Below are 57,671 nucleotides of genomic sequence, written 5' to 3' on the forward strand. Positions count from 1 at the left end.
CGGCGTCGACATGCGTCAAGTCGCTGTGGGGGCAGGCTCCACTGAGGTCGCCGGACAGCTCATGCATGCCCGGGCGAGTGACGGTGACGAGATTATTTTCCCGTGGCGGTCTTTCGAGGCGTACCCGATTCTCACTCAGGTCGCCGGAGCCACACCTGTTCCAGTCCCATTAACCCCCGATTTGAGCCACGACCTTGACGCTATGGTCGCCGCGATCACCGAGCGCACCCGCGTGATTTTCCTGTGTACCAACAATCCCACCGGAACCGTCCTCCACATGGACGAGGTGAAACAGTTCCTCACGCAGGTGCCTGAAGATGTGGTCGTCGTCATGGATGAGGCCTATCGCCATTTCAACCGTGACGACGCCGCCGTTGATGGGTTTGCCCTTCTTGATGACTACCCCAATGTCGTCGTACTGCGCACCTTCTCTAAGGCCTACGGGCTGGCTGGGCTGCGTATCGGATTTGCCATCGCTAGCACCGACATTACTGACGACCTGCGTCGCGTCGCCACCCCGTTTACGGTGACCTCGCTAGCTGTACTTCCCCGTGACGTTGTGAACGCGGGCTGAGGGAGTCTGGCCGCCGATCCCGGTGTGGGGTCTGTGGTGATTGTAGTGATGGAGCCAGGTCTCGTAGGCTGCGGCGCGCTCGGCTTCGCTGGCGTAGGGCTTCGCGTAGGCCCACTCGATGGCGAGGGTTCGGTTGAACCGCTCGACCTTGCCGTTGGTCTGCGGCCGGTATGGCCGGGTCCACTTGTGCTTCACCTCGTCGCCGAGCGCGTCAGCGAAGGCGCCTGACCGGTAGCAGGAACCGTTGTCGGTCATCACCGCGGTGACTGTGATGCCCAGGCCTGCGAAGAACGCGTTCGCGCGGGTCCAGAACCCCGCTGCGGTCTCTTTGCGCTCGTCGTCAAGGATCTGTGAGTACGCGATCCGGGAGTGGTCGTCCACGGCGTGGTGCAGATACCGGTAGCCGCGAGAGTCGGCTGCCCCGGCACGGGCTGCCTTGTCGCGGGCCACTCCCGCGTGACGGTCCTGCATGGATCCGCGACCGTGGGCACGCCACCCGCCGCCGTCGGGGATCCGGCCTTGTTTCTTGATATCTACGTGCACGAGCTGGCCCGGCGCGGCGACCTCGTACCGTTTCGGCTTCGGACGGCGAACCGGCAGCCCGGTGGCCTGGTCGATGTTGATCAGCTTCGGCATCTTGTATCGGGCGAGCACCCGACCGACCGTGGAACGGTGCAACCGCAGGTGATACGCGATCCGGTGCGGACCCCACCGGCCAGTGAACCGCAACGCGACGATCCGATGCTCCGTCTTACGCGAAAGCCGGTTCGGTGACGAGGTGGGCCTCGAACTACGGTCGATCAACGGCAGCCCTGCCCGGTACCTGTCGGCCCACCGCTTCACCGTCGCGGGCGAGCACTGGAACCGTTCCGCCGCCCGCCGCAACGACCAGCCCTGTTCCACGACGAGAACAGCAAGACGACGACGCCCTTCCGGTGTCAAGGGTGCGTTAGCGTGAGTCACGAAGACCTCCGTGGTCAGGAGAGTGAGTGTGGTAACCCACATCCTGCCCGGAGGTCTTCGCTACCTCACCCGTTCACAACCTCCCGGGGAAGTACAGCTAGCCCAACAGGCCGCCATTGCGTCCCTAGCCGCTCAATAAGAGGGTCCAGCAGATCGTGACTGAGCGCACCAGGATCTTCGCTGAACTTACCCGTCAAGGGTGGCCAGTCCGGCCCTCCCAGGCGAACTTCTTCTGGCTTGCCACCGGCGACGATACCGAGCGGATCGACGGAGTGTTGACGTCCCGGGGTGTCTTCGCGCGGTGTTGGAGTGGCGAGGGTATTCGTCTGTCGATCGGGTCTCCCATGGAGAATGATCGAGCGATCGAGGCACTCTCGCAGGCGATCGCCGAGGTTTAGACGCCCAGGAAGTCTCGCCACCGGGGCAGCTCAGCTGTGATGGGTTCACCATGGTCGGATTTTTTGTTTTCCTGGGGTTGCGTGGATGTGTTGTGGTGGTTGGCCTTGGAGGAGGGTGATGAGGTCAAATAGCCAGCCTAGGGCTGCGATGTCGTCAGGCATGTGCCAGGTGAGGGTTTCTTGGTGGGCTTGGGGTGTGTGTCCTAGCCAGGGGTATTCGAAGTCTGGTGGGAACCAGCGGTTGATGGTGTTTTGTGTGAGTTGAGGGTCGAGGTTGGGGTTTGTGGTGGTGGCGTGCCAGGTGTGGGTGAGGTGGGGAGACATCCACCGGCAGATCTCGTTGCTGAGGGTCCCGATCATGTGCATGTGGTCATCGGGGTCTGGGTTGAGGAGGTCCCAGTCGTGGGGGTTGAAATAGACGCATTCGACGTCGATGCTTTGGGGGGTGGATAACCCTATGAGTCGGAGGGCGTCGGCGAGGACGAGCATGATTTTTATGCCGGGTCGTCCGATGATGTGGTGTTCAGGGTGGCAGTCTAGGCGTAGGGTGAGGTATTCGGGTTGGCTGGTGTCGGATACGACTACTCCGATGGGTTCTTCTATGAGGTATTCCCGGTTTTCTAGTGGGGGTGGGCTGAAGTAGCCGTGGGATCGGGCTGATTCCATGAGGATGCGTAGCTCATCGGTGTCGGTGAATGCTCCGATGTCATTGGGTGCGAGGTGGAGCGTGGTGCTGATGGCTACGTTGCCGATGATGCATGAGGGTTGTTCTTTTACCATGGTCGGCAGTTTAATTTCACGTCTTGTGAGTTGGGTCGGTTGGGTGTGTCGATGGCGCCAATAATTTCTACATCGACCTGACCATGATACCATGTAGGTGTGTGGCTGCGACAGGATACTGATCCTGAGGCTCGTCTGCCGCTGCCTCCACCGGCATAGACAGTCACCGGATTCTTCTTGCTAGGAATCTTGTTCACTTGGACCCACTGTGACCCCTTTTTTGCCCACAGGTAAACCGTAACTCGGGCCTTCATTCCGCTGAAGTTGCCATGATCATCTAGCCACCATCCATGGACATTGACACTTCCAGCATGACTGGATGAATAGTGAGGATTGTCTATTTTCGATATGAAGGGAGCGGCTTTGGATGCGACTTTGGCGGAACCCTGTTCGGGTCTCAAGTCACTGTTGCCACTAGCAGTGGGGATGGAGATGTGGTTGGGGGAGGCGGATGCGGTAGCAGGCACTGCTAAGGCAAGCGTCAGTGCCAGCAGGGCTGCAGCGGATTTTTGATACATAAGCAACTTATCTCACCCGCGGGAGTCGGACGAAGGATCGGGGCCAAGTAAAGCGTGGCTGGTCTGTGCCAGATGTGGTAGAGCATCGCGACAGCGATTGTCGTAGGCGTGTGAGAGAGTTCCGACAACATCGATTGGAGGATGACATGGCCAAGGATGTGACCCGACGCGACGTCGTGCGAGGGCTTCCCCTTTACCAGCAGGGCATCATTCCCGGTTCGGACGCTGTGAAGTTGTCGTCCAACGAGAACCCCTTTGGACCGTTGCCGAGCGTCGTCGAGGCCGTCACTCGGATGCTCGCCGGGTTCAACCGTTACCCGTCGATAAGCGCTGAGGAGGTGCGCTCGGCCATCGCCGAGCACGTCGGCGTCGACATGCGCCAGGTGGCACTCGGGGCCGGGTCGACCGAGGTCGCCAGCCAACTCATGCATGCCTTGACCAGCACCGGTGACGAGATCATCTTCCCCTGGCGTTCCTTCGAGGCCTACCCGATCCTGACTCAAGTCGCCGGGGCCACTCCGGTCCCAGTGCCGTTGACGGAGGATCTGCGTCACGACCTCGACGCGATGTCCGCCGCGATCACCGACCGCACCCGGCTCATCTTCCTGTGCACCCCCAACAACCCGACCGGGACGGCCCTGCACACCGACGAGGTGGAGGAGTTTCTGGTCAAGGTGCCCGAGGAGGTCGTCGTTGTCATTGATGAGGCTTACTGCCACTTCAACAAGGAGGAAGGTGCCGTCGACGGGATCGGCCTTCTCGAGCACCACCCGAACGTCGTCGTGCTGCGGACCTTCTCCAAGGCCTACGGACTGGCGGGCCTGCGCATTGGTTTCGCCATCTCCAGTCCCGAGATCAGCGAAGACCTGCGTCGCGTCGCCACCCCGTTCACGGTGACTTCTCTCGCTCAGCAAGCTGCGGTCGCGTCGCTGGCCGTCGAGGACCAGCTCGACGAGAGGATCCAGCAGATCATCGCCGAACGCACCAGGGTTTTCGATGCGCTGGTCGAGCAGGGGTGGAGGATCAGCCCCTCCCACGCGAACTTCCTGTGGCTGGCAACAGGGGACGACACCGACCGGATTGACGAGGCTCTGATGTCCCGGGGTGTCTACGCCCGGTGCTGGAGTGGCGAGGGAATTCGCTTGTCGATCGGGTTGCCCGAGGAGAATGATCGAGCGATCGACGCGCTGGCTGCTGCGGTCAGGGGCTGAGTTTCAGATCCCCAGGAAGTCCCGCCATTTCGGTAGCTCGGCGTTGACCTGCGCCATTCCGAGGGCATAGGCCTGACGCAGCTTCGTGACGTCCTTCTCCTTGTTGGTGACTGGCATGACTCGCGGGTAGAAGACGTATGCTTTCCCGTCTGTCTCAAGGTCACGCAGCATCTCCCGGGTGGCGTTGTACTTGGCCGGCCGGGAGATGATGGCTTCGGCGACAGCAGGACGGCGCCGGAAGAGCTTATGGATTGCTCGGGGACGTTTGATCTCGCTCTTCACGTAGTCGCGTGTTCGGGTGCAGACGACGAAGAACCGGTCATAGCCGTCGAGTTGGGCGGCGTCGATCGGGATACCACCCGCGTCACCGATGGCACCGTCGACGTACTCGACGCCGTCAATGGTCACCGGGGGCATGAACCCGGGCATCGTTGAGGACGCCCGTACCCGCACCATGAGGTCATCTAGTGTTGTGATGTCCTTGCGGGTGAACCATTCCGGCTTGCCGTCGCTGGTACGAGTGGCGCCAATACGTAAGGCTTGGCGTGAGGCGCAGAAGGTATCGAAGTCGAACGGGAGGGCCTGGTGGGGCCCGGCGGTGCGCTGGTAGATGTACTCGGCGTGGAAGTATCCACGTCCCGCTAACCAGGTACCGACATTTCCGAATCGCGGGTCCGCGGCGAAGTCAGTGAAGCTCAGGCGAGTTCGTTCGGGATCGCGGGAGATGTAGTTCGCGGTGAGACTGGAGCCAGCGGAGATGCCGGAGACTTGCGGGAACTCCCACCCCAGTGCAAGCAGCTTAACGACGACGGCGCTGGTATAGGCGGCGCGCATGCCACCTCCCTCTAGGACTAGAGCTGTACCGTTAATAGGAGTCGTCATAGGTTCCAGCCTGCCACGTCGAGAGTTGTCAAGGGCAGGCAAAATGGAGACGTGACCCCACCACGCGACATTTCTCCTTGCGACCATCTTGAACAGGGAGGGAAGGTCGGCATCCGCCCCCTCGTCGAGGACGACCTGGAATGGCTGTGGCATTGGAACGTCGAGGTGGTCGCTCCGGAGTGGAAACAGTGGGACGGCCCCTACTTTGGCTCCGACGATGATTGCAGCTTCGCGGAGTTTGCTGAGGAGTGGCGTCTGGGGCTGATGAGCGGTCACCGCGCCGTCGTTACCGTCGGCGGAGACCGTGTCGGATTCGTCTCCCGGTTCGAGGAGCCACCGGCTGGCGGAGGCTGGTGGGAGGTTGGGATCGTCTTGTTTAGACCGACCATCTGGGGGGTATGGCGTGGGGCGTCAAGCCTTGCGTTTGTGGACTGAATCGACCTTCTCGACCACTGATGCTCACGTCGTGACGCTGACGACGTGGAGCGGCAATGGCAGAATGATTCATTGTGCCAATGCTGTGGGATATCGAGAATGTGGCAGGATACCGCAGGCACGATCGTGGCAGGGGAGTCGCTGGGACTCGGTGACGATGGCCTTGCTACGCGATGACTTGTGATGGAGGTGAGTGGATGCGCCTCGGCGTGGTCACGTGCGTGGTGCTGACCTGTGCGCTTGTGTCAGGGTGCAGCGCCCTCGCCCCTCTGACTGAGCCGCAGCCAACCCCGACGGTTTCACGTGAAACCCCGAAGGGTGCCCAGACACAGCCGGCATGGGCTGTTCCAGTGACGAGATCTGGCAAGAAGCTCGGGCACTTTGGTGATGACCGTATTCGCATCGAGGTCGACCAAGCGGGTATAGCGAAATCCCCGGCAGACTCTGTCATGGTGGATCCGCAGGATGGCACTCCGGTAGTGCGCAAGGGATCTCCCATCGTGCTGGTGCGCTACGTCGTGACGAATGTGTCAACGGCGCCCCTCAACCTAGGTTTGGGAACGGTGACAATTTCCGCGCGCTACCCGGACTGGAGTTGGCGTCAGCCGCTGGTGTCGGTGCCGGCTCCGGAGGCTGATGCCACACACAAGGTGGTGACGACTCCCTTTGCCCCCGGAAATGCCCGGCCGCCGTATGTGTTGGGGCCCGGGGAGTCATTCATGGTGGGGGCGAATTATCCCTACGAGACGGCTGAACAACTCGATGTGACGGCCAAAATCGTGGTGTGCGACTCGGCAGGGGCCGTGGATCCGGGGTTGGGATGGACCCTCACCGGTCAGGTGCATTTGACGTGAGACGACGCTCCCGGGAGTGCTGAGTGTGACGGTTCTGTCGGGTGTCGAAGATCCGTGGCAGAGCCTCAGCGAGGAGAGTGGACGAATCCTCGAGGAGCCCGGAAAAACGAATGACACATTTGATCCGGACGCCTTGTGCTGAGTCCACTTGGTGAGAATGTCATTGGGGCGATCATCTCGTGGTGGGCGGTGCGTTGTGCACAGGACTGTCCACAGTAGCTGTGGACAACTGTGGATAACGTTCGTGGGTGATGTGATCTGGAACACCCCCAAAAAAGTTGTCCACAGATGTGCTGTGTGTCTCTTGAGGGGGATCGAGGCGCGCCCATAACTTCACGGCCATGTCCGCGACGACTCCTGCACACATAGCGACGCCGGTACCCCGGCTACGTCGCTCGCCCCGTCTCATCGCCATCGGCGTGCTCTGCGCTTGCCTGGGCGGCCTGGGCGGAGCATTTGCCTGGCACAGCGCGTCCCACACAGACCAGGTCCTCGTCATGACGCGGGCAGTGGGGCAGGGCGAGATCGTCCGCAATACCGATGTCGGTCTGACATCCGTGGCCGTCGACAGGGCGGTGACGACCATCCCGGCATCTCAGCTTGACGAGATAGTCGGCCGCCATGCCCTCGTCGATCTCTCAGCCGGTCAGCTGCTCGGATCCCACTCAGTCGGCGCGCTTCGGGTGGCACCGGGGCGTTCTCGAATTGGGCTGAAGCTGGCTGCCGGACGATTACCCACCGTCTCCCTTCCCGCGGGAGCGCGCGTGACCTTGGTGGAAACCAGCTCTGACAAGGCATCCGAGACCGCATCCCAACTCTCGACCTTCGACGCCGTCGTTGTCGCAGCCCCCAAAGGCACCAACGATCATGGGGGCTGGCTGGTCGACGTCGAGGTGGATTCCGGCAATGCGGCCCGGCTCGCTGACCTGGCCTCGTTGGACCGCATTGCCCTGGTCGAGAGGGGACGATGATGGCGATGCTCCTGCTCGTCAGCCCTGGGGGAGCCCCAGGGCTGACGACGACCGCTCTTGGTTTGGCGTTGAGCTGGCCACGCGACGTCATCCTCATCGATGCTGACCCGTGCCCAGGCCGCGCCATCGAATCAGGATTTCTCGCTGGTCGCATTCCACCGCGGGCCGGGCTGATTGGATTGGCCGCAGCCTGTCGTGACGGTGCTGATCCAGTGCAGGCGATGTGGGAGGAGATCATCCCGCTTCCTCACGATGACGACAACAAGATGGTCGGGCTCATCAGCGGTTACGGGCACCTTGGGCAGGCTTCTCTCATGGGTGCTGCGTGGCCAGGCCTTGTCAGCGCCATGATCGATCTCGGTCGGGCTGGGGTTGACGTCATTGTCGACGGTGGGCGGTTGGGTCCGGAAACCTTACCCGAGAGCCTCATTTCTCGCTCCTCACTCATCGGGATCGTGACGGGATCGCGGCTGCGGCAGCTTGCCGGGCTGTCCATGCGATCCAAGGAGGTCGAGGCCATCTCCTCGGCCACCACCGGAACTGTGGGACTCGTCGTCGTGGGCCCTGGACATCCCTACGGCTCGCGCGAGATCGGACGCCAATTTGGCCTGCCAGTGTTGGGAGAAGTGACTCGTGACGTTCAGGCTGCGGCCGTTCTGTCCGATGGTGATCCAACGGGAAGGAAATGGGCTCGTGGACGGTATGCCACGAGTCTGCGAACCCTGGCTGATGCGATGGAACTCAAGCTCAGTCGCTCCAACGAGACCATCAACGGGCCGCGGGCCGCGACGTCATTGGCCGTGGGGGTGGCGCCATGACGATCAACGAGACCGCTCCGGCGGTGTGCCGATACGCCGATGACACCCCGGCCGGCACCATCGAGAGCAGAGAGGACCTCGCTGGTCTGCTGTCTCGGATGTCCCCATCGGTTACTCCGTCTCCAGCTGCGGCTCCTGGACCCACGCCGAGGCGACTTGAGACGACCGACATTGACTGGAGCACAGTCGTCGCGCTGCGTCGCAAGGCGTCGGAGCGTATCTCCTCGGAACGTGCATCGCATCGAGAGCGCAATGGAATTGATCTCAGCGGCGATGACGTGAGGATGCTCGGCCGGTCGGTTGTGCGTCAGGTGGTTGAATCCCATGCCGAGAAACTGACAGCCGAGGGTCAGGCGTTGTGGAGCACGTCCACCAAGGAGGCCTACGCCAGCGCCGTCGTGGATGCGATCTTCGGGTACGGACGGTTGCAACCGCTCTTCGAGATCCCGGATGCCGAGAACATCGAGATCAACGGCAGTGACCGGGTCTTCATCCAGTACGGGGACGGACGACGTGAACCGGGCCCGCCGGTTGCCGACAGTGATGACGAACTGGTGGAGGCGATCCGCTTCCTGGGGGAGTCCGCAAACCCTCCGCGACCCTTTGACGACGCCCATCCCACCATGACGGTGGCTCTCGGCTCGGAGTACCGCCTGCACGCCATCGGGTTCGGGCTGTCCTACCGACCGTCGGTCGTCATCCGTCACCACACTCTGACGAGGGTGACGATCGACGACCTCGTTGCCAGCGGGATGATGCCCCATCACGTAGGTGTGTTGTTGCGAGCGGGCGTCTTGGCTCGACGATCCATCGTCATTGCAGGAGACCAGGGAGCCGGCAAGACGACCCTGTTGCGCGCCCTCGTCGACGCGATCCCGCCCACTGAGCGGTTCGGAACCCTCGAAACCGATTACGAGTTGCTGACCCACCTCAACCCGGATCGCGACAACATGGTCGCCCTGCAGGCCACCGTCGGGCTGGGGGAGAAGGTGGATGGTCGATCCCTCGGTGAGTTCACGGTTGCTGATCTCATCCCGGAGGCGTTGCGTCAGAACCTGTCGCGCCTGGTCGTCGGCGAGGTGCGTGGCGTCGAGGCAGCTGCCATGTTCGAGGCGATGCAGGCCGGGGCTGGAACCATGAGCACCACCCACTCCCATTCCGCGACCTCGACCATGGACCGTTTGGCTGGACGAGTTGCCATGGGCGGCGTCATGACGATCGACGAGGCCTATCGCCAGATCGCTCACAACATCACCTTCCTCGTCCACGTCACCCTGGTCGATGACACCTGGCGAGGAGGGACCCGGACCCGTCATGTCACGGAAATCCGGCAATTAACCGGGGCACTGGAAAACGGCCGTCCCATCACCCATCTCACCTATGCCGCGCCGACATCCACGAGCCCCGGTGTCTTCCACCCCGATCCTGCCCTTGTCGCCGAACTCTCCCATTACGAGCCGGAGGTGACGAGATGGGCATGAGCACACCGGTCGCGGCATTGCTGGGGGTTCTCCTGGTCGGAGGACTAACGATGATCGTCATCGGGTCAGCCTCCATCCACCAGTTGTCCACAGGGCAATCCACAAGTTTGTGGACAACGGTGGACAACTGGTTCTCCCGATTGCCCCGCCGCAGTCGCGTGCATGGTCTGACTGGTCTGGGTGTCGGTGCCGTCGGTTACCTGGTGACCGGTTGGGCGGTCCTGATTCTCATCGTGCCGATCCTGGCTGTCGTCGTCCCTGCCTTGCTGGCCGATCCGCCCCGGCGCGACCTCGACGTCATGCGCGCCCTGGAACGGTGGGTGCGCCTGGTCAGCGGTTCCGCGTCGACGGGTAAGTCCGTCATCGACGCCATCCGAGCGACGCGGCGTCAGGCCCCGGCGCTCCTAGTGGAACCGCTTACTCGCATGGTGGCGCGGCTAGATTCACGATGGGACACCCGAACTGCCCTCCAAGGCCTTGCTGACGACCTCGACAGCGCGGACGCCGACCAGGTCATTGCCGCGATCATGATGGCTTCAGAACGAGGGGGAACAGGGGCCACCAGCACCCTCGATGCACTGGCGGCATCCCTCCAGGAGCGGATTCGGGCAGCCCGAGGAGTCCAGGCCGAGCGTGCCAAACCGCGAGTGGTCGTCCGCCAGGTCAGCATCATCATCGCCGTCGTGTTGGCTGGTGCTCTTGCTCTGGGACGAGAATACCTAGCCCCCTACCGTACCGGCGTCGGCCAGGTGTTGCTGTGTTGCTACGCCGGGTTGTACCTCGTCGGGCTCGTCGCTCTGTCGCAACGCAGCAAGCCTCGACGCCGCGCCCGGATCCTGTTGAGGCGGGAGGCCGATCATGACTGAGTCCACGCTTGCCCTCGCCGCCATCTGTGGGGCTCTGCTGGCATCCGCACCCATCTTCGTCATCGCTGGAAGGCGCGGTGCTCCCCTGAGGCTGATCGACGCGCTGGCAGGGTTGTCCGCGCCTATCCGGCAGGACGCCGTCGTCGATCCAGCCTCCGAGGATGGACGGCTGGAGAGATGGGGAGCACGCGCTGCGGCACGGTGGCCACGTCTCATCAGTGAGAAGTCTCGTCGAACCCTCGCGCTGCAGGGCCGGACTCCCGGTGACTTGGTCGCCGAGAAGGCTGTCATGGCGGTGGGCGGAATGACGATGCCCGTCCTCGCCCGAGTCGTGACAGCGATATGGGGTGACGCCCTCCCGGTGACTCCTGTCGGACTGGCGGTTGTGCTTGCCATTCTTGGATGGTTCATTCCTGACACCCGGATCAGGTCACGATCCAAGGCAGTCCGTCAGGATGCTGCCGAAGCGGTGCTGGTCTACATCGACCTCGTCACATTGGCGAGGTTGGCAAATCAGTCGGCGCCCCGAGCCCTCGTCGAGGCCGCACAGATGAGTGATCACCCTGTCCTGGCCCGGATTCGCACCACGCTGGAGCGTTCCCGATTGGAGCAGCAGTCGCCGTGGGCTGGCCTGGAGAGTCTGTCCGAGGAACTGGGACTCCCCGAGCTCGCTGAGCTCGTCGAGGTACTTCGCCTCGACGATCAGGGAGCCTCTCTGGCCGGAACTCTGCGAGCACGCGTCAACGAAATGAGGGATGCCCATCTCAGCCGGGAAAAGATCGAGGCTCAGACGACCTCCGAATCCTTGACGATCTGGATGGTCATTCCGGTTCTCGTCCTGGGGTTGGTGCTCATCACTCCGCCGCTTCTGATCATGGCTGGGGTGGCGTCATGACCATGCCTCGCACCCTCGACACCCCAACCTGCAACGGGGCCAGTGACGTCACCGGAAAGGCCGGTGCGAATGACCAAGGAGGTCGCCATGAAACATGTCAACACCGTCGCGTCCCTTGTCCTGCCGATGATGGCGGGCATCCCGCCGGTCGTCGAGAAGCACGACGAGAGGGGACTCAGCCAATCAACCGAGAACGCCATCCTGCTGGTGGGGGCCGTGTCCATCGCAACGGTGGTCGTCACCGTGATCAAGGGGTACGTGACGTCGAACCTGCCGAAGTGAGGTCAAGGCAGGCGTCTCGACGAGGCCGGGAGCGTGGGGTTTCCGAATCTCTCCAGTGGTCGCTGGTGTGGCCGGTGGTCCTGCTCGTGGTGGTCGGGGTCGTCCAGACCTCGGTGGTGCTGCAGGCTCGGGCCACAGCCACCGAGGCGGCCCGGGCGGCAGTCAGGGTACAAGCCTTGCGTGGTTCCCATGCTGGTGATGCCGAAGCCGTCGCTCGGGACGTGGCCCAGACCTCCAAACTGGCCAATGTCACGGTACGGGTGTCGACCACTGGCTCCCTGGTACGCGTTGATCTCGAGGGCAAGGCAGCGACCCTGTTTGGTGCTGTCATCCCCGTCGAAGGTCACGCCGTTGCCGTTGAGGAGGGGACATGACTCGGCATAGTCAATTTCGGGGATATCAGCGTGGTGCAGTCGCCGTCGAGGCTGCGCTCATCCTGCCCAGTCTCCTCATGATCGCCGCAATGACGACAGGGGGTTGGCGGCTGTCCGAGGTACGGGCCGATGCCCAGTCGGCTGCCGAGGTAGCCGCTCGCGCGGGATCGGTCGCCTCGACGGTTGGTGAAGGCCATGCGGTAGGCCAGCGAGTCGCCATGACCGAACTTGCCGGAAGCAGGTGCAGCGATCCTGCGATCAGCATCGACTCATCGGCCCTTGCCCTGCCAGTGGGGTCCACGGGAGTCACCTCCGCCCGGGTGAGGTGCACTGTCAGGCTCTCCGACCTTCTCGTTCCGGGAATGCCGGGCGCCCTCCACGTCGAGTCGACGGCACATTCCACCGTCGACAGTCATCGGGAGCGACACGTATGAATGACGCATCTCTCCGCGCCCGAATGCGCGGTCTCGCGGCCTTCGTGGCCCTCATCATCCTTGTCCTCGGTTCCCCAGCTGCCCTGGTGGCATGGGGACGTCTCGACGCCACCACCTTGTTGCGTCCGTCAGGCTGGCTCACCCCTGATGACGGGACGATCCTTCTTGGAATTGCCACCGTCGTCGGCTGGCTGGCGTGGGCGGTCTTCACGGTCTGTGTGGTCTCGGAGATCGTCGGACTGGCGACCAGTCAGCGTCGCCACATCAAGCTTCCAGGGCTGGGCACAGTTCAGAGCATCGCTGCCGGACTACTCGTGGCGAGCCTGACAGTCCTGTCCCCTCTGACGCGCTCGGCCGCTCCTCCCACCCCGGCGCCGATCGTGGCGACGGCTGCCGCGACGCCGCAGCCTGCAGACGAGGTGCAGGCGAGTGCTGAGGTTGAGCCTGCCCCTGACGAGGATGTCATGACGGTCACCGTCGGCCCCCATGACGACCTGTGGGCGATAGCTGAAACCTGGTACGGAGACGGCACCTCATGGCGACGTATCGCGGCCGCCAATCCCGGGATCGACGTCGACCACCTGGCCGTCGGTCAGGAACTCGCTCTTCCCGGGGCCACCATGACCATCCCCAATGGGCATACCGGTGCTGGCCATCCCCTCGACGCGGACCAGCTCGATCGGCTCACCCCGTCCGTTGACGACCATGACGTCCGAACTGTCACCGTTCAGGAAGGGGACACCCTCAGCGGGCTCGCACGCACCTGGCTCGGTGATGCCGAAGCCTGGCCGTCCCTCTGGCATCTCAATGCGGGAATCGTCACGGACCCTGACCACATCGAGCCCGGCTGGGAGCTCGTCGTGCCTGCCCCGGAATCTGAACAGGCCGCGTCGACGTCAGTGGCCGACATGGACGAAGCTGCCATGACCGAGCCGGAGAAGGCTCTCCCCGGCCACGACGACGAGGCGTCCGGTGCAGATATCGCTCAGAGCGCGCTGCAGCCAGATGCGCCTCCCTCAGATGTCCCGACTCCTCGACCCGAGGAAGCGGTGGCTGCCGCCGGGGTAGGTCAGGACCCTGCCGAGATCCTCCGTACCGGGTTGGCGGGCTTGAGCCTGTTCCTGGCCGGTGGGGTGGCCGGCACAATCGCTGCTCGACGGCGGCAGCAGCTCTTCACCCGCCCGCTGGGCCGACGAATTCCTACCGTGTCGGGACCGCCGCGTCGCGCCAAGAGAATGCTCGACACCGCGGCCGATCACGGGGACGAAGCAACGTCACGCGGTGACGACGCCGTCAGTACGGACCCTGTCAGTGCCGACACCCTGACGCCCACGACCGTCGTCCTGGGAACCACTGACCCGCACACCCCAGTCGTGCTGGACCTCGCCGATACCGGCGGTCTCCTGGGTATTGACGCCACTGCCGAGTTGGCCTCCGCGGTGGTGGCATCGATCAGTCTGTCCCTTGTCGCGGCGCCATGGTCCGGCGGAATCGACATCGTCGCCGTCGGTGACGACCTCGCGTGGTTGTCACGGGCCGGAAGTGACGATGTGCAGTGTGCTGACGCCGAGGAAATCGTCGAGGGGCTGGCAGATCATCCTGACGGTCCCAGTAGTCAGCACCCATCGATCACCAGGGTCGTGTTGTCCTCTCAGCCCCTCGACCTTCCGAACCCGTCATCCGTGGTCGAGGCGGGAATCGTCGTCGTCATGCCAAGCACATGTGGCCGGAGGGTCATCGTCACCGGCCCCGATCATGCCGAGCTGGACGGTCAGGCTTTCACACCCCAGATCGTCACCGCACCGATGCGCCGTGCCGTCGTCGAGCTGCTCGAAACCACTGCTCGAACTGATACCGAGCCTGCCCCCTGGTGGGAGCCACGGCGAGGGGAGGAGACGTCCAGCCCTCCGACGATGGTGGCCAAGACCTGCGCAGTACTGCCGCCCAGTGATGCCCATACGACCGTCGAGGAGGAACACGTGCTCACGCCAACTGCACTGAGTGATGTCGCTCAGTTGCCCGTCCCCGTCGGCGCAGTATCCTCTCCTGTCCTGCGCCTCCTTGGCCCGGTCGACCTCGTGGGAGCTCGCGGGAATCCGCCGACCAAGGCTCGGCGGCAATGCCTTGAGTACTGCGCCTGGTTGCTGTGCCATCCTGGCGCGCGATCGGTGCAGATGGCTGACGCCCTCATGGTTGCCGAGCCGACCCGACGGTCCAACGTCTCCCGACTGCGGCGATGGCTGGGCGCCGATGATAACGGTCGGGCCTACCTGCCCGAAGGGTATGACGGTTCCCTGCGTCTGGCAGATGTCGTCAGTAGCGACTGGGAACGGCTTGAACTGCTTGTCGCGGGAGGGGTCTCGACGGCCCCGCTGGCCAATCTCGTCTCGGCCATGGACCTCGTTCGTGGTGCCCCGTTGGCTGACGCCGCTCCCGGTCAGTGGCACTGGGCCGAGGAATGGCGCATCGACATGATTCAGATGATCCGTGACATCGGGGTCGAGGTGGCCCGTCGAGCCATGGAGAACCGCGACTTTGAGCTGGCATCCAGGGCCTTGGCGCGTGCCACCGTCGCCTGCCCTGAGGACGAAGTACTGTTGGTGGCGCGCATCAAACTCGCTGACGAACTCGACGATCGTGGCGAGGTTGAACGGTTGGTCTACGTGCTGTCGCGGCAGGCTCGCCGTCTTGGCGTCGACCTGTCGGAGGAGACGATTTCGGTCCTCCAGGAGGTGATGGAAGGCCACGTGCGGGCCCGGGTGGTGTGAGCGTCACTCCTCAACTGCCGGTGGGAAGACCTCCCATGGCGCTGCCCTTGTCGAAGACATCGTCACCCTGTGCGCGGGTGGCCAGGATGAAGATTCCGGCCACCACGAGGTAGGAGAGTGCCAGACCAATCATGTGCGGGCCAGACAGTCCGTGCACCGGAAGCACGAGGGCCGCCAGGGCGGAGCCTCCCACGAACAATGCGTTGTAGACCATGTCGTAGGCGATGAAGACTCGGCCCTTGTAACCATCAGAAACATGGGCCTGACAGATGGTGTCGACCCCGGCTTTCAGGGACTGGGCGAAAAGGCCGATGAGGAAGCCGGCGACCAGCAGACCCCAGCGGTTCGGGATGGCCCCTGGGAAGGCCTGAATGACGGCGGTGCCGACCAGCAGGCTGATGAGGGCTTTCCTCATGCCCAGCCCGTGTACCAGCATCGGCATGAATCCGGCCGACAGCACGAAGCCAGCCCCCATCGCCATCGCCCAGATCGTCATGTCAGCCATGGCCCCGTTGATGTCGGACTGCACGTGGAAACGGTTGCGATAACCCAGGATCATGGCCACCGAATAGACGCCGAAGAGTGCTCGCTGGGCGCCGATGAGAGTGAGGGAATTGCCCACCAGGGGCACCTTTCCCAGGTAACGGAAACCGTCGACGACATCCTCGGCGACAGCACGCAGCGTTTGGGAGCGGTCCAGCAGTGGTGGCCCGAGTTCTCGGCGCGAGAACTGAAGACCAAGTGCCACAGAAATCGCGAAGAGTACCGCAGAGATGCAGAAGATGATCGTGTCGGCATGGTGAACCGGCATGTAGTGTCCAGCAATCATTCGAACGGCGGCCGCGACGACGGCACCAATCATGAGTCCCAGGGGGCCAATCGTCGGCATGATCGAGGAAGCCGTCAGGTAGTCGCGTTTGTCGATGGTGTACTCCAGCCCCGCCACCAACGCCGTGAGAAGGAAGCGGTTGAGGCTCATTGCGATGAGCAATCCGACGAGCAGGGCCAGGTGAGAGGGTCTGTCGCGTGCGCCGTCCCAGACCAGGATCCCCAGCCCGATCGCGATGAGGCAGCGCAGGCCGTCGGTGTAGACGAGGATTCGCTGACGTGACCAACGGTCGAGAACGACAGAGATGAAGGGCCCGATGATGCTGAACGGCAACAAGGTGATGGCCAGCACCATCGTGATCGACCACGCGTCAGGCTGCTGCTCGGGAGAGAGCAGCACGTGGGAGGCCATTCCCACCTGCAGGGTGCCGTCGGCCGCCTGTGTCGCTACGCGGACTCCGAGAATCCTTCGAAAATCGTGGCGTCGCCACAGGTGGCGCAGGTTCTGCCAGAACACATGGTCTCCTTCGGGGCCGGCCTGCCTCGATCCTAGAGGGTTGTGGGAAGGGGATCCTGGGCGGATCCGTCGCTGGTTGCGCGCGCATGGCCGGTGGGGGACAGCCTGAAAAGGCCCTTGAACGCCATTTCATGAGGAGTTCAACAACAGGGGTGTGGACTTGGGAAGGTAGAGCGGCTAGCTTCTAACCACCCGTATCGGTCGGCGTTGGATCGACGTCGGGGCTGTGCTCACCGCATGCGCAGCTGCCCCACGGATGACTGATCGTTCTGCCCGAAACTATATATATCGTTCATGTAGCATAATTAATGCCCTGCAATGCAATGCGGCGTTGGGCTGACAATGAAGGAGTTGCCATGGCTGAACTCAAGAAGGGCCTAGGATTCTTCCAGCTCCTTGCCCTCGGGGTGGCCGGATTGATCGGCTCGAGTTGGATTTACACGAACTCGAAATTTTTCGACAAGTACGGTGCTGGAGGCATGATTTTCGGCATGCTCCTCGGAGGCTTGCTGGCATCCTGTGTGGCTCTGGCTTATAGCGAGCTGACAACGCTGTTTCCCAGAGCTGGGGGCGAAGTCGTCTATTCCTACGTCGGCCTCGGTAGAAGGGCATCCTTTGCCACTGGTTGGCTCCTCACTGGCGCTTATCTTTCATCCACTGCTTTTTATGTGACAGCTTTTGGGTATCTTTTGGAAAAGATTTGGCCGAATTTGGGATCCGTGTCCCTGTATTCAGTCAACAGGGAGTCAGTCGATATGACTGTATTGATAATCGGCGTCGTCCTGACCCTGATCATTGCGGCAATGAACTGGTTCGGAGTGAGCCTTTCCGGTCAGATCCAGACCGTTCTCTTCGTCGCTATGGTCGTCATCGGACTCGCCCTGGTCGTCACGGCGCTCGTCACTGGCAGCCCCAGCAACTTCATCCCGCCCTACCGGGCCGACGCCAATGCCCTCGGCGACACCCTCCGCTTCGTCGTGCCCGGTATGACCTACATGGCAGGCTTCGGGCTGGTGGCAGCACTGGCCGAGGACGCCGACATCCCTGCCCGCAAGATCGGTCGCATCACCGTCCTCACCGTCCTGACGGCCACCTTGTTCTACTGCTTGGTGCTGGCCTCCTCGGCCTGGATCCTTCCCTGGCAGGACGTCGCCAAGATGCACCTGGGCACCATCGATGCCTACACCACTGCCGGCTTCCCGATCCTCGGCTGGGGAGCCTGGATCATTGCCATCTGTGGTCTGTTGACGAGTTTCCTCGGTCTGTTCATGGCGATCTCCCGCATCGTCGTCGCGATGGCGAGGGCCAGGCTCCTCCCGGAGGGCCTCGCCGCAGTGGACGAGGAGAGTGGCGCCCCCCGCAGGGCCATTCTGCTCACCACTGTCATGACCTTGCTGCTGGGAGCCCTAGGCCCGGGCGCCATGCTGTGGTTCCTCGACACCGGTGGCATCTACCTCGGACTGGTGTGGATCATCGTCGTCATCACCCTGTCCACCCTTCCGAAGAAGTACCCCCACCTGCGCTCCAAGTACCATGCCGGATGGCTGCCATGGGTGGGAGCTGTCGGCGCCCTCGTCACGGTCGTCATGGCGATCTGGCCGGGAACGAACACCTCGCTGGTGTGGCCTGGTGAGTACCTCGTCCTGCTCGTCTGGGCCGTCATCGGTTTCATCCTGTGGCGGCTGGCCAAGCCCATGGGGGAGGACGAGGCCCTCGGCAGCTTGCTCGGTTCCTACGCCGATGACCTCAAGGAAAACCTGGGTGAGGTGGAGCAGACCCGGGCCAGGAGCTGACGATTCGTCGAGCGCTCCTGGCTCATGACGTCGCGCTCATGGGGCGGGAGACGGCGTGGTTGCAATGTTGCTGTCCGTAAAGGTGTGCAAAGGGCCTGACAACGCGCCATGATTGGGGCCATGACGATGAAGTCGGATCTGGAAATTGCTCGTGAGGCCCACCTTGACCCCATCGAAAAGGTGGCAGCTCGGGCTGGCATTGAGGAAAGGTGCATCGAGCCCTACGGGCGCGATGTCGCCAAGGTCGATCTCGAGGTCATCAAGCAGAACAGGGATCGTCCGCGTGGCAAATACGTCGTCGTCACGGCCATCACCCCCACACCCCTTGGCGAAGGCAAGACGACCACAGCAGTCGGTCTGGCTCAAGGACTGGAGAAGATCGGCAAGCGCAGCGTGCTCGCTCTGCGTCAACCCTCCATGGGCCCGACCTTCGGCATCAAGGGCGGTGCCGCTGGCGCCGGGTATTCCCAAGTGCTGCCGATGGAGAAGCTCAACCTGCACCTGACCGGTGACTTCCACGCTATTGGTGCGGCCCACAACCTGTTGGCCGCCATGATCGACAACCATCTGCACCACGGAAATGAGCTCGACATCGAGCCTCACTCCATCTCATGGCGTCGCGTCGTCGACATCAACGACCGTGCCCTTCGCAACACCATCGTCGGCCTTGGATCGCGAATTGACGGCATCCCCCGTCAGAGCGGATTCGACATCACTGCGGCCAGCGAGGTGGGCGTCATCCTGGCCCTGGCCACCTCACTCTCAGACCTGCGCGCCCGGCTTGGACGTATCGTCATCGGCTACAACCGCTCCAAGGAGCCAGTCACCGCGGAGGACCTGCATGCCGCCGGGTCGATGGCGGTCATCCTCAAGGACGCCATCAAGCCGAACCTGCTGCAGACCACCGAGAACAGCCCAGTGCTCGTCCACGCCGGCCCCTTCGGCAACATCGCCACGGGCAACTCGTCGGTCATCGCCGACCGCGTCGGCATCGGCTGCGGCGACTACCTGCTGACGGAGGCCGGATTCGGCGCCGACATGGGCGCCGAGCGGTTCTTCAACATCAAGTGCCGCCTCGGTGGTATGCGCCCCGACGCCGCCGTCCTCGTCGTCACCGTGCGTGCCCTCAAGACCCATGCCGGTCGCTACAAGGTCGTTCCTGGAAAGCCCCTGCCCCCGGCGATGCTTGAGGACAATCCTGACGACGTCCTTGCCGGTGCCGCCAACCTGCGCAAGCACATCGAGATCGTCAGAGACTTCGGCGTCTCCCCGGTGGTGGCCCTCAACGTCTTCCCGAGCGACCATCCCGACGAGATCGACGCCGTCCGTAAGGTGGCAGAGGTGGCCGGTGCTCACTTCGCCGCCTCGACCCATGTCGTCGACGGTGGCGACGGCGCCGTCGATCTGGCTCGTGCGGTCGTTGCGGCGTGCGACCAGAACACCGACTTCCGCTACACCTACGATCTCGAGGACTCCCTGGTCGACAAGCTCACCAAGGTGTCCACCAAGGTCTACGGAGCTGACGGGGTCGACATCGCTCCGGCCGCGGCCAAGGAGCTCGCCCACTTCGAGGATCTCGGCTACGGGAACTTCCCGGTCGTCATCGCCAAGACCCACCTGTCCCTGTCCCACGACCCCTCCCTCAAAGGGGCCCCGACCGGATGGCGTCTGCCTGTCCGCGAGGTGAGGGCCGCTGTGGGTGCCGGGTACATCTACGCGATCTGTGGTGACATGCGCACCATGCCGGGCCTGGGACGTCACCCAGCGGCCGAGCGCATCGACATCGATGACAGCGGGGAGATCATCGGACTGTTCTGATCGAGTGGGATCGGCGGGGCTGCGGATATCATTCCCCGCCCCGCTTCTGTCGTGGTCCTTGTCCTGGGGACGATTCAGCGTCCTTCGACACCGTCATCGATGTAATCCTCGTCACTGGCCGTCCCGGTATGGTCGCGTAACCACACGAGATCGTCGTCCTGGCAAGCCGGAGCGCTGTGGCCTTGGCGGGAGTATGCAGGTACCCGTCGTGAAGTTCGATCTCGTCAAATCCGATGCGATTGCGCTCGGGCCAGTAGTGCATCTTTCCGATGGCGTCGGTACGCTGTTCGATCACTCTTGTGACGCGTTCACGCCGCCCAAGGCATGCACCATCTCCGAGGTGCCGTACCCTCGATCCGTGACCAGCAAACGCGCCGAGGACGCCAGACTCCGCATCGAACTCGAGGAGAGGGCGCGGCGTCAGGAGGCTGCTCAGGCTCAGCGACTCATCGACGACTTCCTTGCGGCGGCCCGGGCCAAGGGCATGACACCCGAGCCGTTGCGGGCCCAGCTCATGGATGGCCACGAGGCGCGGACGGACAGACGAGGTTGGTACCTCAACGCCAAGCATTCCCTGGCCATCGGCGAACACGGCGAGTACTACCAGCTCGTCGTCCCGGGTGGCTTCATGGAGCGGATGCGCGGGGTCAAGCTGGAGCCCTCTTCACCGCCAATGCACATTGGTCGCGGCGGACGTGACGGTGAGACCGGCGATCTCAAGGAGTTTCTGGGCTGGCTGCTGGCCGATTGAGCTGTTCTGGTGGACGAGAGGCCGTCGCTGCTGCGACTCCCCCGGAATTACGGTCACCCTTCGACGGCGGCTGGTGTCTGTCGGTGTGACGTGGTGCGACGCCGGCGTTGGGACCTGAGAGAGTCACGCCAGAACCAGGCCGCCATGAGGACAGCACAGGCCAGGAATCCCCACGGGACGAGGCGCAGGCCGAGGATGGTGTGATCACGCACGGCGACAATGGCATCCTCGGGATGTCCTGGGGTGGACCGGATGACCAGATCGACCTGCTGCCCGACCTGGTACTTCTTGACGTTGCGATACGGATTCGACGGCACGGTGTCGGTGACACCGTCATAGGTGTACTTGATGATGGCGACGTTGCCGCCCTCGGTGTGCATGAGATACCTGGTGGCTCCGGTATTGACGGGGTCGTGCAGGTACACGGCTGTGACGGTTCCCTGGATGACCTGACTGTTGCGAATGAAATCGTCACTGCGTTCGGCCAGCACTAGGTACAGGCAGCCCACCGTGGTCAGGTAGATGACCCCCAGCAGGGCCATGACACGCTTGAACTTCGTCACGGCGAACAGCATACGTCGCAGGCATGACAATCCTGTTCATGACGCGACTAGCAACTCGTCACGGCGCTTCCTCATGGCTCGACTCGCCCGAGAGCACCGGGCACGCACTGCCTCAGGACTCATCCCGTGGCGTCGCGCTGCGGATGCGGAATCCAGGGCATCCACCCACACGCTGCGCAGGACCGGCGCGCTGACTGAGGTGATGATTCCCAATTCCTCGGCGGCGGTGAGCAGTTCCGAGGCGACCTGGCCGGGGTTGTCCGGCATCTCAGGCGCACTCATGTCCACGACCTCGACCGGGGTTTCCCTGCTCGTCGCGCGTAGCCTCGCCGAGACGACGTGCAGACAGTCCAAGGCCAGATTCGTGCACACCTTGTGGTTGCGCGTCAGTGGGAAATTGACGATGACCAGCCACGCCTGACCGACGTAATCGTCCAGACATGTCCGCCGATTCCTGCTTGCCATGACAACGAGGGCTGGCAGGATCGCCTGGATCAGCGCCATCCCGGCGAATTCCGATGTCTGGCCAGCGCCACTGCGAGCGGCGATGAGGGCCCGGATGGCAGCCACGTCGTCGGTACGTAGCGTCCGGGGCAGGTCCTCGGGCTCACACCCGGCGCAGAGGAGATTGGCACGCCATTCGGCGCGGGGATGGGCGCACATCTCGGCCCAGTGGGAGTCCAGACGGCGGTGGATCATCATTGTCATGGCAGCACCTCTCGGGATCGGCGATGCCCCAAGTCCATCGGCGGGACGTTGCCCACGGTGTTGCCTGCCGGGGTCAGGGTGTTGCCCATGTGACGCTCAGTGTTGTCCGTCTTCACGGGAGTGTTGTCCGGTGGCCGTCACGACAAGACTCCCCACCAAGAGGACCGGCCGTGCCCCGAAGGACACGGCCGGTCGTCATCACGCAGATAGATCGGGCGGTGGAAACCCTCACTCGTCTGCCAACGCCTCAGTGGGGGCAGCCATGGCGGCGCGTCGGCCCGGGAGGACCGAGGCGAGGCAAGCCGCCGCCAAGCAGATTGCGATGAGACCGAGGGTCCAGGGCCAGTCGATCGAGAAGTGCACCGGAATCGTGTCCGAGGCCACCCGGAATATAGACCGGATGCCCAGCCAGGCGAAGTAGAACCCTGCCACCATTCCGACGATGACACCGACCATACCGACCTGGATCGACTCGTAGAGCAGCATCAGCCGTAGTCCGCGCCGTTGCATGCCCATGGCCCGCAGCAGTGCCGACTCGCGCCGTCGTTCCAGTACCGACAGGCTCAAGGTATTGGCCACACCGATGAGGGCGATGAGCACGGCAACACCCAGCAGAGCCGTCATGACGATGAGCAGGGCCTTGAGGATCAGCTCGACGATGCCGCCGATGAGGGCACCGCCGCCAACATCCATGTGCTGCGAATCGATGTTCGTCGACGAGGAGATCATCACCGTCAACACCGAGGCCAGATTGCTCCGGTCCTCGAGGTGGACCCAGGCAGCCTGGTCGCCCACGGAAGGAACGATCTTATTCATGTCCTTTTCGGTGACCAGGATGTCGTTGTAGGGGAGTCCGTTGACCTCCTTGACCTTGAGAGACACCTTTCCCTTGGAAGACGAGAAGTCCATCGTCTTCGGTGAGTTGCCCATAGAGGACATCAGCGCGACCCCAGGTTTCATCTCCTTGGCAATCGAGGGCGCGACCTTGGCAATCTTGTCCTTGTCGGCGGAAACGATGTGGGTCTGAGGTGACACGTCCGTCTCGACGAACCCGCCCTTGAGGATGACGGAGTCCTTGACGTTCGGGAGGTTCTGCACCGACTTGATGGCCGACGGGTCGAGGGTTCCCACCTTGGGCTCGTCGCTGTTGGGGTCATGGCTGGGACTGTTCGTGAAGGTGATGTCGATCGGATAGTGCTCGTCGATCTGGTCCATGACCGTCGTCCGCGTCGTGGAGATGCCGACCTGCAGGGTCACCGACAGTCCGATGGCCAGCATGAGGGCCACCGCCGTCAGAGAGGTACGGGTCGGGTTGCGGGTGGCATTGGAGGTCGAAAGTCGAGCTGTCGGCCCCAGCGGGCGCAACAGGAATCCGAACCCCTTGATGAGCCACGGCACATACAACGGTGTGGCGATGAGGAAGGCCAGCGACAGGCAGGCCGCTGACAGGAGGGCCCAGCCGATGATTCCGTTGCCGTGCCCGGTGATCGCCACCACGGAGGTGATGACTCCGATCACTGTGAGCAGGGAACAGATGATGATCCGTGCCAGTCCGACCCGGCGCTTCTGCTCCACCGTCGGAACCGGGCGCAGCGCCTCCAGAGGTGCCACGCGAGTGGCTCGAAGCGCCGGCAGGAAGGCGGCCAGAACCGTGATGACGATGCCAATGAAGAACTCAATGACGATGTCCTTCCAAGGCCATTCCAGCCCGAAGGCCAAGGCGCCCGTGTAGGCAGTGCCAGCGACCGTCAGCAGGATTCCGAGCACGACCCCCAGGGCCGATCCGATGACACCCAGCAGGATCGCCTCGCCGAGAACTCGCTTCCTCACCTGACCGCTCGACGCTCCGACAGCCCGCATGAGACCGATCTGACGGCGTCGCTGGGCCAACAGGATGAGGAAGGTCGTCGTGATGATGATCGCACCCACCAGCAGGGCAATGGCTCCGAAAACCATCAGCAGGTACTTGGTGACGTCGAATCCCTGAGCCAGGTCAGTGACGGTCTTCTTCTGATGATCGGTCGCGGTCTCGATCGTCGAGCCGTACTCCTCGCCGGTGTTGAACTTGGGGGCACCCTTGACGGTGGGCAGGGTCTTCTCAAGGTTGGTGACGAGTTGCTGGGGAGTCGTCCCGTCCTTGGCCTTGACGATCCAGGTGTCAAAGAATTGGCTGACGTCCTCGCTGCTGTAGGCCGGAGCGGTCTGCAGGGCGTCCGCGTCGTCGGTGATTCCCACCACCTTGATGTTCTTACCGGTGATGTCGACGGTGTCCCCGACACTGACGTGCAGATTCTCGGCTGCCGCCTTGGACAGCGCGATCTGACCGGGTCCTGATGGCCAGTTGCCCGAGGTCACCGAGGACCAACGGAACGGTTCTGCCGGCGTCTTGTGGACATCAATCATCGTGGAGTCCTGGCCATGAGAGGCGGCCATGGTGGTGGACTGGACGATGTCGACGGTCCGGACGCCGGGAGTGTCGCGAATCCCCTGAGTGATGTCCTTGGGATTGGTCTCGGTGTCGGCGCTGTAGACGACGGCGTCAGCCTTCGAGGTGGCAACCGCCTGCTCCTTGCCCAAGGCCACTCCCTGGGTTCGTACGAACATCGAGATGCCGACGAGGAACCCGACGGACACCGCGATGGCAGTGAGGGTTGCGGCCATCCTGCCTGGATGCTGCCGCAGCTCCCTGAGAGCTTCGGTGAACATCAGCCCTCCAACCCGGCCATCGCCTCGCTGACCGCTTCAGCGGTGGGGGAGGGGAGGTCGTCGACGATACGGCCGTCCAGCAGCATGAGGGCGCGGTCGGCATAGGAAGCAGCCTTGGCGTCGTGAGTGACCATGATGATCGTCTGACCCAGGTCGTCGACACAGTGGCGCAGGTAGCTCAGCAGGTTCGTTCCCGACTTGGAGTCCAGGGCGCCGGTGGGCTCGTCAGCGAAGACGACATGCGGCTTGGTGATCATGGCGCGGGCACAGGCGACGCGTTGTTGCTGACCACCCGACAGCTCCGAGGGACGGTGCTTGAGGCGATCAGCGATGCCCAGACCGGTGATGAGCTGATCCCACAGGGCCTTGTCAGGCTTACGCCCGGCCAGGTCGAGGGGGAGCAGGATGTTCTCCTCAGAGGTGAGCATTGGCAGCAGGTTGAACGACTGGAAGATGAAGCCGACATTGTCGCGGCGCAGGGTCGTCAATTTGGGGTCCGGAAGGCCCGAGATCTCCTGGCCAGCCAGGAACACTCGACCGGAGGTGATCCGGTCCAGGCCGGCGAGGCAGTGCATGAGGGTTGACTTGCCGGATCCGGACGGGCCCATGATCGCGGTGAAGGTGCCGCGGGTGAAGCGAACGTTGATGGAATCCAGGGCGGTGACCCGGGTCTCCCCGTCCCCATAGACCTTGGTGAGGTCGATACCAGCGGCAGCGTCCGTCTCGAGGGGGGTGTCCAGCAGTCCAGGAGCCAGATCGCCGGAACGGGCTGAGCTGGTGGCGCGGGAAGGCTGGGCGGACTCAGCCCGTTCCGGGAAGGATCCGCCGGCGTGAGCCGGTTGAGGATCAGGCGATTGTGGTCGTACCCACGGCTGACTCAGCTGCTGGTCCTGCTCCCCGCCGCGCTGGGGTGAGGGCTTGGCCCACGCCGATGGGGAACCCTGCTCAGAGGGGACACCGTGTCGCGGGGACCCGGGGGATCCCGGCTCGCCGGGGGCTGCGTGGCTCGGCTGCCAGGGCTCGTCAGATTCGTAAGATCGGTTGTGGTCGCTCATGATGCCTTTCATGGTTCCCGAAGGGGGCATCGACAGGTGGACGATGCCCCTCACGCCTTAGGTGACGTGAATAATAATGTGGACGCTGGGCGCATCCAATATCGAATATATGTCCGGTCTGAAGTTGTCAGATGAGACCGACCTCATGGGCAAAAAGCACGAGGCCAACCCGGTCTCGGCACTCCAATTTTGATAGTAGTCGACCGATGTGAGTTTTCACGGTTCCCTCTGCCATGTAGAGGGTTTGGGCGATCTCGGCGTTCGTCGCCCCCTTGGCGATCTCCACCAACACCTCCCGCTCGCGGTCCGTCAGCACCGACAGCCGCTTGTCGGCAGCCTTGGGGTCGCTGGGCAGGGTGGGCACGACGTGGTCGAGCAGGCGTCGAGTGGCAGATGGGGCGACGACCGCGTCACCAGCAGCGACGTTGCGGATCGCGCTCAACAGCTCAGTGGGGCGGGCATCCTTGAGGAGGAATCCCGAGGCGCCAGCCTTGAGGGCGGCGTAGACGTACTCGTCGAGGTCGAAGGTGGTGAGAATCAGCACCTTGGTGTCCAGTGGTGATTCAGTGATACGCCGGGTGGCCTCGACACCGTCCATCTGTGGCATCCGGATGTCCATGAGGGCGACGTCGACCGGCATTCGCCGCAGCACGTCGAGGGCTTCGACGCCGTTGGACGCCTCCGCGACAACCTCCATGTCGTCCTCGGCCTCGATGAGCATGCGGAATCCCGAGCGTACGAGGGACTGGTCGTCGACGAGGATGACGCGGATCGGATCAGGCATGGCACCTCCAGTTGCTCGTCAGTCGAAGTTTACCGACCGCGTGCCGTGTAGGAATCTGTCTATCTCTGCTTCGTCGCTCCGTGGGCAACCATGCCGAGTAAGACGAATGCGCGTGGTAGGGGGTGACAAGAATGCGAGAACGAGCAGGACGAACGCAGGCCAGCTCATCGCAGGCGCGCTCTGGTGGGCGTCAGCAACGACGACCTCCAGGCTGTGACGCAGTGCCGATCGACAGAGCTGCCGCCAGGGTTTGCCTTGTTTCGACGCAGCTCAACTCTTGACTGCTCCCTCCGAGATACCGGCGATGAGCTGCTTGGCGCCGATGGCAAACACGAGCAACAGCGGGACGACGGCGATGAGTGAGGAGGCCATGAGCATGCCGTAGTCAGTGCCGTGTGCTGTTTTGAGCTGGCTCAATGCGACCTGCAAAGTCAGCTTGCTGGGATCGTTGAGGACGATGAGGGGCCACATGAAGTCGTTCCACGAGCCGATAAAGGTGAAGATCCCTAGGAATGCCATGGCAGGACGGATGATAGGCACGCACACGTGCGCGTACTGGCGCCAGAAGCCGCAGCCATCCAGGGTGGCCGCCTCCAACAGTTCCTTCGGGATGGCGTTGGTGGCGTACTGGCGCAGCCAAAACACTCCGAACGAACTTGCCAGGGAAGGCACGATGACGGCCTTGAGATCGCCCACCCACCCAATCTTGCTCATGAGGACGAACTGCGGGATCGTCGCTAGCTGGGTGGGCAACAGGAAGGTCGCCAGGACTACAGCGAAGAGCACTTTCCTGCCGGGAAAATCGAACTTGGCGAAGGCGAAGGCTGCCAGTGAGGAGATGAGCAGCACGAGCACCGACACCGTCACCGCCACCAGGGCCGTATTAGCCATGGCAGCCCAGATGTTGATCTTGTCCGTGATGGTGCGGATGTTCTCGCCTAGACGGTCACCAGGTGTGAGCACTGGGGGATATTTGTAGATTGCCGAGGAAGGTCGGCTGGCCAGCACGAGCATCCAGTAGAACGGGAACAGCGAGACCAATCCGCCCAGGACAAGGAAGATGTGCCGCAGGGCCGTACGTACGGGCCGTCTCATCGCGTCGCCTCGCGATCATGCTCGCGGGTGACGAGCCAGTTGATGATCGAGAAGAACAGCACGATGACGAACACTCCCCAGGCGATCGTCGCACCGTAGCCGTACCGGTTCTCCTGGAAGGCCACCGAGTAGAAATAGAGCACCATCGTTAGACCGGAATTGTTCACCCCACCAGCAGAGGCTGCCCCGGTGGATTCGGAGCTGGTGATCACCTGGGCTTCGGTGAAGCTCTGCAACGAACCGATCGTCGACATGAGGGTGATGAACAGGACGATGGCTCGAAGCTGCGGCAAAGTGACGTGGAAGAACGTGCGCCACCCGTTCGCCCCGTCGATGGCGGCTGCCTCGTACTGAGCCTTGTCAATAGCTTGCAGCCCGGCGAGGATGAGCAGAGCGTTGTACCCGACGAATGACCAGATCGTCAGCGATGAGATCGCGATCTTGATGCCCCATTCGCTTTGTAACCAGGCGATGTTCGACTGGCCGAGCACATTGCGGATGGCGTTCGCGAGCCCAAACTGGCTAGCGAAGATTGAACTGAACAGAATGCCCATTGCCACCATCGACGTAATGTTCGGCACGAGGTATATGACCCGGTACGTCGTGGAGAACCGCATCGTCTTGTTCAGCATGAGGGCGACGATCGTGGCGATGATGAGTGTCGGGATCGTGCCCATTGCCCACAAAATGAGTGTGTTGCCCAGCGACTTGTAGAACAGGTGGTCGCTGACCAGGTACTTGAAATTCTCCAGACCGACGAAGTTGGCGTCCCCCAGCCCTGACCAGTCGGTGAACGCGAGTAGCAGGGTGAAGACCATCGGTAAAGCCGCGAAGATGAGGAAGAAGAAGAAATACGGACTCAGAGCGGCATATATCGGCAACGCTTTGCGCATCCGCCGGCCCACGGAAGAGCGACGCAGCTCACCCGTGGGCACGGTTTCAACGGTGGTGTTCGCAGGATTCATCTCGTCACAGAACTCACGTTGAAAGCTGTGTCACCTGACGGTGAGATGCAGTTGCTTGGCGATTCGTTTGGCCTCGGAGACGGCGTCCTTCCAGGCGGTCTCGGGATTCTTGCCTGAGGACTCGACCTGCTCCAACTGGGCCCTGAATGGGGCGGACACGGCATCGGAGTGCGAATCTTCGTAGATCGGACGTACCGACTCAGCAGCTTTTCCGAAGACCTTCGCGGCATGCTGGCCGCCGAGAAATTCCACTGGCCCGGAAACCTTCGGATCATCGTAGGCTTTCGGTGAGACGGGAAAGTTGCCATTGTGGACGTACTCGCGCACCTGAGACTCCACGCTGAGCAGTTCGCGGATCGCCGCGAAGGAGGCTTTGGGATCGGGCGCGCCCGCGGGGATGGACAGGAACGAGCCGCCCTGGTTGATGGCTGGTCCGGGGTGGGCGCAGACTCGCCATTTGCCTTTCGTTTCGGGAGCGTCAACGATGAGATCGGCCAGGTGCCAGGAGGCGCCGAAATCGGCAGGTAGACGTCCCTCATTGACGGCAGCAGCCGAATCGGAGGTGTTGGACTGGATCCCGGCGACGATGCCGGCCTTAAGCGCCGTGACAGCGATGTCCCAGGCTTTGCGAATATGGTCTTGGTCGCCGATGAAGGTCTTCTTCGCGTCAATGAATCCCTTACCCCACTGCGGCCAGATCGTGTCGAACAAGCCTGCCGAGTTGCGCACCAGGTAGGTCTTGTCCTTGGCGGCCAGTAGTTTGGTGCCGAACTCGATGAAAGCGTCCCAGGTGGTGATCTGGGCAGCGACCTTGTCCGGCTCGGTGGGCAATTTGGCCTGCTCGAAGATGTCGGCCCGATAGAACAGGGCCGTCGGGCCGATGTCGGAAGGAATGCCGAGCTGCTTGCCGTCGGTGGTGGAGGCCTGGGCCCATTTCCAATCCAGGAAGGTGGGCTTGATGTCCTTGGCGCCCAGAGTGTTGAGGTCGACGAAGTAGTGAGCGTGGTCGCGGAAGAAGGCGATGTCCTCACCCTTGACGCCGGTGAGGTCGGGCAGCCCAGAACCTGCGGTGAAGGTTGTGGTGAGCTTTTGTTTGAAGTCGCCGCCGATGATGTCCTGGCGCACGCTGTAAGACGACTGCGCCTTGGAGACGGCAGCCAGCGTCTGCTTGTCGAATCCTTCCGGCCAGATCCATAGGACGAGCTTCTTGGCGTCACCGGCACCCTTGCCGGACGTGGGATCGGCGGAGGTCGAGCATCCGGTTAATGCCGACATTCCCAACATGCTCAGTCCAGCAAAACTGCCGGTGAGAAGACGACGACGCGACAGATTCATGAGATCCCTCCTGGGGTTGAACGGAAATCGCCACTGACAAAAATCGCTCAATAATGTTCACTGTGGAGGTGGGTTCCGAGCCGACTCCCGATGATGTGGACGCCATGCAAGGGGAGTTTGGGCTCTTCCACTCGCCAGTGGTTCAGGGTGTCACGACTGTGTGCACCTGAGGTTAACTATAGGTGATATCCAGGAAACAACCTTGTCAATGCTTGATTCGAGTGTGCCTGAGCTGGCCGGGAGGGGCAGCTCTTGAGATCACTGTAGCGCCCGGTGGAGGAGAGGATGATGAAAAATGATCGAAATGACGAAAATCTTCTGATCGGTGACTCTGGATCGCTATCATGGGCATATGCTCAAGGCCGCTCGTCATGACGCGATCGTCGAACTACTCCGGGATCGACCTGCCATGCGAACCGTCGACATCGCTCGGAATCTGAACGTGAGCATGGCCACAGCGCGGCGTGACTGCATCGCTTTGGAAAATAAGGGCATCATCGAGCGTTCTTGGGGAGGCATCCAACTCGTCACGAACGTGGACGATCATTTCGGTGACGTGATGAACCACCGCACTCGCGCCAAGGCTGCGATCGCCCGCAAGGCCGCCGAGCTTGTTCACGACGGCGACACGATCATCATGGACATCGGCACCACCGTCCATCATCTGTCCGGGCTGCTCACCGAGCGCTCCGTCACCGTCCTCACTGCGTCCCTGCCCGTCTTTGAAGCTCTCAGGAGCGCCCCGGACGTCACCGTGGTTGTGCTTGGGGGAGTGTGGTCGGAGCGATACCAGTGCTTTGACGGTCAGTTCGTCGCCGATGCACTGACTCATCATCAGGCCGACCTAGCTTTCCTGGGCTGCTCCGGGGTGAGTGCCAACGGGCGGGTGCGTGACACAAGCCGCTCCCAGGCTCAGATCAAACAGGCGATTGTCGCTGCAGCGAGTCGAAGCTACCTGCTCGTCGACTCCGAGAAATTCCCAGGTGTCGGAGCGCATTCCCCGTTCACCGTCGAGGACGTCAGTGGAGTCATCACGACTGGACCACTGCCGCCGGACCTCGACGCCCACTACGAATCAACAGGCATGGAGGTCGTCACGGTATGAAACTCACCATCCTCGGTGGCGGGGGATTCCGCGTTCCACTGGTATTCAAGGCCCTCGCTCGCGACGACTCACCTCAACGAGTCACCGAGCTGCGGCTTTACGACACCGACTCACTACGACTAGGTGTCATCGAAACAGTGTTGTCCCAGCTGGCTCCCGGCCTGCCTAACGCGCCGTCTGTCGTGGCGACCACTGACCTGCCCACTGCCTTGGCGGGAACCGACTTCATCTTTTCGGCCATTCGCGTCGCCGGAACGCGTGGACGCGCCCTGGACGAGTCGATGTGTCTGGCGCGCGGTGTCATCGGCCAGGAGACTGTCGGGGCTGGCGGTATCTCATATGCCTTGCGGGGTATCCCGGTGGTGCTCGACCTCGTCGAACAGATAACGCGATACGCCCCCCATGCCAAGGTCATCAACTTCACTAATCCTGCTGGCGTGATGACCGAGGTCATGCAGCACCGCCTTGGAGACCAAGTGGTCGGTATCTGTGACTCCCCGGTCGGCTTGGCCCGTCGCGCCCTCTCCGCCCTGCAGAATGCCGGGCTGGCGCCGACTGACCTGGGCTCCCTGTTCGATGCTGACGGACGCGTCCACATCGGATACAGCGGGCTCAATCACCTGGGCTGGCTCACCAGCTTGGAGGTCGACGGCATCGACGTCCTGCCGCGTCTGATGGAGCGCCCCGACCTCATCGGGAGTTTTGAGGAAGGTCGGCTCTTCGGTCCTGATCTGGTGCAAGCCTTGAGCGCCGTACCCAACGAGTACCTGCACTATTACTACTATTCTCGCGACGACCTCGCCGTCGACCGGAATGCCGAGGCTCCGCGCGGGGCGTTTCTGGAGGCCCAGCAGCGGCGCTTCTACACCAAGGCCCAACACACTGACGATGTCGCCGGACTGTGGGAGGCCACTCGCCTCGAGCGTGAAGAGACCTACATGGCCACCAATCGCGAGGTCTCGGGGGAGTTCGAGCGCGATGAGGCCGACTTAGAAACCGGCGGATACGACAAGGTCGCCCTCGCGATCATGCACGCCATCGCCAACGACGTGCCCGCTGAACTCATCCTCAATGTTGCCAACCGCGGGGCTCTCCCCGACCTACCTGATGATGCTGTCGTGGAAATCCCGTGTCGAGTAGACGGTGCCGGGATCCACCGACTCCCTGCACCGGAGCTACCCGACCACGCTCGCGGGCTTGTCGTCAACGCCAAATACGTCGAGCAACGCACTATCGATGCCGCTGTCAACCACAGCCGCACCGCCGCGTTGCTAGCCCTGAGCCACCACCCATTAGTTGACTCCGTGTACGTTGCCGAGCAACTTCTCAATGACTTCGCCGATGCCTTCGACGGCCTGGACTACCTTGTGGATGACCATGCATGATCACACCGAGCTCACCCAAGACCGCATTGGTCACCTCAAAGAGCGTCTCGAGCGAGAAATCACCAAGAAGATCTGTCCACTGGACGTGACGGCCTGGCAAGCTCCCGGAGAACCGGTGAGCTTCGAGGAAGCCGTCGTCGCCGATTACCGTCCATTCCCGCCCGGAACCTGGTGGGGTGCTCCATGGAGTACCTGGTGGCTCCACGTCACCGGCACTCTGCCCGAAGGCCACGCCGGCGACGAGATCGACCTCTCGATGGACCTCGGATTCGTCGGCGACTGGGCCGGAAACCAGTCCGAAGCCATGGTGTACACCTCTTCGGGACGCCCCCTCAAAGCCCTCAACCCACGCAACCATAGGGTCGCACTCAACCACGGGGCGCTGGCCCAACGATTCGCTGACGAGGGGGAGCCGCTCATCGGGACCGATGGGGGCATCGAGCTGTGGGTGGAAGCCGCTGGTAACCCCGACATGACCTTGCATCTGGGCGGACCCACTGAGCTGGGGGATCGTCGCACGGCAGGCGATGAACCGCTGTGGCAGTTCAGGGGAGCGGAACTCTCGGTGCGTCGCAAGGAGGTGTGGGACCTGTGGCTCGACATTGATGTCCTCGACGGGCTCATGCGCCAGCTGCCGTCCGACTCCACCCACCGCGCCCGATTGCTTCACTGTTTGGAGCAGGCTGCCGACGAGGTCGATCTCCATGGCATCCTCGCCGGTGCCGGACAGGCTCGAGAAATCCTTGCCGGGCACCTTGGCTCGGGGGCGAACTCATCGGCTCAACAGATGACGGCGATCGGACACGCGCACATCGACTCGGCATGGCTATGGCCGTTGCGTGAGACCCGCCGCAAGGTAGTGCGTACCTTCTCCAACGTCGTGTCACTGGCCGAGGAATATCCCGACTTCCACTTCGCTTGCACCAGCGCCCAGCACTACGCCTGGCTCCAGGACTCCTCACCAGAACTCTTCGAGCGCGTCAGGGACGCCATTGAACGTGGCCAGTGGCACCCGGTGGGTGGCATGTGGGTGGAATCCGACACCAACCTGCCCTCGGGGGAATCGTTGGTGCGTCAATTCACCAGTGGTCTGCGTTGGATGCGTGAACAGCTTGGGGTACGCCCGGACTGCCTGTGGCTACCGGATTCCTTCGGGTACACCGGTGCGTTGCCTCAGATCGCCCGACTGGCTGGCATGAACTGGTTCTTCACCCAAAAACTCAGCTGGAACACGGCCAACACCTTGCCCCACCACACGTTCTGGTGGGAGGGCATCGATGGGACTCGTATCTGGACGCACTTCCCGCCGGTGGATTGTTACGACTCCATCGTCAGTGCCGACGAGGTCAAGAAGGCTGAGGCGAACTTCAAAGAGAAAGGTGTGGCGCGACGCTCGATCCTGCCATTCGGGTATGGCGATGGCGGTGGAGGGCCCACAGCTGAGCAGGTGGAACGCGTCCACCGATTCGCTGATGTGGAGGACGCGCCTCAGGTTCGGTTGGGCTCACCTGACGACTACTTCGCCCAGGCTCGCGACGACTACCCCCAGGCGCCGGTGTGGCGCGGCGAGATGTACTTGGAGTTCCACCGGGGCGTCTACACCTCTGTCCATGCCCTCAAAGACGGCAACCGGCGCGCCGAGGAGGCTCTCACCGCCGCCGAGTGGTTAGCCGCCGCGGCAGCTCGCCTCGGCCATCCCTACCCCCACGAGCAGTTGGAACAGCTGTGGCGACGTACGTTGTTGCTGCAGTTTCACGACATCCTGCCCGGCTCGTCGATCGCGTGGGTGAATCGGGAGGCCATCGCCGAGTTCACCGCTATTCGTGCTGAGTTGGGTCAGCTCATGGATGAGGCCTGGCAGGCACTGTCACAGGCGTCTGGAGGCGAGATCACCGGGGCGAGTCTGATCAATCCATCTCACAGTGACCGTCGCGAGGTTGTCACCGTTGACGGTCGGCCCACACTCGTACAGGTGCCAGCCATGGCGGCGCAGCCGCTCACCGATGCGGTGGTTGACCCTGAGCACCCGGTACGGGTGGAGCGGGAGCTCGACTCGATCCGAATGTCCAACGGACTGGTCGAGGTGTGCATCGACACGCACGACGGACTGGTGAGCTCGGTTGTTGACCTGGTGGCCGACCGCGAGCTCCTGCTGCCTGGGCAGCGCGCGAACCGACTCGCCCTGCACCCCGACTATCCCGACTGTTTCGACGCATGGGAATTGCAGCACCAGTACCGTCACAGTGCTGTTGTGGTGGATGACCTCACCGGGGTGGACGTCCTCGAGGGCCCGCTACGGAGCACGGTGCGAGTTGAACGCGGGGAGTCCGGCTTCATTCAGGCCATCACCCTTGACGCCGACAGCCGAGCGGTCGAGTTCAGCCTTGACGTCGACTGGACCGAGCAGGCCCGAGTCCTCAAGGTCGACTTCCCCCTCGATGTGGCCGCTGACACCAGCGTCGACGAGATCCAGTTCGGTCACATCAAGCGACCAATCGGTGCCAACACGTCATGGGATGACGCCCACTTTGAAAGCTGTGGGCAGCAGTGGATGTTGTTGGGCGAACCCGGCTACGCCGTCGCATTGGCCAACCAGTCCACCTACGGTCATGATGTGAGTCCAGCGGGAAGGGACGAGCACACATCCACCCAGGGGGTGATGGCCCGGCTTACCCTGCTGCGTGCTCCGCAGAGCCCAGACCCGCACCCCGACCGAGGTCATCACCACCTTGTCTACAGCCTGCTCGCTGATGCCGGGGTTGCGTCTGCCCACGTCGAGGCGGCACGGCTCAACCAGCCGCTCCAGATGCGAGATGGTGCGCTGCACCTGGACAGTCTGGCCCGGATCGAACCGGTACGAGGCTTCGCCGTCATCGACTCCGTCAAGCAGGCCTTCGATGGCTCTGGTGATCTTGTCATCCGTATGCACGAGGCAGATGGCGCCCGCAGCCGAGTGCGCCTGCTGCTAGACCGGGGCGGCTACCTCAGCGAGGTGGACCTGCTCGAGGAACGAATCGGTGATCCGACCCAACAGCTTCCGACGGTCGCCGTGAGCGAGGTGGACCTCGCCCTGCGTCCTTTCCAGATCTTGACGTTGAGAGTGAGTCAACGATGAAACTGCTTCTGGTGTGTATCGATGGGGTGCGCCTTGACATGGCACTACCCGAGGCACTGCAGCACAATCCTGGATTCATCCACCCCGATCATCCCGCTGACCCGCGATTCGTGCGCGGGGTGGGTGAGGGGGAGCCGGTTCCCGCACACCCCGCCCCAGCCCTGGACCACACCCTGCCCGTTGACCAGGCCCCCGTCGGGCTGGCCCCCACCCTCGCTCGCCTGGTGCGAGGTGACGACCGTTCCCAGGGCACGATCATCCCCATGTGGATGACTCCGCCGACCGATTCCGCTCCCGGCTGGACGACGATCCTCACCGGCGCCACCCATGAACAGTGCAACGTGTGGTGGAACGAGTTCGTCGGCCATGACCTGGCCCGTCACCCCGACATCCTGTCCCAAATCTTCTTCGCCAACCCATTGGCGCGCACCATCGCAGCAACCACCTGGGACGCCTTCGTCAGCCCTTACGGGCCCGGACCGATCATTCATCAGCGTGTGGACCAGCAGCGCACCGGCCAGCACCAGCTGTTCGGTCCCGACTTGGCGGAGGGTATTGACAGGGCCGACGAGCAGGTGTCGTCGTGGGCCGCCTGGCACCTGTTGCACGAGGGCCCGGACGCTGCCGTCGTCTACTTCGAAGGGGTCGACAACGCTGGGCACAGTTACGGAGCGGACTCCGAGCAGTATCGCCAAGCCGTGCGTCACGCCGATGAGCTCACCCGGCACCTCGTCAAGGCCGTCGCAGAGCGTCACGAGCAGCTCGGCGAGCAATGGCTCGTCGCCGTCACCACCGACCACGGGCACAAACCCGAGGGAGGCCACGGCGAGGATGAGGTCGAGGTGCGTCGTAGCTTCCTGGCAGCTCACCACATCGGTGGGGCATTGCCCGATCCATTGCTTCGTACCGATCCCATTCGCAGCCACGAACTGACGCCGCTGTTGCTCAGGGCAGTCGGAGTGCACCCTGGTCACATGGACGCCAGCGATGTCGGCGTCTTGCGCGATGTGATGCCAGTCGGCCCGAGTAGAGAGATGGATTTTGAATGGTGACGACGCACTTGCCTGAGAAGGTCGACGGCGTTCTCTTCGACATGGACGGCACTCTGCTCGACACCCTGTCTGCATGGCGTGCAGCCTCCGAACGGTTGTGGGGTGGCTGTCTGGCTGACGCTGTCAGCGCCGACGTTGACGGGGGCACCGTTGACGATGTCGTCGAGCTGTATCTGCGGGACCACCCGCAGGCAGATCCGCAGGCCACCAGTGAGCGTCTCGTCGACCTTCTGGACGCCTGCCTGGCTGACAACACGGAGCCGATGCCCGGGGCGGACCGTCTGGTGAGGAAGCTGGCCGGGAACGTGCCCATCGCGGTGGCCTCCAACTCCCCCACCCGCCTCGTGCGTGACGGACTGGCCTCGCAAGGCTGGCTGGACCTCTTCGACACCGTCGTTGGGTTCGACGACGTCGCTGCCGGCAAACCAGCCCCCGACCCCTACATCGCAGCAGCGAGGCGGATGGGAGTCGACCCGGCCAGATGTGTCGTCATCGAAGACTCTGTCTTCGGGTTGCGTGCTGGACGGGCCGCCGGGGCGTGGGTTCTCGCGCTCGGCGATCGACTCAAGGGCCAGGGGGACATGTGGGTCCCGGGGTTGGATGATGAGCGCGTGACCTCATGGGAGCCCTACCGATGACGGCGTGCGAGTTGACGCCCGCCCTGCAGCGGCGCCTGGACGAGGTCGGTGCTCAGATCGGTTCGAGTGTCAGTGAACACATTGATGAGGCATCGGGCCGGCAGGCTGCGGGCCGATTCGTGGCCTGGATGACGGACACGTGGACTCGCACCATGACCCGCGACGACCACGGCGTCTTCGTCGTCACTGGCGACATTCCGGCCATGTGGTTGCGCGACTCCTCCGCTCAGCTGTGGCCCTTCCTGGCACTGTGCGACCTGCCTGCGGTGTCCCGTCAGATCGGGGACGTCGTCGCTCGGCAATGGCACTGCATCGGAGTCGACCCCTACGCCAACGCCTTTAACTCTGGTCCGACCGGAGCACATTTCGACCCCGACGATGTTGATCTGCTCGATGAGTTGTGGGAGCGCAAGTACGAGGTTGATTCGCTGGCCTTCCCCGTCGATCTCGCATGGCGGTTGTGGCAGGCCACGGGACGTCGAGACCACCTCAACCGTGCGGTGCACGAGGGGTGTCAACGCATCGTCGACGTCTGGAACCTGGAACAGGACCATGCCACCCGCTCCACCTATCGTCATGTGCGCCCCAGCGAACCCGTCGACACCCTTGGCGCTGACGGCTTGGGAGGGCCGGTAGCGCCCACCGGGATGACGTGGAGCGGGTTCCGACCTTCCGACGACGCCTGCCGCTACGGATACAACATCCCGGCACAGTTCATGGCAATACGTGCGTTGCGGCAGATTGGCGATTTCTGCCGTGTCTGGGGCGACGAGAGCCTTGCTGAACGCGCCGCGAGGTTGGCCGCTGACATCGACGCCGGGGTGAGGCAATTCGGCGTCGTGACAGATCACCTTGCGTACGAGGTTGACGGGCTCGGATCAGTAGTGGAGATGGACGACGCGAACATGCCGTCGCTGCTGTCGCTGCCCCTAACCAGCGACCTTGCCCGTGACGATCCGCTCTACCAGACCACCCGGAACTGGGTGCTCAGCGAGGCCAACCCCTACCTGTTCAGCGGCCCGGCAGCACGGGGCATTGGCAGCCCGCACAGCCCCGAGGGCTACATCTGGCACATCGGTTTGGCGGTGCAGGGGCTCACGGGGGACGACGTCGAGGCGCGTGATTGCCTCAGGACGATCCTCGCCACCGATGGTGGCACTGGCTGGACACACGAGAGTTTCGATCCACATGACCCCACCCGGTACACGCGCGGGTGGTTCAGTTGGTCGAACTCGATGGCTTGCCTGCTCATGATGAAGGTGGCCGGTATCGACGCCATCACCGGTGCCAATTGATCCCCATTGCGGTGAGCCGGCGGGACTGGGCCTCCAACTCTGATTGCGGCCGAGCCGGATCGCCGGTCCACAACTGTTCAGCGATCGATGTGCCGCGCGGGAAGGCGGCGTCTTCGACCTGGGCAGGGGTGCGCAGGTATTCAGTCCACAGTTGGAATTGCCCACCCAGCAGGTGTGGTGAGTCCACTGCGGCAAGTACATCATGCAGCCCGGCGACGTCGTCCATGGTCATCGGGGCAGCTATCGTCACCGGTGCCTCCGGACCCGCTTCAATGCCGTGATCCAGGTACGTGTGCCGGGCGGGTGCGCCGATGACGTCGTGGCCTGCGGCGACGGCGCGGGAGATGTCGTCGGCGTCTCGCCACACCATCACCGTAACTTCCTCGGGGGCGCCGGCCTCTAACACCTCGTCCCAGGCAATGATCTGACGGCCTGCGGCGACCACGTGATCACAGATCTGCCGCTCGAACCAAGCCTGGGCCTGGTGTGGTGTCGTGATCCCCAGTTCGGCAAGCCGGGCTCGGGTTTGCTGGTGGTTGAACCACTCCTTTCCGGGACATTCGTCACCACCGATGTGGATTGGTGAGTCCGGGAAGATCTCCATCACGGCGTCTAAGGCATCGCGGCAGAAACCCAAGGAATCGTCGGTCAGGTTGATGTGGTGCTCCGACACCCCGAAAGCAGTACGTGGGTGATCCAGTGGTATTCCGCAGCCCAGCGCAGGGTAGGCGGCCACCACCGATTCGGTGTGGCCCGGCAGGTCAATTTCTGGCACGACCGTGATACCCAGCAGTCCGGCCCGTTTGTTGATGGCGCTCAGCTGCTCGACGGTGTAGGCGCCTCCGTGAGGCACGTGATCATGCTCGGCGACGTCGTCACAATCGTTGTCGTCGGGTGGTGGTTGGTGCCCTCGTACCGTTCCCGGACGCCAGGCCCCTACCGTGGTCAGACGTGGCCACCCCGGTACCGGGAGGCGCCATCCCTGGTCGTCGGTGAGGTGCAGGTGCAGCCGGTTGAGCTTGTGCATGGCCAGCACGTCCAGGAAGCGCGTGATGAACGAGGCAGGCATGAAGTGCCTCGAGACATCCAGATGCGCACCTCGCCAACTGTAATGTGGCGCGTCAGCGATGACACCCTTTGGAAGGTGCAGGTGCTCTCGGGCCAGCGGGCCGGGCCCGTGGACCCACGGGGGGAGTAGCTGCAGCAAGGTCTGCACCGCCCATCGTGCGCCATTTGGGTCGCCGGCGGTGATGCGGATCTGGGTGTCGATCTCGATGCGGTATCCCTCTGCCTCCAAGGCGGGATTCACTGTGACGATGAGAGAAGCGGTGTCGGTGTGTGACGTGACGCGCACGACGTCCAGCGCCGGGGCCAGTCGCTCGGCGAGGGTGGTGACAGCATCGGTGACCTCGTCGGGGCCAGCCCAGGAGAGGACGGTTGGCAGGGGGAATCGTCCCTCGGTGAACTGCACGTGGCGGGGCTGGGGACACAAGCCACGAATCAGGGTGTCGTTGGAGGGGACGGGCATCTCTACTCCTCGTGGCATCGCCTGCCAATGGGGTGCTCCACAGCTTATCTGGGATTGGAGTTGCTTATGCTGGGGGACGACCAATCGCGCACAGGAGCTACGCCCATGCCCGTCAACCGCCATCCTCGGCTGCTCGCCGCAGGTATTACGTACCGCGACCTCGTCATCTCTGGAATCGGGCAGCTGCCTGCGCTGGGGGAGGAACGCTACGGCACGGACTTCGTCGCCACGTGGGGTGGGATTGCCAACACGGCTCGGATTGCAGCAAGCCTGGGAGCACGGGTGCAATTGCTCACGGGTCTAGGTGACGACCTCAACTCGCAGGTGTGTCGTCGTGAATTGATCGACTGGGGCATCGATCTGGCCCCGAGCCCGATCAACCCGGGCTGGGCGCTCCCGGTGACGATGAGCCAGGCGTGTGGCACCGAGCGGGCTATGACGACCGTGGAAACGGCGCTACCAGTCCCTTTCCCCGCTCCTAGTCTTGACGGAGTCGACGCAGTAGTCACCCATGTCTCAATTCCCGCCGACGCCTGGCTGTACGAAGCCGGCGATGCCGGAATCCCGGTGATTGCAGACCATGGATTTGAGGAGGGGCAGGAATCCGGGGTGCTCGAGGCCGTGTCAGGATGTACCTGCTACACGCCTAACGCAGCTGAGGCGATGCGACTGACCGGTACCGACGACCCGGTGTGGGCGGCGCGAGCCCTCGCCGAGCACGTGCCGGTTGTCATTGTCACATGTGGCGGCGACGGGATCGTCGGTGTGGATTCCCGCACTGGTGAGGAGGTCCATGTTCCGGCAGTGGCCATTGATCCGGTCAACACCACAGGCGCCGGAGACGCCACCGTGGCTGGCCTGGCCTGGAGCTGGGAATGGCAGGTCTCGTTGACCCGAAAGCTCGATGTTGCAGCCCTGGTGGGAGCCATCGTCACGTCGCGAGCGCACGGGACCACGGATCCGCTCACACCCGAAGACCTGCTCGCCTGGGTACCGCGAGACCCAGAGCGGTTCGAGTTCCTTGCTGAACTGTTGAGGTGAGTGGTTACGGAACCGAGCTCATCTCTGGCGGGAATCAGCCTGGACCGGCAGCTTCGCTATGACGCAAAACCCGCCCTCCTTGCGAGGCCCCGCGGACAGTCGTCCGCCCATCGACGTCACCCTCTCACGCATGCCCTGCAGCCCGTGGCCGCGCCCATCTCCCTGGACGGCGTCTCCATACCCGTCGTCGACAATCTCCACATGGATTGCGGTAGGCGAATAGGCCAAGGTCACTGAGGCGTGAGCGCCTGGGCCAGCATGTTTGAGGACGTTGGTGAGGGCCTCCTGGACGACTCGGTAGGCAACCAGACCGAGGGCCTGGGAGACGACCGGCTCCTGTCCCGTGACGGTGAAGGTGACCTTCACCCCGGACTTCTCGACGAGTTCGGGAATCTCCGCCAGCCCGGGGGAGGGGGAGTAGTCGGCGTCGGTGTCCTGTCGCAGCACCCCGACGATGCGACGCATCTCGACGAGGGCCTCGCGACCGGTCTCGGCGATGGTGTCGAGGACCTCGGGGGCCTTCTCCGGCTTCTTCGTCGCCAAGGCCTTGCCGCCCTCCGCCTGCACGATCATGACCGACAGTGAGTGGGCGACGATGTCGTGGAGCTCGCGGGCAATCTCGCTGCGGGTGCGTTCCTCGGCGACCCTGGCCTGCTGCTCACGTTCAGCGAGGATGGCTCGGTAGCGTTGAGCTTTGGCGATACGCTGTTGGGAGTCGATGAGGGCGGACTCGCGCAGTCGTCGTCCCACCGCGTAGGGGGTCAGGACCAAGCCGGCACAGACCGCCATCGCAAGGATCAGCAGTACGCACGGCGTCCCCGAGGTGGGGTCATATCCAGCGGCGATGGTGAGCTGCCATCTCATCGGGCCGATGACTGAACCCAGCGCTCCGACCCACAACACCCAGCGAGACTCGTGGCCGTCCACCCATCTGGCCACCGAGTAGGAGGCGATGGGGACGATGAAGATGCTCAGCACCGGGAAGGGCACGAAGATGAATTGGATGGCCCCGCCGAGGGCCACCAGGGTCATCATGAGCAGGGGATGTTCACGGCGCATCGGCAGCGAGGCCACCATGATCATGGAGGAGACGAGGGCCGCGGCGTACTCGGGATGGGGTCGTTCGACCAGGCTGACGAGATAGGGGACGATCGTCACCACGGCCATCACGAGGGTGAGGGTGACGTCTCCCCACCAGGCCCGTTCGGTGTCTGCCGGACGACCGTCGTCGAGCTTGGGGTCCAGCACCTCCTCCATGCCAGGGATGGAGATCTGCGGGACGTTGTTGCGGGTCGGGTTGAAGCGGTTGAGGCGGGCACGCACACCGGATCCGCGGGATCCGTTGGAACGGTTGTCCGCGGTCGAGGTCTGCGATCCGGTCTCCTCCATGACCGCCAGTCTAGGAAGACCGTCCAACCCATGGTGGATTGGTTTCTGATGTCGGGTGACGGTGTGTGGGGTGGCAACGCGCACGGTCGGTGACCGCTTCGCCACACACAACTCGCCCGCCGGCTGGGTCGGTAAGCCGCCCCCTAGACTTGAGACTGACGATCACGGCGACACGGAAGGTTCCCATGAAGATTCTCATCACCGGCGGGGCCGGTTACATCGGATCGACGGTCGGTTCGGCATGCGAGGAGGCAGGCCACGAGGTCGTCGTCCTGGACGACCTGTCCGCGGGACGCCGCGAGTTCGTCCGCGACCGCACCTTCTACCAGGGCGACATCGCCGACCAGGACCTGCTCGACCGCGTCTTCACCGAGAACCAGATCGACGCCGTCGTGCACTGCGCGGCCAAGATCATCGTCCCGGAGTCGGTTGATGAGCCGCTGACCTACTACGACAACAACGTCGGCAAGACCGTCGCCCTGCTCAAGGGTATGGAGCGCAACGGCGTGCACCGCATCCTGTTCTCCTCCTCGGCCTCGATCTATGCCACTGACGAAGAATTCAAGGTGACCGAGCAGTCCGCACTGGACCCCGGTTCCCCCTATGCGACCACCAAGTTCATGGTGGAGTTCATCCTGCGTGACGCCGCCCACGCCTCCGACCTCAAGGCCCTCAGCCTGCGCTACTTCAACCCGATCGGTTCGGACCCGAAGCTGCGCACCGGCCAGCAGATCGAGCACCCGACCCACGTGCTCGGCAAGATGATCGACGCCTGGATGGAGGACTCCACCTTCACCGTCACCGGTGTTGAGTGGCCGACCCGTGACGGTTCGGGCATCCGGGACTTCATTCACGTCTGGGACCTGGCCCGCGCCCACGTCGCCGCCTTGGAGCACCTCGATGAGGTCACCACCGAAGACCCGTACCAGGTGTTCAATATCGGTACCGGGAACGGCGTCACCGTCAAGGAGCTCGTCAAGGCCTTCGAGGAGGGCACTGGCAAGCCTCTCGACGTCGTCTACGGTCCGCCGCGCCCCGGCGATGTCGCCGGCGCCTACACGGTCTCCAGCCGAGCCAAGGACCTGCTCGGGTGGAGTGCGGAGCTGACCCCGGCCGATGGCATCCGTGACGCCATCGCGTGGCTGCCCGAGCGCAAGAAGATCCTGGGTTACTGATCTCCCGAACCCTCGACCCGTCCCCGGCCTCGCACTTGTGCGGGGCCGGTGGTGTTTTCCCGGGCTGCGTGATTCCGGGGGCGATGTGACGGTGTCAGAGTGGACGGATGAAGGCCAGCACCATCGTCGTCAGCTGGTTGGTCATCCGGTCGATGTCGGCCTTTCGCCCTGACGCCATGGTCGCCAGCACCCGGGAGTCGAAGACCGCACGGGTGACCTCGATGAGGTCGTTGACGCTGATCGTCGTCGTGACGTCGTGGTCGCGCAGGGCTTGTTCCACCATCTCGCGCAGGGCGGGGGAAATGGCTGCCTCGACGTGTTGGTATGCCTCCCGCAGTCGTGGATTTCGTGTTGCCTCGAGGGTGATCTCCAGGATCGCCACAACCGTCGTCGGGTCCGAGCCGACCGCCGACGAGAAGAGGGCGATGATGTCGTGGATTCGATCCCGCAGGGCGTCCTGGCCGTCATTGGGGAAATCCAAGGAGGAGCTGAGGACAGCCAGATTCTTCTCGGCGTAACGGCTCAACACCGCCATGCACAGCTCGTCCTTGGAATCGAAGTTCGAGTAGAACGCTCCGCGGGTGAACCCGGCTTCCTCGCAGATCTCCTCGACGGTCGACCCCGGTACCCCCTTGCGGGCAAAGACGGCGACAGCGGCGTCGGCCAGTCGTGCCTGGGTGGCTGCGCGACGAGTAGAGACTGTGGTGGTGGACATGACGCTCCTGGAGACCTCGAGGGTTGAATACGACGATGTATCGGATACGATACTGCATCGAATACGATGTTGTATCGAGTGGTGCTCGGGCGAATTCATTGCGGGGTGATGATGTCCTCCTTCCTTCACGATGTCGGGGAGTGCTGCTTCCGCAGGGCCAAGACCGTCGTCGCCCTGTGGCTGGGCCTGTTGGTCCTGCTTGGGGTGGGGATGGTCGCCCTGCAGAGCGACTACGACGACTCCTTCACCATCCCGGGCGCCCCCTCCCAGGTGGCCTACGACAACCTCAAGGTGACCTTCCCGCAGGCCTCCGCGTTGAGCGCCAACGTCGTCATCACCGTGCCCGATGGCACCGACATCTCGTCGAAACCCATTCGTTCCCGGATCGAGAGAGGTGTCGAGGAGCTCAAGGACCTCAAGGACGTAACGGGGGCGACCTCGCCCTGGAGCAAGCACGTCTCCGGGATGATTAACAAGGATCACACCGCGGCCGTCATTCAGGTTGAACTGGGGCAGGTCAGCTCGGTGACTTTTCCCGACTCCGGACGTGATGATCTGCAACAGCTGGGGCACGAGATCCAGGCCGACCTGCCGTCGGGATCACACGTCTATGTCGGTGGCCAGGCCTTCGAGGCGATGCTGCCCTCCCTGTCGATCACCGAGGTCATTGGGGTCGGGGTGGCCCTCGTCGTCCTTGCCGTCACCCTGGGATCCTTGGTGGCAGCCGGGATGCCGATCATCACAGCCGTCCTCGGGGTGGGCATCACCTACGCGATCATGGCGATCCTCACCCGGTTCACGACGGTCAACTCCGTCACCCCGATGCTCGCCGTCATGCTGGGCCTGGCCGTCGGGATCGACTACGCCCTGTTCATCCTCTCCCGCCACCGCGATCAATTGCGTGACGGCTTCGAGGTACAGGAATCGGCTGCTCGAGCCGTCGCGACGTCGGGGTCGGCCGTTGTCTTCGCCGGGACGACGGTCGTCATCGCTCTCATCGGGTTGGCCATCGCCAAGATCCCCTTCCTCACCGTCATGGGCGTCTTCGCCGCCGTCGGCGTCGCTCTCGCCGTCGTCATCGCCCTGACGATGCTGCCGGCCTTCATGGGCCTGATGGGGGAGAGACTGCGTCCGCGGAAATCTCGTCGCGGACGGGGGCCGAAACCAGCCCAGGTGACAGCCAGAGCGAGCAGGAACGACGATGCCACAGCCGGCACGGAGACACCGTCAACCAGCACCAATGCGGTTGGTAAGGGGGAACGTTCCGGCGGCATCTTCGGGTGGTGGGTACACACCGTCACCCGCGTCCCGCTGGCGACCATCCTCGTCGTCGTGGTGGCTCTGGGGGCGCTGGTCGTTCCGATGAAGGACCTCCACCTCGGCCTGCCCACCGCCGCAGAACTGCCCGCAGACAACACGGCCCGGCAGACCTACGACGCCCTGGAGAAGGAGTTCGGGCCGGGATTCAACGGCCCGGTCATCGTCACCGCCGACATCGTCACCTCCACCGACCCGATGAAGATCGTCAACGGGCTCAAGGCCGACATCGAGAAGCTCCCCGGCGTCGACACCGTCGCTGTGGCAGTACCGAACCAGAACGCCGACACCGCCATGGTCCAGGTGCTGCCGACCACGGGTCCCACCGACGAGGCGACCAACGACCTGGTCCGCGAATTGCGAGACCACAAGGCCGAATGGCATGACGAGTACGGGGTCGACACCGCCGTCACCGGACTGACGGCCATCAAACTCGACGTTTCCGACCGTCTGGGGGCCGCCCTGCTGCCCTTCGGAGTCTTCGTCGTCGGGCTGTGTCTGGTGCTGTTGACGGTGGTGTTCCGGTCGATCGCGGTCCCCATCAAGGCGACTGTCGGCTATCTGCTCTCAGTGCTGGCTGCCTTCGGAGCTGCGCAGTTGGTCTTCAACCGAGGCATCGGCCTGTCGGTGGTCAACCTCGACCGTCCAGTCCCGATCATCTCCTTCATGCCGATCGTCGTCATGGGCATCCTCTTCGGTCTGGCCATGGATTACGAGGTTTTCCTGGTGTCGCGAATGCGTGAGGAGTATGTCCACACCGGCAACTCCAGTGGTTCCGTCATCAGGGGCTTCATCGGTTCGGGCAAGGTCGTCACGGCCGCAGCCGTCATCATGTTCTCGGTCTTCGCTTTCTTCGTCCCAGAAGGCATGAACGCCATCAAGGAGATCGCCCTGGCCCTGGCCATCGGCATTCTCGCCGACGCCTTCCTGGTGCGAATGACCCTCGTCCCGGCCGTCATGGCCCTGCTCGGTGACAAGGCCTGGTGGCTGCCCGGATGGCTGGATCGCCGCTTACCCCGCTTCGACATCGAGGGGGAGGGGATTGCCCACGAGGAGAGACTCGCCGAATGGCCTACCCCTGACCATACCGAGACTCTGCACGCCGAGGGGATCGGGGTCGATGGTCTCTTCGCTGACCTCGACCTGCACGTCGAGCCACATGAGGTGCAGGCCGTCGTGGGGTCACCGGGCTCGGTCACGGCCGTGCTGCTGGCGGCCGGGGGACGACTTGCCATCGACCACGGTCGGATGAGGTCGGGCGGCCGTCTCCTCCCCGAGCGGGCCTCCGTGGTGCGTCGGGTGGCATGGCTCATCAATGCCGCTGACAAGAACCTCACCGAGGAACTGCAGGCAGCCGCGGCAGCCCTCACCCATCCGCCGCGACGCCCACCGCGTCTGTTCCTCATCGACCACGCTGATCAGATCGTCGAGCAGTCCCACCGCGACCAGCTGGAATCCCTCATTGTCGAGGTGAACCAGGCCGGTGAGGCCGCCGTGATCCTGGGAGCCCAGCGTGCCGGCCGCATTGACTGGCTGGAGCCACAGGCCGTTCATGACCTGACCGAACACCAACCCGAGCCATCCCTCGGAGGTACCCGATGATGACCGAACGTTCCCACTCCACGATCAGGTTGCGGTGGCCGGCGGTGGTCGCCCTGATCCTCGTACCGTTGGTGGTGGTGGCCGGCCTGGTCGGCACCACCTGGCGGACCACTGACCGGCTGGGCCAGGTGAAGGCGGCGGTTGTCAACGAGGACAAGGCCGTCAAGGTCGGTGGACGGCTGGTTCCCATCGGACGCCAGCTCACCGCGGAACTGGTCGATTCTGGCTCTCACACCACTGACGGCCACACCGTCGATTGGACCTTGACTGACGCCGACGGGGCCGCCAAGGGGCTGCGAGACGGCACCTACTCGGCGGTCGTGACGATCCCAGAGTCCTTCTCGTCCGACGCCACCTCCTACTCCGCCAATGACGCGGCCAAGACCAAGCCAGCCCTCATCGACGTCACCACCTCCCAGACCTCCCCGGTCTCCGACACCACCATCGCGGCCCTCACCGCCCAGGTGGCGCGGCGTTCCCTCAACACCACCCTGACCTCGGGGTACCTCGAGAACGTCTACATCGGCTTCAACCGCTTCGCCCAGCAGATGGGCAAGATGGCCGACGCTGCGGCCAAGCTCGATGACGGGGCGACGAAACTTGCCGACGGCACGAAGAAGTCAGCCGCCGGGGCGGGGACCTTGGCCGCTGGCATGACGAAGCTCAGCGGAGGAGCCCAGCAGCTGAAGACCAGTGGCGGCAAGCTCACCGACGGAGTCGCCCAGCTATCGGGTGGCCTCAACATCCTGTCCGACAAGGGAAAACAGCTCAGCTACGGTGCGAACGGTCTGGCCAGCGGGGTGACGACCTACACCGATGGCACCGGCAAGGTCGTCGACGGAATCGGTCAGCTGTCCGCTGGCCTGACGACGATGGACCAGAAGGTCAGCGCGGCCACCGGCAAGATCGACACCTCCCAGCTCAACCAGCTCACCGACGGGGCAAGCCAATTAGCGGACGGCATCGACCAATTCACCGATGGCCTGGTCGGATATCGCACCGAGATTCGTCAGTACGCCTCCGGGGAGAAGACCGCCGAACTCAAGAAGGAGTCCTTGTCCAAGGGTGAGGCGGACTTCATGGCACGCTGCACCCAGAGGCACACCGCACAGGATTGTCAGAACCTGCTGCCTCTCGTCCGCGAGGCCATGACCGACGGGTACGCCCTCGGGGTGAGGGCTGGATCGGCGGTGGCCGTCAAGGCGATGTCCGTCAAGGACCCCAACTCCGGCATGAGCATCGACGACGGCATCGACCAGCTGGCTGACGGCTCCTCGCAGCTGTCCCAGGGTGTCGACAAGTTCACGGTCGAGATACGTACCGGACTGCCCAAGGTGGTCGGCCAGGTCGCCCAGCTGCGAGATGGCATCCATCAGACCGCCACTGGCGCCCAGACCTTGGCCGCCAAGTCCCAGCAACTCAAGGGAAGCGGGGCCAAGCTCTCCGCGGGGGCTGTGACCTTCGCCAATGGTGTTGACGCCTACACCGGCGGGGTCTCCAAGGCGGCCGCCTCGACTTCGAAGCTCGAGCAGGGAGTCAATCAGTACGTCGGCGGTGTGAATCACCTCTCTGACGGGGTGAGGAAGGCTTCCGCGGGGGTCGACACCTTTGCGTCCGGGATGACGAAACTCAATGGTGGGGCCCAGAGACTCACCGACGGCACTGGCAAGTTCTCCGGTGAGCTTGCGGCCGGGGCCAAGAAGGTGCCGACCTACTCTCAGAATGACCGCACCAAGCTGGCTGACGTCGTGTCCGCTCCCGTCAATGGGGATGGGCCTGCCATTGCGACCTCGGTGGCCGCGGTGGCGGTTCTGCTCATCCTTGGTGCCTGGATCGCTGCTCTGGCGACCTGGCTGGTGGCTCGCACAGTTCCCTCGCGGGCGCTGAGCTCCGCGCGCTCGACCCTGGGCCTGCTGGCCCGGACGATGTCGGTCGGCGCCATCGTGACCGTCGCGGTGAGTATTGGCCTGGCGGTCATCGGCGGGGTGGTGTTGGGTCTCTCGGTACCACGGTCGATCGGATTGGGCGGATTGCTGCTCCTCATCGGGGCGATGTTCGGCCTGATCAACCACGCCCTGGCCGCTTGGTTGCATGGCCTGGGGCGGCTCATCAGCGTCGTCCTGGTGACGGCGAGTGTTGCTGCCGGGCTGGCGAGCACCGTCCCCGCCCCGGTGCACGGGGTCGACGCCATCTCCCCGCTGCGACCTGCTTTGCAGGCGGAGCAGGCTGTGGTGGCCGGGAACAATCCCAGCTTCGGATCCCTGCTGGCCGTTGTTATATGGGCGGTGGCGGCCCTCATCGCCAGTCTGCTCGCAGTGGGGCGACGGCGTCAGACCAGTGCCAGGGAACTGCTGACCGCCAGCGAAGCCTGAGCGACGGCAGCGATCTAGAGTGGCACCATGAACAAACCCCTCCTCGCGAGTCTTGCCGTCCTGGCTAGTGTCGTTGCAGTGACCAGCCGGATCCGCTCGGTGCGGAGGGGTTGGATCGACGAGGTGTGGCGATTCGGCATGGAGGGGATTGACGAGGGCCCCGACGACGAGCAGCGGAGTTGATCGTCGAGATCACCTCGTCCCTCGCCAGGTCCGGTCTTGTCGGGCCTTCTCTCACTCGGTCCGAGCCAGTCCGTCGGCAAGTACCCGGTTCAGGGTCGGACGGGTCGCCCACAGACCCAGCCGCACCATGCCTGCACCGATGAGAATGGTGCCGACCGTCACGAGGATTGTCACCGGCCTCAGGACGAGGGCCACCCCCACCATCGGGACGATCAGCAGTCCGGTGGCGACCAGGCCCGTCACCATGGCGAACCTCATTGGTGAGATGACGGTGATCCGTCGCACCTTGTCCTGAGTGGCCAGATCCATCCCGACGATGTCCAGACCCACCTCGACCGAGCGGCGGTCGAGAATTGCAGAGGCCTGATTGACGCCCACCGAGCAGGCCACCGTGGCGAAGGCGAAGACAATGAGTAGGATAGTGCCGGTCTGCAGGTCCTGCCCGATGATCTGGGCAGCCGGGTCGGCGCTGGTACCGTTGCCCGCCGCCTGCATCATGGCGGCCCCGGTTCCTGCGAGCATTCCCACCACGCACACCGCTCCCAGGGAGGCGACCTGGGTCCAGGCAGCCCGCGGGTTCTCCAGCACCTGACGGGCAGCGACCAGGTCGGTGGCAGTCCTGGCCTTGTTGAGGCGGTGCTTGAAGTACATCGACAACAGCTTAGGGCCGATGATGTTGGCGAGTTCGACGACGGCTGCCAGCAGGATGGCGAGGAAGACGTACACACCGACGACGCCGGTCTGACCTCCGAGGACGCTGAGTACAGCCTTCGAGGAGACGAGGACGAGGACGATGGCGCCCCCGATGGCCAGCCGAACCCATGACACCGAGCGGGGCTGACTGCGCATTCGCACCCCGAGGGGAGAGACGTCGACCCGTCTCAGACCAATGGCGGAACTGATGAGGGCGAGGAGTACCAGGGCCAGGATGACCCCGGCCACCGGAGCGGGGCCGAGCAGGACCGAGCCCGCACCGATCTGGCTGCCGTTGAAGGACAGTCGTCCCAGTAGGGGCACGCAGATGAGGTAGCCGACGATGCCGAGCAGGGACCCGACGAGAGCCTGCAGGCCCGCCTCGACCAGGGTGACCACCCGCAGCAGATGGGATGACGCCCCGATGAGACGTAAGGAGGACAGCCGGTCGTCGCGACGTCGGGCGGACAACCGCGCGGCCGAGGAGGCCAGGGTCATCAGCGGCAACACCAGCAGGATGACGGCGATTGACGAGGTCAGCTTGTAGAAGGAGGCATTCTCACCGGGCAGGTGCCACATCATGACGGCACCGCCGGTGACGTCGAGGATGATCGTCGTGATGACCGCGAAGGCGACCACCGGCAGCCGCCAGGTCGAGTGATCAGCGGCCGAGGTGCGCAGGGTCATGCCGAGGATCGACGAGGTCGCCGGGCGTCCCGCTTTGGTCGTGAGCGGTTCGGGGACGGAGATCGACGGGATCTGCTGATCCGCGGTTCCCGGTTCAATGGTGGACTTCGTGGTCATGGTCACCACCTCCCGTCGGAATGACGCATCTCGTCGGAGACGATCCGGCCGTCCTGCAGGCGCAGGATGCGCTGACAGCGGCGGGCGACGCCCTCGTCATGGGTGACGACGATGAGGGTGCGTCCCCTCCCGGTCGTCGCCGAGAGCAGGATGGACATCACCTCGACAGCAGTGGCCGAGTCGAGGGCTCCGGTGGGCTCGTCGGCGAAGACGATCGCCGGGTCGATGACCTGGGATCGGGCGATGGCTACTCGCTGCGCCTGGCCGCCGGAGAGTTGACCGATGCGTCGATCCTCCATGCCTCCCAGTCCCATCGAGCTCAGCCACTGGACGGCGTACCCGACGGCCTGTGACCGAGAGGCGCCATTGAGCATGAGAGGCAGGGCGGTGTTCTCGACGGCGGTGAGCTCGGGGACGAGCATTCCCTGCTGGAAGACGAACCCGAGGGACTGGCGACGCAGCTGGGCCCGTCCCTCGCTGGAGAGACTCTCGACGTTGACGACGCGGTCGGGCAGACCCAGCTCGATGCTGCCGGAGTCGGCCGAGAGGATCCCGGACAGGCAGTGCAGCAGGGTGGTTTTTCCCGATCCGGACGGCCCCATGACGGCGACCGACTGGCCGGCCGGGATGGCGATGTCGACGTGGTCGAGGGCACGAGTCGTCCCGTAGGTCTTCGTCAGTCCCAGGGTGCGGAGGTGAGCGCCGGGGACGGGTTCGGCGACGGCGTGAGGGTTGGATCGGGTTGGCGTCAACATGTCATCCACCGTGCTGCCCGAACCCCTCGTCGCGCATCGTGCTGGCGGTCGAATCGGAGCGTCCTCCCGTGGTAGGAGGATGGTGATGCCACAGGATTGGTCCCGATGAACATGGGAGGCGCCGATGAGGATCAGTGATTACTTCGGACTGTGGGAGAACGATAGGAGATCGGACCCCGCGCGGAGATCTTTGGAACAGGAAAAGGCGTTTTGGCATGGGCACGCAGCGGTCTACGACCAGCACGCAGGTTTGACGTGCAGTTCCCTGGCTCAGATCGGCACCGTGACCAGCATCGTCGAACCTGAGTCATCGATCCTTGACGTTGGCGGCGGAACCGGACGGTTCGCGATTCCGCTGGCACAACGCGGCTGCCGTGTGACTGTCGTAGACCGTTCAGAGGACATGCTCCGTGTGCTTTCGGAGAATGCTGAAGCCGAGGAAGTCAAGATCGAGACGATCCAGGGGCAATGGCCCATGGACACAGGAAGGGTTTTCGACACCGTTCTTGCTGCGTGGTCCTTGTACTGGGCCCTCGATCTGGCGGCGTCCTTGCGGGCATTGGTTCGGCAGGCTCGACGGCACGTCATCATTATTGACACCACTGGATCACCGACGGCCTGGGATCATGCCCTTGCAGCAGCACAGGGGGAAGATGTCCGTGTTTCACAGGCTCGCCATCTACTCCTTGCAGGTGGCCTCGCACAATTGGGGATTCCAGCAGAAATTAGAATTCTCGAGGAATATCGAGTTGTTTCTGAAGATGAATTGTACCATGAGGTCCAGACTCGAGGAGGTAATTTTTCCGAGGCGATCAGGATCATGGATTCCTATGCGATTGGATTCCCTCGCGGATGGAGGTGTAGACGCACAATTGGTCTGGTGCATGTAGATGCGAAGGGCCTTGTGGGGGCCCTGCCCGACATGCCTGTGTGAGGGGAGTGTCGATCAGTTCAAGGTCTTCATTGATAAGGTATGTGTATCGGTAACCCAAATGGGTGTGAGGGAACTCCGGTGTGATTCCGGGGCTGACGCGCAGCGGTGACGGTGACCGTCTCGGCGTATGCCACTGGGCCAGTGAGGCCTGGGAAGGTGCTGAAACGGGTTGAACCCCAGTCCGAAGACCTGCCGATGAAAATCCACTCGACACAAGCTCGCGTCATGGCTTTTGGTTGGAAACCCTTACGTGGGGCCCATCTGTGACCGTTGGCGTGGGAACGGAACGGAAGGACCATTGCGATGGCGCGAAGGTACACGCGGAGGGTCGCTCTTGTCGCTGCATTAGTGATTCCTGTCTCATTCATGGCTGGTTGTGGGAGCGCCGTCACGGAGCAGAACGCCTCGACGGCGTCGTCCCACGCAACCGGTTCGAAGGCCGGGCACACGTCATACCCGCTGACGGTGGAGAGCTGTGGGGTGAAGCAGACGTTCGATTCCGCCCCGACGCGCGCAGTGACATTGACGTCAACGGCGACTGAGACGATGCTCGAGCTAGGGCTGGAGAAGAGCATGGTCGGGACGGCGTACCAACGCACTCGCCCCATCGGTGCCCAATACAAGGAGGCCTACGACTCGGTGTCGGTTTTGGCCGCTGGGCAGCCTTCCATGGAGAAGCTTTTGTCCGTAAATCCTGATTTCGTGTATTCCGGGTACCCGGACGGTTTCTCAAGGAGCAACGGTCACACCCGGAAAGACCTACAGAAGATGGGGATCAAGACGCATCTCAGCCCTGTGGGATGCACCAATGAGGTCAAGGCCTTGGATGATGAGACCAAGGAGATCAGGACCATCGGCCAGATCTTCGATGTGAATGACCGAGCTGAGGCATCGATTCGAAAGTTCAACGACAAGGTCAATGCCGTCAAGAAGTCCGTGAAGGGGAAGGAGCGCCCCAAGGTGTTCCTCTACAACTCAGGTGAGGACGCCCCGACGACAGTTGGTGGGTGGGCCTATGCATCGGTGATGATCGATGCGGCGGGAGGCGAGAACATCTTCGCGAATGAACCGCTGCGGTGGGGAAAGATGTCGTGGGAGCAGGTTGCAAAGGCTGATCCAGACATGATTCTGATTTACGACTACAAGACCCCGAGTGTCGATCAGAAGATCAAGACGTTGAAGTCAATTCCGGCACTGAAGGACACCAAGGCCGTCAAGAACAATGCCTTCCCGGTGATCAGTCTCTCGTTGGCACAGCCCGGCCCGCGTTCGGCTGAAGGTATCGAGCAGCTTGCCAAGCAGTTCCACGGCTGATGATGGGTGCACGTGGTGGCATTGATGAGTCATCCACGGCTGTGAAACGGCAGGACGAACTCGTTGCTGTCCTCAATGCCCTTCCATCCGAGTCGGCATCTGTCGGGGAAGACAGGTGGCGTGGCGATTCGCATCGTGGACACCTGGTCATAGTCTTGTCCGTACTGGCCGTCACGTTGATTCTTGTCCTGGGACTCGCGCTGTCAATTGGCTCGGTTCATGTTCCCTTCGTCCAAGTATGGAAGGTCGTTGCGCACCGGGCTCTGCCGGCAGGTGTCGTCACCGTTGATTGGACTGCGTCGATCGACAGGATCGTTGCTGATGTCCGGCTTCCTCGTGTGCTCCTGGCGGCAGTCGCAGGGATGGCGCTGACCACTGTCGGCACAGTCGTGCAGGCGCTGCTTCGCAACCCACTGGCGAGCCCCACGGTGCTCGGCGTGTCGTCGGGAGCTGCAACCGGAGCCATTACCGTCATGCGGTTTGGTCTGCTCCTCGGTGGTGCGGTCTCTCTCGGGTTGGCCGCGTTCGCAGGCGCGTTCCTGACGCTTCTACTCGTCTTGGTGATCGCCAGACGGAGGCAAACCCTTTCTGCAGGAACGTTGGTTCTCACCGGCATGGCGGTTTCGGCCCTGTTGTCGGCAGTCAACAACTTCATGGTTCTGACCTCCCCGGATCCGCAACTGGCGTCGCAAGTCCTCTTTTGGAGTCTCGGAGGCTTCGGGGCCGCCAAGTGGGAGAACCTTCCCGTCCCCACCCTCGTCCTCGCTGTGGGAATGCTCTTATGCCTGGCTGAGGCGTCAAATCTCAACCTCCTTCTTGGTGGGGAAGGGACAGCGGGTTCTCTCGGCCTGGACGTTGATCGGTTCCGAACCTGGATGTTCGTTGTGGCAGCTGCAATTGTCGGTGTGACAGTTGCGGTGTGTGGCGTCATAGGATTCGTCGGCCTGGTGATGCCGCACATTACGAGGATGCTGGTTGGCGCAGATCACCGCCGAACCCTTCCCGTAGGACTGCTTCTGGGTGCGATTTTCACCGTGCTGGCGGATGTTGGGGCGCGGATGGCCATTGAGCCGCAGGAATTGCCGGTAGGTATTGTGACCGCGCTTGTCGGGGCTCCATTCTTCCTGTTCCTGTTGCGACGCACCTTGGGGGAGACGTCATGATCGTCAGTGGTGCAGAACTGGTGGTCGCGGGCCTGGGTGTCGACATCGAGGGGCGCCACATCGTCCAGGATGTCGACTTCGTCGCCCACCCCGGTCAGGTGGTGGGGATCCTCGGCCCCAATGGGAGCGGCAAGTCGACGATGCTGCGCTCAATCTTCCACTCGAGACGCCCTACGAAGGGGACGGTGACCGTCGATGGTGTCGATGTCTGGGCGCGAGACACGAAGTGGTCCTCCCGGCACATTTCGGTGGTTCTCCAAGAGACTCCCGCGGAGTTCCCGCTGACGTGCGGGGAAATCGTCCGGATGGGGAGGACACCTCACAAGAAGTCGTGGCGGTCGCTGAGCGAGGGCGACCTTGCCCTGTGCGGCGCAGCCATGGAGCTTATGGAGGTTGGAGATCTCGCGACGTCGACATTCTCACGGATTTCTGGAGGAGAACGGCAGCGGGTGACAATCGCGAGGGCGCTGGCGCAGCAGACCGGCCTGCTGATCATGGATGAACCGACGAACCACCTTGACATTCATCATCAACTCAAGGTGATGGAGCTGTCGCGGCGCCTCAGGTCGACGGTGGTGGTGGCACTTCACGACATCAATCTGGCCGCACGATTCTGCGACACCCTTGTACTGATGTCGAAGGGCACATGTGTGGCAGCGGGTGCGCCATCGGCCGTGCTGTCTCCGGGAATCCTGGACGACGTCTACAAAGTGTGCACTCATCTCGGTCGACACCCGAGTGGCGCTGTTCAAGTAACCGTCCTGTGATTGTCGGTGGTGCCGGCCGTGTTCCCCTCCCCGTGAACACCGAACTCCCTCAAAGCGTCGAAACCCCGTCGTAGGGTGGGTTCATGACGACCAACGACCGCTCGCTCCCATCAGATCTGCCCTCTCAGCTGCTCATTGACGGAGAATGGGTGGACGCCGAGGCGTCCCGCACCTTCGACGTCCTCGACCCCTCCACCGAGAAGTCACTCGTCGCCATCGCCGATGCGTCCGTCGACCAGGGCACCGACGCCCTCGACGCCGCCGTCCGTGCCCAGGAATCCTGGGCCGACACCTCCCCGCGTGAGCGCAGCGAGATCCTGCGCAAGGCCTTCGAGCTCGTCACCGAGCGCAAGGACGACTTCGCCAAGCTCATGACCCTCGAGATGGGCAAGCCGCTGGCCGAGTCCTACGGAGAGGTCACCTACGGCGGGGAGTTCCTGCGCTGGTTCTCCGAGGAGGCAGTGCGCATTCGCGGTGACTACGGCTTGCTCCCGGAGGGCAAGATCCGCCAGCTCGTCACCAAGCGGCCCGTCGGCCCGTGCCTGTTCATCACCCCGTGGAACTTCCCGCTGGCCATGGCCACCCGCAAGATCGCCCCGGCTCTTGCCGCCGGCTGCACGGTGGTCATCCGCCCGGCCTCGGCCACCCCGCTGACCACCCTGCTCTTCGCCAAGACCCTCGTCGACGCCGGTCTTCCCGCCGGGGTCGTCAATGTCATCACCGGTCGTGACCACGCCGTCACGGACGCCATCCTGGAGGACCCGCGGCTGCGCAAGCTCTCCTTCACCGGATCCACCGGGGTTGGCGTCAACCTGTTGGAGAAGGCAGCCAAGCACGTGCTGCGCACCTCGATGGAGTTGGGCGGCAACGCTCCATTCATCGTCTTCGACGACGCTAACCTCGACCA

At 63.3% G+C, this 57,671-nt stretch carries 48 protein-coding genes, 3 pseudogenes and 1 riboswitch (2 of these 52 running past the window's edge); of the genes and pseudogenes, 33 read left to right on the top strand and 18 right to left on the bottom strand.

Going from position 1 to position 57,671, the window contains the following annotated elements; genetic code table 11:
* Positions 1-541 (top strand): annotated as a pseudogene (locus tag AC6I1W_RS02900) (histidinol-phosphate transaminase) (its annotated part extends 218 nt beyond the left edge of the window); the annotation flags it as partial.
* Here the strand turns inward: AC6I1W_RS02900 and AC6I1W_RS02905 are convergent.
* The gene (locus tag AC6I1W_RS02905) at positions 536-1,537 is read right to left on the bottom strand and encodes an IS481 family transposase (protein ID WP_270236552.1); all 1,002 of its coding nucleotides are present in this window, start codon (positions 1,535-1,537) and stop codon (positions 536-538) included. The pseudogene AC6I1W_RS02900 and the gene AC6I1W_RS02905 sit on opposite strands and share 6 nt — an antisense overlap.
* 97 nt (positions 1,538-1,634) lie before the next feature.
* Between AC6I1W_RS02905 and AC6I1W_RS02910 the strand changes: the two are divergent.
* Positions 1,635-1,935 (top strand): annotated as a pseudogene (locus AC6I1W_RS02910) (aminotransferase class I/II-fold pyridoxal phosphate-dependent enzyme); the annotation flags it as partial.
* Between the two features lie 45 nt (positions 1,936-1,980).
* On the opposite strand, the gene AC6I1W_RS02915 reads toward AC6I1W_RS02910, so the two are convergent.
* Positions 1,981-2,715 carry a hypothetical protein gene (locus tag AC6I1W_RS02915; RefSeq protein ID WP_063279444.1) on the bottom strand — a complete coding sequence of 245 codons (735 nt, stop codon included), beginning with the start codon at positions 2,713-2,715 and terminating at the stop codon, positions 1,981-1,983.
* On the bottom strand, positions 2,709-3,182 hold the full coding sequence (locus tag AC6I1W_RS02920; protein ID WP_270236598.1) for a hypothetical protein: 474 nt from the start codon (positions 3,180-3,182) through the stop codon (positions 2,709-2,711). The genes AC6I1W_RS02915 and AC6I1W_RS02920 overlap by 7 nt, the downstream gene beginning before the upstream one ends.
* A gap of 197 nt (positions 3,183-3,379) precedes the next feature.
* On the opposite strand from AC6I1W_RS02920, the gene hisC reads away from it, so the two are divergent.
* Positions 3,380-4,444, top strand: coding sequence for a histidinol-phosphate transaminase (gene hisC, locus AC6I1W_RS02925; protein ID WP_270595756.1), 1,065 nt, complete (start codon positions 3,380-3,382; stop codon positions 4,442-4,444).
* Positions 4,445-4,447: 3 nt separating this feature from the next.
* Here hisC and AC6I1W_RS02930 read toward each other — a convergent pair whose 3' ends face one another.
* Entirely contained in the window at positions 4,448-5,326 is an 879-nt protein-coding gene (locus tag AC6I1W_RS02930; protein WP_065672933.1) for a patatin-like phospholipase family protein, read from the bottom strand.
* Between the two features lie 51 nt (positions 5,327-5,377).
* Here AC6I1W_RS02930 and AC6I1W_RS02935 point away from each other — a divergent pair.
* From AC6I1W_RS02935 to AC6I1W_RS02985, 11 genes and pseudogenes are all read left to right on the top strand, one after another.
* Positions 5,378-5,945, top strand: a pseudogene (locus AC6I1W_RS02935) (GNAT family N-acetyltransferase).
* Positions 5,946-5,958: 13 nt separating this feature from the next.
* Complete coding sequence (locus tag AC6I1W_RS02940; protein WP_065672934.1) at positions 5,959-6,615, top strand: hypothetical protein; 657 nt, start codon at positions 5,959-5,961, stop codon at positions 6,613-6,615.
* Between the two features lie 497 nt (positions 6,616-7,112).
* Positions 7,113-7,586 (top strand): SAF domain-containing protein, encoded by a 474-nt coding sequence (locus AC6I1W_RS02945; protein ID WP_016666627.1) that lies wholly within the window; start codon positions 7,113-7,115, stop codon positions 7,584-7,586.
* Positions 7,586-8,404: a hypothetical protein gene (locus tag AC6I1W_RS02950; protein WP_065673063.1), complete on the top strand. Its 819-nt coding sequence runs from the start codon at positions 7,586-7,588 to the stop codon at positions 8,402-8,404. Before AC6I1W_RS02945 ends, AC6I1W_RS02950 begins: the two co-directional genes overlap by 1 nt.
* Positions 8,405-8,688: 284 nt before the next feature.
* On the top strand, positions 8,689-9,885 hold the full coding sequence (locus tag AC6I1W_RS02955; protein ID WP_171048518.1) for a TadA family conjugal transfer-associated ATPase: 1,197 nt from the start codon (positions 8,689-8,691) through the stop codon (positions 9,883-9,885).
* Complete coding sequence (locus tag AC6I1W_RS02960) at positions 9,876-10,751, top strand: type II secretion system F family protein (protein WP_065672936.1); 876 nt, start codon at positions 9,876-9,878, stop codon at positions 10,749-10,751. The genes AC6I1W_RS02955 and AC6I1W_RS02960 overlap by 10 nt, the downstream gene beginning before the upstream one ends.
* Complete coding sequence (locus AC6I1W_RS02965; protein WP_016666631.1) at positions 10,744-11,646, top strand: type II secretion system F family protein; 903 nt, start codon at positions 10,744-10,746, stop codon at positions 11,644-11,646. The genes AC6I1W_RS02960 and AC6I1W_RS02965 overlap by 8 nt, the downstream gene beginning before the upstream one ends.
* A gap of 69 nt (positions 11,647-11,715) precedes the next feature.
* Complete coding sequence (locus AC6I1W_RS02970) at positions 11,716-11,928, top strand: hypothetical protein (protein ID WP_021108142.1); 213 nt, start codon at positions 11,716-11,718, stop codon at positions 11,926-11,928.
* A gap of 65 nt (positions 11,929-11,993) precedes the next feature.
* On the top strand, positions 11,994-12,302 hold the full coding sequence (locus tag AC6I1W_RS02975; protein ID WP_023033254.1) for a TadE/TadG family type IV pilus assembly protein: 309 nt from the start codon (positions 11,994-11,996) through the stop codon (positions 12,300-12,302).
* A complete protein-coding gene (locus AC6I1W_RS02980) occupies positions 12,299-12,736 on the top strand; it encodes a TadE/TadG family type IV pilus assembly protein (RefSeq protein WP_117188296.1) in 438 nt (145 codons plus the stop codon). The genes AC6I1W_RS02975 and AC6I1W_RS02980 overlap by 4 nt, the downstream gene beginning before the upstream one ends.
* Positions 12,733-15,504 (top strand): LysM peptidoglycan-binding domain-containing protein, encoded by a 2,772-nt coding sequence (locus AC6I1W_RS02985; protein WP_284950506.1) that lies wholly within the window; start codon positions 12,733-12,735, stop codon positions 15,502-15,504. Before AC6I1W_RS02980 ends, AC6I1W_RS02985 begins: the two co-directional genes overlap by 4 nt.
* 10 nt (positions 15,505-15,514) lie before the next feature.
* Here the strand turns inward: AC6I1W_RS02985 and AC6I1W_RS02990 are convergent, their stop codons facing one another.
* Positions 15,515-16,849 (bottom strand): MFS transporter, encoded by a 1,335-nt coding sequence (locus AC6I1W_RS02990; protein ID WP_117188292.1) that lies wholly within the window; start codon positions 16,847-16,849, stop codon positions 15,515-15,517.
* 356 nt (positions 16,850-17,205) lie between these two features.
* On the opposite strand from AC6I1W_RS02990, the gene AC6I1W_RS02995 reads away from it, so the two are divergent.
* From AC6I1W_RS02995 to AC6I1W_RS03005, 3 genes are all read left to right on the top strand, one after another.
* The gene (locus tag AC6I1W_RS02995; RefSeq protein ID WP_065672940.1) at positions 17,206-18,642 is read left to right on the top strand and encodes an APC family permease; all 1,437 of its coding nucleotides are present in this window, start codon (positions 17,206-17,208) and stop codon (positions 18,640-18,642) included.
* A gap of 108 nt (positions 18,643-18,750) precedes the next feature.
* Positions 18,751-20,460, top strand: a complete 1,710-nt coding sequence (locus tag AC6I1W_RS03000; RefSeq protein ID WP_218837187.1) for a formate--tetrahydrofolate ligase — start codon at positions 18,751-18,753, stop codon at positions 20,458-20,460.
* A gap of 340 nt (positions 20,461-20,800) precedes the next feature.
* Positions 20,801-21,211, top strand: a complete 411-nt coding sequence (locus tag AC6I1W_RS03005) for a hypothetical protein (protein WP_036976383.1) — start codon at positions 20,801-20,803, stop codon at positions 21,209-21,211.
* A gap of 53 nt (positions 21,212-21,264) precedes the next feature.
* Here AC6I1W_RS03005 and AC6I1W_RS03010 read toward each other — a convergent pair whose 3' ends face one another.
* The 8 genes from AC6I1W_RS03010 to AC6I1W_RS03045 all read right to left on the bottom strand — a co-directional run bounded on the left by AC6I1W_RS03010 (position 21,265) and on the right by AC6I1W_RS03045 (position 30,422).
* Complete coding sequence (locus AC6I1W_RS03010) at positions 21,265-21,786, bottom strand: DUF3592 domain-containing protein (protein WP_016666640.1); 522 nt, start codon at positions 21,784-21,786, stop codon at positions 21,265-21,267.
* A gap of 24 nt (positions 21,787-21,810) precedes the next feature.
* Positions 21,811-22,482: a hypothetical protein gene (locus AC6I1W_RS03015; RefSeq protein WP_252909465.1), complete on the bottom strand. Its 672-nt coding sequence runs from the start codon at positions 22,480-22,482 to the stop codon at positions 21,811-21,813.
* A gap of 228 nt (positions 22,483-22,710) precedes the next feature.
* Entirely contained in the window at positions 22,711-25,188 is a 2,478-nt protein-coding gene (locus AC6I1W_RS03020; protein ID WP_284950511.1) for an ABC transporter permease, read from the bottom strand.
* Positions 25,188-26,255, bottom strand: coding sequence for an ABC transporter ATP-binding protein (locus AC6I1W_RS03025; protein WP_284950512.1), 1,068 nt, complete (start codon positions 26,253-26,255; stop codon positions 25,188-25,190). The genes AC6I1W_RS03020 and AC6I1W_RS03025 overlap by 1 nt, the downstream gene beginning before the upstream one ends.
* Positions 26,256-26,370: 115 nt before the next feature.
* Positions 26,371-27,027: a response regulator gene (locus AC6I1W_RS03030; protein ID WP_065672943.1), complete on the bottom strand. Its 657-nt coding sequence runs from the start codon at positions 27,025-27,027 to the stop codon at positions 26,371-26,373.
* A 270-nt stretch (positions 27,028-27,297) separates the two neighbouring features.
* Positions 27,298-28,122, bottom strand: a complete 825-nt coding sequence (locus AC6I1W_RS03035) for a carbohydrate ABC transporter permease (protein ID WP_065672944.1) — start codon at positions 28,120-28,122, stop codon at positions 27,298-27,300.
* Entirely contained in the window at positions 28,119-29,015 is an 897-nt protein-coding gene (locus AC6I1W_RS03040; protein ID WP_252909467.1) for a carbohydrate ABC transporter permease, read from the bottom strand. The genes AC6I1W_RS03035 and AC6I1W_RS03040 overlap by 4 nt, the downstream gene beginning before the upstream one ends.
* A 102-nt stretch (positions 29,016-29,117) precedes the next feature.
* Positions 29,118-30,422 carry an ABC transporter substrate-binding protein gene (locus AC6I1W_RS03045; protein WP_284950513.1) on the bottom strand — a complete coding sequence of 435 codons (1,305 nt, stop codon included), beginning with the start codon at positions 30,420-30,422 and terminating at the stop codon, positions 29,118-29,120.
* A 352-nt stretch (positions 30,423-30,774) separates the two neighbouring features.
* Between AC6I1W_RS03045 and AC6I1W_RS03050 the strand changes: the two genes are divergently transcribed.
* From AC6I1W_RS03050 to AC6I1W_RS03075, 6 genes are read left to right on the top strand one after another with little or no spacing between them, the layout of a single operon-like run.
* Complete coding sequence (locus AC6I1W_RS03050; protein WP_036975633.1) at positions 30,775-31,527, top strand: DeoR/GlpR family DNA-binding transcription regulator; 753 nt, start codon at positions 30,775-30,777, stop codon at positions 31,525-31,527.
* Entirely contained in the window at positions 31,524-32,912 is a 1,389-nt protein-coding gene (locus AC6I1W_RS03055) for a 6-phospho-beta-glucosidase (RefSeq protein ID WP_284950515.1), read from the top strand. Before AC6I1W_RS03050 ends, AC6I1W_RS03055 begins: the two co-directional genes overlap by 4 nt.
* Entirely contained in the window at positions 32,905-36,027 is a 3,123-nt protein-coding gene (locus AC6I1W_RS03060; RefSeq protein WP_284950516.1) for an alpha-mannosidase, read from the top strand. The genes AC6I1W_RS03055 and AC6I1W_RS03060 overlap by 8 nt, the downstream gene beginning before the upstream one ends.
* Positions 36,024-37,079, top strand: coding sequence for an alkaline phosphatase family protein (locus tag AC6I1W_RS03065; RefSeq protein WP_284950517.1), 1,056 nt, complete (start codon positions 36,024-36,026; stop codon positions 37,077-37,079). Before AC6I1W_RS03060 ends, AC6I1W_RS03065 begins: the two co-directional genes overlap by 4 nt.
* A complete protein-coding gene (locus AC6I1W_RS03070) occupies positions 37,073-37,717 on the top strand; it encodes an HAD family hydrolase (RefSeq protein ID WP_065672948.1) in 645 nt (214 codons plus the stop codon). Before AC6I1W_RS03065 ends, AC6I1W_RS03070 begins: the two co-directional genes overlap by 7 nt.
* Complete coding sequence (locus AC6I1W_RS03075) at positions 37,714-39,012, top strand: glycoside hydrolase family 125 protein (RefSeq protein WP_117188415.1); 1,299 nt, start codon at positions 37,714-37,716, stop codon at positions 39,010-39,012. Before AC6I1W_RS03070 ends, AC6I1W_RS03075 begins: the two co-directional genes overlap by 4 nt.
* Here the strand turns inward: AC6I1W_RS03075 and AC6I1W_RS03080 are convergent.
* On the bottom strand, positions 38,996-40,540 hold the full coding sequence (locus tag AC6I1W_RS03080; RefSeq protein ID WP_065672950.1) for a beta-N-acetylhexosaminidase: 1,545 nt from the start codon (positions 40,538-40,540) through the stop codon (positions 38,996-38,998). The genes AC6I1W_RS03075 and AC6I1W_RS03080 overlap by 17 nt on opposite strands.
* Positions 40,541-40,606: 66 nt before the next feature.
* On the opposite strand from AC6I1W_RS03080, the gene AC6I1W_RS03085 reads away from it, so the two are divergent.
* Entirely contained in the window at positions 40,607-41,581 is a 975-nt protein-coding gene (locus AC6I1W_RS03085) for a carbohydrate kinase family protein (RefSeq protein WP_171048505.1), read from the top strand.
* Positions 41,582-41,599: 18 nt separating this feature from the next.
* On the opposite strand, the gene AC6I1W_RS03090 is transcribed toward AC6I1W_RS03085, so the two are convergent.
* A complete protein-coding gene (locus AC6I1W_RS03090) occupies positions 41,600-42,970 on the bottom strand; it encodes a sensor histidine kinase (protein ID WP_065672952.1) in 1,371 nt (456 codons plus the stop codon).
* 185 nt (positions 42,971-43,155) lie between these two features.
* Here AC6I1W_RS03090 and galE point away from each other — a divergent pair, with 185 nt between their 5' ends.
* Positions 43,156-44,145: a UDP-glucose 4-epimerase GalE gene (gene galE, locus AC6I1W_RS03095; RefSeq protein ID WP_036901580.1), complete on the top strand. Its 990-nt coding sequence runs from the start codon at positions 43,156-43,158 to the stop codon at positions 44,143-44,145.
* 94 nt (positions 44,146-44,239) lie between these two features.
* On the opposite strand, the gene AC6I1W_RS03100 is transcribed toward galE, so the two are convergent.
* Positions 44,240-44,860 (bottom strand): TetR/AcrR family transcriptional regulator, encoded by a 621-nt coding sequence (locus AC6I1W_RS03100; protein ID WP_016666660.1) that lies wholly within the window; start codon positions 44,858-44,860, stop codon positions 44,240-44,242.
* A gap of 108 nt (positions 44,861-44,968) precedes the next feature.
* On the opposite strand from AC6I1W_RS03100, the gene AC6I1W_RS03105 reads away from it, so the two are divergent.
* From AC6I1W_RS03105 to AC6I1W_RS03115, 3 genes are read left to right on the top strand one after another with little or no spacing between them, the layout of a single operon-like run.
* Positions 44,969-47,779 carry an MMPL family transporter gene (locus AC6I1W_RS03105; protein WP_270236568.1) on the top strand — a complete coding sequence of 937 codons (2,811 nt, stop codon included), beginning with the start codon at positions 44,969-44,971 and terminating at the stop codon, positions 47,777-47,779.
* Entirely contained in the window at positions 47,776-50,151 is a 2,376-nt protein-coding gene (locus tag AC6I1W_RS03110) for a YhgE/Pip domain-containing protein (RefSeq protein ID WP_270236570.1), read from the top strand. Before AC6I1W_RS03105 ends, AC6I1W_RS03110 begins: the two co-directional genes overlap by 4 nt.
* Positions 50,152-50,178: 27 nt before the next feature.
* Positions 50,179-50,334, top strand: a complete 156-nt coding sequence (locus AC6I1W_RS03115; RefSeq protein WP_016666663.1) for a hypothetical protein — start codon at positions 50,179-50,181, stop codon at positions 50,332-50,334.
* A 51-nt stretch (positions 50,335-50,385) separates the two neighbouring features.
* Here AC6I1W_RS03115 and AC6I1W_RS03120 read toward each other — a convergent pair whose 3' ends face one another.
* Both AC6I1W_RS03120 and AC6I1W_RS03125 read right to left on the bottom strand, forming a co-directional pair.
* Complete coding sequence (locus AC6I1W_RS03120; protein WP_117188278.1) at positions 50,386-51,831, bottom strand: FtsX-like permease family protein; 1,446 nt, start codon at positions 51,829-51,831, stop codon at positions 50,386-50,388.
* A 2-nt stretch (positions 51,832-51,833) separates the two neighbouring features.
* Positions 51,834-52,586: an ABC transporter ATP-binding protein gene (locus AC6I1W_RS03125; RefSeq protein ID WP_065673068.1), complete on the bottom strand. Its 753-nt coding sequence runs from the start codon at positions 52,584-52,586 to the stop codon at positions 51,834-51,836.
* A gap of 124 nt (positions 52,587-52,710) precedes the next feature.
* On the opposite strand from AC6I1W_RS03125, the gene AC6I1W_RS03130 reads away from it, so the two are divergent.
* The 5 genes from AC6I1W_RS03130 to AC6I1W_RS03150 form a co-directional block, all read left to right on the top strand.
* Positions 52,711-53,520 (top strand): class I SAM-dependent methyltransferase, encoded by an 810-nt coding sequence (locus AC6I1W_RS03130; RefSeq protein WP_065672956.1) that lies wholly within the window; start codon positions 52,711-52,713, stop codon positions 53,518-53,520.
* Positions 53,521-53,550: 30 nt separating this feature from the next.
* A riboswitch (cobalamin riboswitch) is annotated at positions 53,551-53,731 on the top strand.
* A 269-nt stretch (positions 53,732-54,000) separates the two neighbouring features.
* The gene (locus AC6I1W_RS03135) at positions 54,001-54,834 is read left to right on the top strand and encodes an ABC transporter substrate-binding protein (protein ID WP_462553326.1); all 834 of its coding nucleotides are present in this window, start codon (positions 54,001-54,003) and stop codon (positions 54,832-54,834) included.
* Entirely contained in the window at positions 54,834-55,997 is a 1,164-nt protein-coding gene (locus AC6I1W_RS03140; protein ID WP_065672957.1) for a FecCD family ABC transporter permease, read from the top strand. The genes AC6I1W_RS03135 and AC6I1W_RS03140 overlap by 1 nt, the downstream gene beginning before the upstream one ends.
* Positions 55,994-56,764 carry an ABC transporter ATP-binding protein gene (locus AC6I1W_RS03145; RefSeq protein ID WP_065672958.1) on the top strand — a complete coding sequence of 257 codons (771 nt, stop codon included), beginning with the start codon at positions 55,994-55,996 and terminating at the stop codon, positions 56,762-56,764. Before AC6I1W_RS03140 ends, AC6I1W_RS03145 begins: the two co-directional genes overlap by 4 nt.
* Before the next feature lie 83 nt (positions 56,765-56,847).
* Positions 56,848-57,671: the 5' portion of an NAD-dependent succinate-semialdehyde dehydrogenase gene (locus AC6I1W_RS03150; RefSeq protein ID WP_065672959.1), read on the top strand. It continues 634 nt past the right edge of the window; the window shows 824 of its 1,458 coding nt (coding positions 1-824); it begins with the start codon at positions 56,848-56,850; its stop codon lies off the right edge, out of view.

The sequence above is a fragment of the Cutibacterium sp. KB22876 genome, assembly GCF_059728865.1.

What these genes read in the sequence shown, in the direction of transcription:
- AC6I1W_RS02915 (WP_063279444.1), bottom strand. Translation starts at nt 2,715, where the DNA reads ATGGTAAAAGAACAACCCTCATGCATCATCGGCAACGTAGCCATCAGC.
- hisC (WP_270595756.1), top strand. Translation starts at nt 3,380, where the DNA reads ATGGCCAAGGATGTGACCCGACGCGACGTCGTGCGAGGGCTTCCCCTT.
- AC6I1W_RS02930 (WP_065672933.1), bottom strand. Translation starts at nt 5,326, where the DNA reads ATGACGACTCCTATTAACGGTACAGCTCTAGTCCTAGAGGGAGGTGGC.
- AC6I1W_RS02940 (WP_065672934.1), top strand. Translation starts at nt 5,959, where the DNA reads ATGCGCCTCGGCGTGGTCACGTGCGTGGTGCTGACCTGTGCGCTTGTG.
- AC6I1W_RS02945 (WP_016666627.1), top strand. Translation starts at nt 7,113, where the DNA reads ATGACGCGGGCAGTGGGGCAGGGCGAGATCGTCCGCAATACCGATGTC.
- AC6I1W_RS02950 (WP_065673063.1), top strand. Translation starts at nt 7,586, where the DNA reads ATGGCGATGCTCCTGCTCGTCAGCCCTGGGGGAGCCCCAGGGCTGACG.
- AC6I1W_RS02955 (WP_171048518.1), top strand. Translation starts at nt 8,689, where the DNA reads ATGCTCGGCCGGTCGGTTGTGCGTCAGGTGGTTGAATCCCATGCCGAG.
- AC6I1W_RS02960 (WP_065672936.1), top strand. Translation starts at nt 9,876, where the DNA reads ATGGGCATGAGCACACCGGTCGCGGCATTGCTGGGGGTTCTCCTGGTC.
- AC6I1W_RS02965 (WP_016666631.1), top strand. Translation starts at nt 10,744, where the DNA reads ATGACTGAGTCCACGCTTGCCCTCGCCGCCATCTGTGGGGCTCTGCTG.
- AC6I1W_RS02970 (WP_021108142.1), top strand. Translation starts at nt 11,716, where the DNA reads ATGACCAAGGAGGTCGCCATGAAACATGTCAACACCGTCGCGTCCCTT.
- AC6I1W_RS02980 (WP_117188296.1), top strand. Translation starts at nt 12,299, where the DNA reads ATGACTCGGCATAGTCAATTTCGGGGATATCAGCGTGGTGCAGTCGCC.
- AC6I1W_RS02985 (WP_284950506.1), top strand. Translation starts at nt 12,733, where the DNA reads ATGAATGACGCATCTCTCCGCGCCCGAATGCGCGGTCTCGCGGCCTTC.
- AC6I1W_RS02995 (WP_065672940.1), top strand. Translation starts at nt 17,206, where the DNA reads ATGGCTGAACTCAAGAAGGGCCTAGGATTCTTCCAGCTCCTTGCCCTC.
- AC6I1W_RS03000 (WP_218837187.1), top strand. Translation starts at nt 18,751, where the DNA reads ATGATTGGGGCCATGACGATGAAGTCGGATCTGGAAATTGCTCGTGAG.
- AC6I1W_RS03010 (WP_016666640.1), bottom strand. Translation starts at nt 21,786, where the DNA reads ATGCTGTTCGCCGTGACGAAGTTCAAGCGTGTCATGGCCCTGCTGGGG.
- AC6I1W_RS03015 (WP_252909465.1), bottom strand. Translation starts at nt 22,482, where the DNA reads ATGACAATGATGATCCACCGCCGTCTGGACTCCCACTGGGCCGAGATG.
- AC6I1W_RS03020 (WP_284950511.1), bottom strand. Translation starts at nt 25,188, where the DNA reads ATGTTCACCGAAGCTCTCAGGGAGCTGCGGCAGCATCCAGGCAGGATG.
- AC6I1W_RS03025 (WP_284950512.1), bottom strand. Translation starts at nt 26,255, where the DNA reads ATGAAAGGCATCATGAGCGACCACAACCGATCTTACGAATCTGACGAG.
- AC6I1W_RS03030 (WP_065672943.1), bottom strand. Translation starts at nt 27,027, where the DNA reads ATGCCTGATCCGATCCGCGTCATCCTCGTCGACGACCAGTCCCTCGTA.
- AC6I1W_RS03035 (WP_065672944.1), bottom strand. Translation starts at nt 28,122, where the DNA reads ATGAGACGGCCCGTACGTACGGCCCTGCGGCACATCTTCCTTGTCCTG.
- AC6I1W_RS03040 (WP_252909467.1), bottom strand. Translation starts at nt 29,015, where the DNA reads ATGCGCAAAGCGTTGCCGATATATGCCGCTCTGAGTCCGTATTTCTTC.
- AC6I1W_RS03045 (WP_284950513.1), bottom strand. Translation starts at nt 30,422, where the DNA reads ATGAATCTGTCGCGTCGTCGTCTTCTCACCGGCAGTTTTGCTGGACTG.
- AC6I1W_RS03050 (WP_036975633.1), top strand. Translation starts at nt 30,775, where the DNA reads ATGCTCAAGGCCGCTCGTCATGACGCGATCGTCGAACTACTCCGGGAT.
- AC6I1W_RS03055 (WP_284950515.1), top strand. Translation starts at nt 31,524, where the DNA reads ATGAAACTCACCATCCTCGGTGGCGGGGGATTCCGCGTTCCACTGGTA.
- AC6I1W_RS03060 (WP_284950516.1), top strand. Translation starts at nt 32,905, where the DNA reads ATGCATGATCACACCGAGCTCACCCAAGACCGCATTGGTCACCTCAAA.
- AC6I1W_RS03065 (WP_284950517.1), top strand. Translation starts at nt 36,024, where the DNA reads ATGAAACTGCTTCTGGTGTGTATCGATGGGGTGCGCCTTGACATGGCA.
- AC6I1W_RS03070 (WP_065672948.1), top strand. Translation starts at nt 37,073, where the DNA reads ATGGTGACGACGCACTTGCCTGAGAAGGTCGACGGCGTTCTCTTCGAC.
- AC6I1W_RS03075 (WP_117188415.1), top strand. Translation starts at nt 37,714, where the DNA reads ATGACGGCGTGCGAGTTGACGCCCGCCCTGCAGCGGCGCCTGGACGAG.
- AC6I1W_RS03080 (WP_065672950.1), bottom strand. Translation starts at nt 40,540, where the DNA reads ATGCCCGTCCCCTCCAACGACACCCTGATTCGTGGCTTGTGTCCCCAG.
- AC6I1W_RS03085 (WP_171048505.1), top strand. Translation starts at nt 40,607, where the DNA reads ATGCTGGGGGACGACCAATCGCGCACAGGAGCTACGCCCATGCCCGTC.
- AC6I1W_RS03090 (WP_065672952.1), bottom strand. Translation starts at nt 42,970, where the DNA reads ATGGAGGAGACCGGATCGCAGACCTCGACCGCGGACAACCGTTCCAAC.
- galE (WP_036901580.1), top strand. Translation starts at nt 43,156, where the DNA reads ATGAAGATTCTCATCACCGGCGGGGCCGGTTACATCGGATCGACGGTC.
- AC6I1W_RS03100 (WP_016666660.1), bottom strand. Translation starts at nt 44,860, where the DNA reads ATGTCCACCACCACAGTCTCTACTCGTCGCGCAGCCACCCAGGCACGA.
- AC6I1W_RS03105 (WP_270236568.1), top strand. Translation starts at nt 44,969, where the DNA reads ATGATGTCCTCCTTCCTTCACGATGTCGGGGAGTGCTGCTTCCGCAGG.
- AC6I1W_RS03110 (WP_270236570.1), top strand. Translation starts at nt 47,776, where the DNA reads ATGATGACCGAACGTTCCCACTCCACGATCAGGTTGCGGTGGCCGGCG.
- AC6I1W_RS03115 (WP_016666663.1), top strand. Translation starts at nt 50,179, where the DNA reads ATGAACAAACCCCTCCTCGCGAGTCTTGCCGTCCTGGCTAGTGTCGTT.
- AC6I1W_RS03120 (WP_117188278.1), bottom strand. Translation starts at nt 51,831, where the DNA reads ATGACCACGAAGTCCACCATTGAACCGGGAACCGCGGATCAGCAGATC.
- AC6I1W_RS03125 (WP_065673068.1), bottom strand. Translation starts at nt 52,586, where the DNA reads ATGTTGACGCCAACCCGATCCAACCCTCACGCCGTCGCCGAACCCGTC.
- AC6I1W_RS03130 (WP_065672956.1), top strand. Translation starts at nt 52,711, where the DNA reads ATGAGGATCAGTGATTACTTCGGACTGTGGGAGAACGATAGGAGATCG.
- AC6I1W_RS03140 (WP_065672957.1), top strand. Translation starts at nt 54,834, where the DNA reads ATGATGGGTGCACGTGGTGGCATTGATGAGTCATCCACGGCTGTGAAA.
- AC6I1W_RS03145 (WP_065672958.1), top strand. Translation starts at nt 55,994, where the DNA reads ATGATCGTCAGTGGTGCAGAACTGGTGGTCGCGGGCCTGGGTGTCGAC.